Here is a 57,671-nt window from a genome sequence, read left to right as displayed (position 1 = left end):
TTGAGGGATCAGTTCATCAAGCCCGTAAGTCAGAAAGACCTTGATGATGAAGTATAAGCGCCGAATTTCTCCCAGCGTCATTTCGCCTCCAGCTGTGCTAAACGCGCTTCGAGCGCATTAAGCGAACGTTCCATCGCTTCAACCTCTTCACAGAACCACGCCAGCTCCAGTGCACCGGGCGCAACCCGCCACTCTTCCGTCAGCACCTGACCGAGATAATCCTGCCGACGTGTCACCTGTCGCTGCACAAATTTCAGCGCCTGCTGAGCAGCCTGACTGACACCCTGCGCGGCAATGTCGCCGATCCACGGCGCCAGATACTCGGCTGGATCGAGCTCAGCGAGATCCATTAGCGCAGAGAATTGCTGAACCACTTGCAGATCGCCTTCCACGTCCAGCTCACCGCTACGGATCAAACTGGTCAGCTGCTGGCGATCGCGCAGTTTCGGCAAGGTGCTGAGGCGCAGGCTCACGCTACAGTCGCTGCTGTCCTGCCAGTCACTCAGCACATCCAGCTGCGATTCGCTAAACACTAGCACCAGCGGGAAATCCAGTTCCTGCAGGCGCAGCATCAGCACTTTACCTGCCAGACGTTGACGCGCGGCTTTCAGGCTACGATCACGATACAGAACACGATTGAGGGCGGTTTCAAGGCCGCCCGTGATTAGCGGGGTAAAAGTCATGATCAATCAGAACTTAAAGCCGCGATGCAACGCCACAATACCGCCGGTCATGTTGAAGTAGGTGGTATTTTCAAAACCCACATCGTTCATCATCGCCTTCAGGGTTTCCTGATCGGGATGCATACGAATCGATTCTGCCAGATAGCGATAGCTATCGGCATCCTGCGCCACCAGCTGCCCAATACGCGGCAGGATGTGGAAGGAATAGGTATCGTAGGCTTTGCTCAGCGGTTCCAGCAGCGGTTTGGAAAACTCGAGCACCAGCAAGCGTCCGCCTGGTTTCAGCACCCGGTACATCGAGGCCAGTGCCTTCTCTTTTTCGGTGACGTTACGCAAACCGAAAGAGATGGTGATGCAATCGAAATAGTTATCCGGGAACGGCAGCGCTTCGGCGTTGGCCTGCACATAGCTGACGTTGCCTGACACGCCCATATTGCGCAGCTTCTCGCGGCCCATCTTCAGCATCGAGCTGTTGATATCCGCCAAAACAACCTGACCCGTCTCGCCCACCAGGCGAGAGAATTTTGCTGTCAAATCACCGGTGCCGCCGGCCAGATCCAGCACACGCTGACCACGACGCACGCCGCTGCTGTCGATGGTAAAACGCTTCCAGACACGATGGATGCCAAACGACATCAAATCGTTCATCAGGTCATATTTTGCCGCTACGGAATGAAACACGTCCGCGACTTTATCGGCCTTTTCGCTTTTCGCGACGGTCTGAAAGCCAAAATGGGTAGTTTCCTGCTGTGATTCATCTGCCATCGGGTTTACCTGTTCCACAAACAATTCTTGCCGAAGTGTATCAGAGTCGCGCTACGCGAGCACGCGACCACCGTGCTATTCGTTGATGCGGCGCAGTGAAGCGGTGGGAGAATCTGCCACATTTTCATTGGGCTCGGGATCGTCCGCCCAATCTTCGCCCGCTTCTTCCGGCTGCGCTTGTTCGACCAATTGGGGATTGATCGGCCGTTTAATCTCTACGCCTAACGCGCGGAAGGATTCGCTTTGCGCAATCAAATTGCCGCGCCCTTCTGACAGCTTTTTCATCGCCTGATGATAACTCTGCTGCGCTTTATCGAGGCTGTGACCGATACCGCTCATATCATCCACAAACAGCCGCATTTTATCGTACAACCGCGTAGCTCGGTCGGCGATGCGTTGCGCATTGCGACTCTGATGCTCATAACGCCACAGGTTGTTGATGGTGCGCAACGCCACCAATAATGTCGTAGGGCTTACCAGCATGATGTTCTGCTGCAGCGCTTCGCTGATCAGCTCTGGCTGCCGATCAATCGCCAACAAGAACGCGGGCTCGACCGGAATAAACATCAACACATAATCCAGAGAGCGTAAACCGGGCAATTGTTGATAATCTTTTCGCCCCAGCAGCCGAATATGGCCGCGCATGGCGTTAACGTGCTCCTGGATCGCCTGCTCGCGCGTGGCTTCATCTTCCGCGTTGAAATAGCGTTCGTAAGCCACCAGCGTCATTTTGGCGTCAATCACCACATCCTTGCCCTGCGGTAACCGCACGATCACATCCGGTTGCATCCTGCCCTGCTGCTCCAGCTGCACGCTGACCTGCGTCTGATATTCATAACCTTCGCGCAGACCGGAGGCTTCCAGCACCCGCGCCAGCACCACTTCGCCCCAATTGCCCTGGATTTTATTGTCGCCTTTTAGCGCTTTGGTGAGGTTGACCGCTTCCTGCGCCATTTGCGCGTTCAGCTGCTGCAGTTGACGAATTTCATGGGCCAGCGTGTGGCGTTCGCGGGCTTCCTGGCCAAAGCTATCCGTCACCTGGCGACGGAAACCATCCAGCTGTTCGCGCAGCGGACCAATCAGCCCGTTGAGGCTTTGCCGATTCTGCTCATCCACCCGACGTCCGCTGTTTTCAAAGATGCGGTTGGCCAGATTTTCAAACTGTGCGCTGAGACGCTGTTCGCTGTTAGTGAGCAGGCGCTGCTTCTCTTCTGCGCCAAAACGCGTCTCTTCTAAACGGATGGTGACTTCACGCAGTTCAGCTTCTTGCGCACTGTTCACTTCCAGCTGATTACGCAATTCCCGGCTGAGCTGCTCGCTCTCACCACGCCAGTAATCGAGCTGTTGCAGCCGTTCCTGTGCCCCGCTGAGCGTGCCATGCAATTGCCGCAGTTCTTGCTCGCGCTGCTGAATTTGTTGTTGTAACTGTTCGAGCTGCTGCTGCTGACGCTGTTGCGCCTCTTCCAGCAGGCGGCGTTCGGTGGTGAAGCTGGCGTGCTGGTGCCCGGCACGCAACTGGGCCAAAATCCAGCCGAGGCCCAGTCCGGCCAGCGCCAGCGCACCGCTAATGATAAGTTGCTGATCCATAATCCCCCCGCGGATCGTTTCGCTGAGGGAAAAGGTAAGTCGCTACTGTATGAATGTCCAGACAGTTGTGTAGCTGGCTGATGATTTACAGCGCTTTCACCGTCAAATCACCCGCCTTCCACGCATCAATCAGGAAAAACGGCATCGGCAACAGCCATTCACTGCCCTTTACTTTGGCGGGATAGCACCAGCTTTGTCCGTTGTGAGTGAGTTCAACCTGCTGCCAGCCGTTATCAACATTCTCCACCTTGCCCGCCATGCTGGAATACCCTGCGTTGCTGCCGACGTGAAAACGCTCGGTTTGCCAGCGAATTGGCGGATGTGCGGGCCACGCCTGGGCATGATGGAATCGGAAGATGTCGTCATGATTCAGCAGGCTTTCGCGCACCGTCGGCCACAACGCCACTTTGAGGAAGTATTGATCGGTGAAGCGTTCACTGCCGCTGTACTGGGCGATAAAGTCGCGTATCTGCTGTTCAACGTTGTGGAATACGCCATGACAGCCGCCCCACATGCCTGCCAGCAGCAGTTCGGTATGCGTAAAGTAGTCACGCATGTGATGGAACCAGCAGGGCGATTGCAGCCAGGCTTCTACCGCCGCCACTTCACGCTCCGACAGCAGGGAGTCCGCATCTCGCACGATATAACGCTTTACGCATGGATCATCCATCACCAGAAAGCGCCACAGCGTCGGGAATATGGTCTTCTCATGTGACATATCCACTAACTGGACATTTGACTGCTTCAGACGCTGCCAGACGTGTTGCGGCACGCTGTCGTCAAGATAGATGCGACACATCCAACCGGGATAGAACTCGCGCGCAACGTCGATATTTTTGATCAGCGTTTCACAGTAGCGTGGTTGGCCACCATACAGACTGAAAGAGATGATATTTTCAGTTGGATTGGTGGGATTGAAAGACGGCGGTGCTTCTGCGGGATACGCCACTGTGTGGCCCTGACGAAAGATCGCGTCAGACTTCTCCAGCGACTCACGGCCGTAACGTGCCACTTCATCGTGCTTTTCCAGCCAGCCACACACTTCGGTTAAGCCATCGAGCCAGGTGTCGGAAGCCTGCGCACGCTGCGCTGCCGATGCCTGATAGATCTTTTGATAAGTTTTGTAGGATTTTTTGTACTCCCCCACGCGCATTAGCGTCAGCGCATAGTCACTCAGTACCTGCATGTTTTGCGGCATGACGCGCAAAACCTCTTCACAGCACTGACGTGCCACGGGGAAATCAGAGGTCGCCATCGCCTGGCGGAAACGCGCTGCCACGCTCTCAATGCGAGACTGAGCAGCCGTGGAAGGATGATTAAAGGCAGGACGCGGAGCAGAAACCGTTTTGCGCATAGTTGTTTTCTCAGTATCAGCTGAAAAACGTGCGCAATGTGATGGCAGCAGGGAATTCCTTATCCGTAATACCTGCTGCCTTGCGCACTAAATTAAGCGACGCGCGGCTTCTACAACAATTTTCACCGCATCGCTTTCGGTCTGTTTCATGGTCGCGGCATCCGGGATCTCTTTTTGCGTACGGTTAACGATAACACCCGCCACCATGCCCGCTCGCAGCCCCTGACTGGCGCACATGGTTAACAGTGTAGCGGATTCCATCTCATAGTTAAGAACCCCCATTTGCTGCCACTCTTGCATTGAGCCCTGGAAGCGATTCACCACACGTCCTGAGAACGTGTCGTAACGTTCCTGCCCCGGATAGAAGGTGTCAGATGAAGCGGTGATACCAATGTGCGTTTTGGCACCGCAGGCTTCTGCTGCGGCCACCAGCGCGGTGGTGCAGGTGAAATCGGCCACTGCCGGGAACTCCATCGGCGCAAAGTGCAGGCTGGCACCGTCAAGACGCACCGAAGCAGTAGTCACCAGCACGTCGCCTACATTGATATTCGGCTGGATCGCCCCGGTCGTGCCCACACGCAGGAAAGTGCGCACGCCGAGCTGCGCCAGTTCTTCCACGGCAATAGAGGTCGATGGTCCGCCGATCCCGGTAGAACAGACCACCACCGGCTTGCCATCCACTTCCGCCAGGTAAGTGGTGAATTCACGGTGCGAAGCCAGATGCTGCGGATTATCCATCAGCGCAGCGATTTTTTTCACACGCTCCGGATCGCCGGGAACGATAGCCAGTGTGGCTCCTTTCAGATCGGCTTTAGTGATACCAAGGTGGAAAACGTCAGACTGGGCCATAACAGACTCCTGATAGATAAGGGATATGCGTGTCACTCTACGCCAGAGCGCCACATAAATATGTGATTTATTTCACCATCGACAATGAAACTTACATTATCAGAAAATTATTATGTGATTCACATCACACATTGCAGCTCGGCAATTCTGAATTGCTACAAGCGGTGCTGTGTAAGTTCGGGTGGCAGTGTTAATAGAGAAGAAGAACATAAGTACACATCCCTCTGAACCCTACGTCAGCCTTGCTCCCGAAGCAGGCTATAGTTACGTGATTGCGCATTTGCTAGCACGGAGAGAACCATGAAAACCGAAGACAATATGGCACAAAAATCAGTAGCCGGTGGCTTTGCCCCTGCCGTTCAGCCCATCGCCAGCAGCACCATCACCACCGTCAGTGACGCTATTCACACCGGTGAAACTTCTGTTCCCAGCCAGGGAGAAAACCTTCCGGCTTATTATGCTCGCCCCAAATCCTATGAAGGCAAACTACCGGTGATTCTGGTGGTGCAGGAGATTTTTGGCGTTCATGAACATATTAAAGATATCTGCCGTCGTCTGGCGCTGGAAGGCTATCTGGCGGTCGCACCTGAACTCTACTTCCGTGAAGGCGATCCCGGTGACTACAGTGATATCCCGACACTGTTCAAAGAACTGGTCAGCAAGGTGCCCGATTCTCAGGTGCTGTCCGATCTCGATCACGTTGCCAACTGGGCCGCACGCCACGATGGCGATATTCGTCGCATGGCCATCACGGGCTTCTGCTGGGGCGGACGCATCAGTTGGCTGTTCGCCGCGCACAATCCGCAGGTGCGGGCGGCAGCGGCCTGGTATGGTCGGTTAGAGGGTGAGAAAACCCTCAAACAACAAAAACATCCTATCGATGTAGCCGTCGACCTTAACGCACCGGTGCTCGGATTGTACGGCGGTCAGGATGAGAGCATCCCGTTAGAGAGCATTGATAAGATGCGTCAGGCACTGCATGCCGCCAATGCCAAAGCGGAAATCGTGGTGTATCCGGAAGCGGGACACGCGTTTAATGCCGATTATCGCCCAAGCTACCATGCTGACTCAGCCGCTGATGGCTGGGTACGAATGTTGGCCTGGTTTAAGCAGTATGGCGTTGCACCCAACGCGTAATAACAAGGGGCGCTGCAAGGCGCCCCTGATTCTCACGATTAAGCCGATTCCGCGCGCAGCTTTTTCGCGGCGGTCACCATGTTCGCCAGCGCCTGCCGGGTTTCACTCCAGCCACGGGTTTTCAGACCGCAGTCCGGGTTGACCCACAAACGTGCGGGCGGAATGCTTTGCGCCGCTTTGTGCAGCAGATCTTCAATCCATTCGACGCTGGGTACGTTCGGGGAATGAATGTCATACACACCTGGCCCAATTTCGTTCGGGTATTCGAACGCTTTAAACGCATCCAGCAATTCCATATCCGAGCGTGAGGTTTCGATGGTAATCACGTCCGCGTCCAGTGCCGCTATCGATTCCATGATGTCATTGAACTCGCAATAACACATGTGCGTGTGGATCTGCGTTTCATCCTGCGCCACAGCCGCGTTGAGGCGGAAGGCATCCACTGCCCAGGTCAGGTACGCCGCCCACTCCGACTGGTGCAAGGGTAAGCCTTCGCGCAGCGCGGGTTCATCAATCTGGATGATCCCGATCCCGGCTTTTTCCAGGTCTTCCACTTCATCACGCAGCGCCAGTGCAATCTGTTTAGCAAGGGTTTCCCGCGTCACGTCTTCACGCGGGAATGACCAGCACAGAATCGTGACCGGGCCGGTGAGCATGCCTTTCACTGGCTTTTCAGTCAGCGATTGCGCGTACTTCGCCCACTCAACGGTAATCGGCTGCGGACGACTGACATCACCGATGATCACCGGCGGCTTCACACAGCGAGAGCCATAGCTTTGCACCCAGCCATTTTGCGTAAACACGAAGCCATCAAGGTTTTCGCCGAAGTATTCCACCATGTCATTACGCTCTGCTTCGCCGTGCACCAGCACATCCAGCCCGAGCCGTTCCTGTTCGGCAATCGCCTGCTTGATGTGCTCCGCGATGCCGGTGCGATAGTGGCCTCCATCGATATTGCCTTTTTTGAAGTCGAGTCGCAGGCCGCGAATTTCGGTGGTTTGCGGGAAGGATCCAATCGTGGTGGTCGGCCAGGCAGGCAGATTAAAGCGATGGCGCTGCGCTTTGGCACGTTCGTCATAGTGGCTGACGCGCTCAACGTCTTTGGCCTGAATATTCGCCAGACGTGCGCCCACTGCGGCATTGTGCACGCGCGAAGAATGAGAACGGGCACGAATCGGCGCGCTCCACTCCGTCAGCGAGGCCGCATCGTTATTATTGAGCGCCTGGCTCAACAACCTCAGCTCAGCACACTTCTGTAAAGCAAAGGCAAACCAGCTTTTCACTTCCGCATCGAGCCGGGTTTCGACACTGAGATCGATCGGGCTGTGCAGCAGCGAGCAGGAGGAACCAATCCACAGATTTTCACGCTGCCCGACCAGCGGTTGCAGGCGATCGAACCAGCAGCTGAGCTCGGCACGCCAGACATTGCGGCCGTTGATCACCCCGACTGAGAGCAGCCAGTCGGCGGGGAGCTGTTGGTGGATATGCTGGATGTCATCTCTGCCATGCACCAGGTCAACGTGTAAACCTTGAACCGGTAGCGTCTTAATCACGTCGAGATTTTGACCGATGCTGTCAAAGTAGGTCGTCAGTAGCAGTTTCACATGACCTTGCAGCGCATCGTAGGCAGGCTTGAACGCATCACGCCATTCCTGTGGCAGCTCCAGCACCAGCGCGGGTTCATCGATCTGCACCCATTCAATACCGCGCTGATGCAGTTCAGCCAGCACTTGCTGATAGACCGGCAGAATCGCTTTCAGCAACGACAGGCGGTCAAACGGCTCACCTTTGACTTTGCCTAACCACAGGTAAGTGACCGGTCCCAGCAGCACCGGTTTGATCGGGTGACCCAGCGCCAATGCTTCATCCACTTCTTCAAGGAGCTGTGTCCAGCTTAGTGAGAACTGCTGGCCCTGAGTAAATTCCGGCACCATATAGTGATAGTTGGTGTTGAACCATTTGGTCATTTCAGCGGCGGCAGCAGGATTGCCGCTGGGGGCGCGGCCACGTCCCAGACGGAACAGCGTATCGAGATCGACCGATCCATCCTGGTTCTGATGGCGCGCCGGCACATTGCCCAGCATCAGGCTGGTGGTCAGCACATGATCATACCAGGCGAAATCGCCCACGGGCAGCAGATCCACCCCCGCGTCTTTCTGCTGTTGCCAGTGGCGAGCGCGCAGCTCGCGCCCCACGGCCAGCAGCGCTTCCTGTGAGCTGTTACCTGCCCAGTAGCTTTCCTGTGCTTTTTTCAGTTCACGACGCAGACCGACACGAGGGAAACCGAGCGTATGGTTCAGAATGGTCATTTAGTGATCTCCAGATATGCTTAACGGGTCGAGCCCGTTTACGTTCATCCAGCGAGTGACATTGCCGTCCGCTGAACGCCTGAACTGGACGAAAGTCATGTGGCGGTGGCGCTTGCTTGAGATGTTTAGCCGTCCAGATGTTTACACCGCCATAATCTGCGGGTACTGTATGTTCCTCAAGCGCAATTTGTTCAATCTCGATGTGAAGGACTCTCATGATCGAACTCAAACATCTGAGAACGCTGCAGGCGTTGCAGAATACCGGCTCGTTGGCCGCTGCCGCCGCTCAGCTTCATCAGACACAATCGGCGTTATCGCATCAGTTCAGCGATCTGGAACAGCGGCTGGGCTTTCGCCTGTTTGTGCGCAAGAGCCAGCCGTTGCGGTTTACGCCGCAGGGGGAAATCATGCTGCAGTTGGCCGAGCAGATTTTGCCGCAGATTCAGCAGGCGTTGCAGGCATGCCACGAGCCGCATCAGACCACGTTACGCATCGCCATTGAGTGCCACAGCTGCATTCAGTGGCTAACGCCAGCCCTCAATAATTTCCGCCAGAGCTGGCCGCAAGTGGTGGTCGATTTTAAATCGGGCGTGACTTTTGATCCCCAGCCCGCCCTGCAACAGGGCGAACTGGATGTGGTGTTGACCTCCGATATCCTGCCGCGCAGCGGTTTGTTCTATACGCCGATGTTTGATTTTGAGGTACGTCTGGTGCTGGCCCCGGACCATCCGCTGGCGAAGCTGGAACATATCTCACCGGAAGATTTAGCCGATGAGGTACTGATGATCTATCCGGTGCAGCGTCAGCGTCTCGATATCTGGCGTCATTTCCTGCAGCCTGCAGGCATCAGCCCGGCGCTGAAGAGTGTGGATAATACGCTGTTGCTGATTCAGATGGTGTCAGCACAGATGGGTATTGCGGCCCTTCCGCATTGGGTGGTGGAGAGTTTTGAAAAGCAGGGTCTGGTGGTGACCAAGACATTGGGTGAGGGTTTGTGGAGCCGTTTATATGCCGCTGTGCGCGATGGTGAGCAGCGTCAGCCGGTGTTAGAAGCCTTTGTGCGCTTCGCCCGTCAACACGCCTGTGACCATCTGCCGTTTGTGCGCGATGCCGCCCGCCCGGGTTCACTGCAGTCGATTTCTTGATGTTCTCACGGGTGGCTGGTGTCGCCCGTGCTGTTATCCCTGCCCAGCCTGCTCTATAATGCGCCGCCTCAATCCGCGACCAAGAGAGTTTCACCATGACGAGTAACGATGTTCTGCGCAGCGTGCGCTATATGCTTGATTTAAGCGATAGCAAAGTGGTGGAGATTTTTGCCTTAGCGGGCAGTGAAGTGCCGCTGGAGGATGTGCAGGCGTGGATGAAGAAGGATGAGGATGCGGCGTTCCGTAAGTTGCCGGACGTGCTGATGGGCTATTTCCTCAACGGTTTGATTTTCTTCCGTCGCGGTAAGAGTGAAGATGCGCCCGCACCTTCAGTTGAACGCCGTATGAATAACAATATTTTCATCAAGAAGCTGCGTATCGCGTTTGCGCTGAAGACCACGGATATTCCGGTGGTGCTGGAGAAGGCAAACTTTAAGATTTCACAGGCTGAAGTCGGTGCGATTTTCCGCAACCCGGATCATAAGAACTACCGCGAGTGCGGTGACCAGATTCTGCGTAACTTTTTGAAGGGACTGACGATGATGAATCGTCCTGCGGCGCCAGCCAAAAAGGTGTAATCGCTTTTTGATCGGAGTCAGGTCAGATACAGGCCGCTCCGATCACGAAGGAATCTCACATCCCTGTGGATCGGCCTCGCCATCCATGGCTCGGACGCTTCGCACTTCGTAGCGGCCTGTATCTTCCCTTTGGCTTAGGTGCTGCTTTTTCCCAGCACATAGCGCTTCTGCAAGTTCAACGAAACCAGATCAAGGAACGTCTCACTCAGGCATCGCTTTTGGACCCATGTCCCAGCACCCAGCGCTTATGCACGTATAGCGAAGCGAAGATCACAATCGCCCCGGCAATAAAGCTCGGCCAGTGCGGTTTTTCCTGCCAGATCGCCAGATTCACCAGCAAGCCCGCCGGCACGTGCATGTTGTTCATGATGCCCAACGTACCGGCATCGACCTGCGTCGCACCGTAGTTCCACATAAAGTAGCCCAGCCCGGAAGCCGCCACGCCCAGCCAGACCAGAATGCCCCACTGCAGGTTAGTGGTCGGCAGTTTGTTCGGGTTACCCCACAGGCTCCACGCAATGATGGCGATGATCACCGCGCCTAAATAGAACCACGAGAAGGCCGTGTGTTGCGGCATTGGGCGGGTTTCCTGCAAGCGCTTGTAACCAACCATACCAATGGCGAAGCAGATGTTAGCCGCCTGAACCAGCAGCAAACCGAACCAGAAATGATCGCTGACTTTGTCATAGCGAATGATGGCCGCCCCGGCTACCGCCAACAGCGCGCTGAAGGCATAGCCGATTCGCAGCCGACGTCTGCTGAGCAAATCGTAAATCAGCGTGACGTAGAGCGGCGTCATCACGGTAAACAACAGGAATTCTGTCACGCTGAGGTAGGTATAAGCCTCAAAACTCAGCAGATACATGACGCCAAGTTGCAGCATCCCCACCAGCATATACAGCAGGATGGTTGAGGCGCGATAGCCTTTCCAGCGCAGGAACGGCAGGAAGACAATCGCGGCCAACCCAAGGCGCATCAGTACAGAGAACCAGGAGTCAACCTGGCCCGCCAGGTATTCCCCTATCAAACTAAAGGAAAAAGCCCACAAAATGGTGGTAACGATCAGTAACAGCACGGTATTGATCCCAAAATGAACAGTGGCGCTAGTGTAAACAAACTGTCGTGGACGGGCTGAAATATCTGGTTGACGAGTGGTCAAATTAAAATCAAACAAATCGCCGTATCCCCGTCACTCATTGAGATAAGGTCCATTGCTGAAATCAGGTCGCTGGTTGCAGATGCAGTGAATCTGATTCGACACGGCAACGGATTCCCCTTCTAAACCCAAAAGCCCCGACGCTTCATGCGCGAATACCAACATTTCCTGGTTTATATCGCTCTTTAATGTCATCAAACTGTAACAATTGTGTCACACATCACAGTAACGTGGCGTAACCATCACTATCCTTTGCGCGAAATGGAACTTTGGTTTTGTTGTCACGCCAGAGGGCATTTGACCCAACCTGCTGGGAATTTATAAAAATATTGCGCCCTGGAGGGCCGCCTTCATGTTAAGTATCTTCAAACCGGCACCGCATCAGCCGCAAGTCGCTGACGATCGTGTCGATCCGCTCTATCGTCGGCTACGCTGGCAAATCTTCATCGGCATTTTCTTTGGCTATGCCGCCTATTACCTGGTCCGTAAAAACTTTGCGCTGGCGATGCCCTATTTGGTTGAGCAGGGCTTTTCGCGTGGCGATCTTGGCTTTGCGCTGTCCGGAATCTCCATCGCCTACGGTTTTTCCAAGTTCATCATGGGTTCCGTCTCTGACCGTTCAAACCCGCGTGTCTTTTTACCTGCCGGACTGATTCTGGCCGCTGCGGTGATGCTGTTTATGGGCTTTGTACCCTGGGCCACTTCCAGCATCATGGTGATGTTTGTGCTGCTGTTCCTGTGCGGTTGGTTCCAGGGCATGGGCTGGCCACCGTGCGGTCGCACCATGGTGCACTGGTGGTCGCAGAAGGAACGCGGCGGGATTGTCTCAGTATGGAACTGCGCCCATAACGTGGGTGGTGGTATTCCGCCCTTACTGTTTCTGCTGGGTATGGCGTGGTTTAACGACTGGAAAGCCGCGCTCTATATGCCGGCGTTTGGTGCCATCCTCATCGCGATTATTGCCTTTGCCCTGATGCGCGATACGCCGCAGTCTTGTGGTTTGCCGCCGATTGAGGCGTACAAGAATGATTATCCGCCAGACTACAGCGAGGATCATGAGGAGGAGTTGACGGCGAAGCAGATTTTTATGCAGTACATCCTGCCTAATAAGCTGCTGTGGTATATCGCGCTGGCCAACGTGTTCGTTTACCTGCTGCGCTACGGCATTCTCGACTGGTCACCGACCTACCTTAAAGAGGTAAAGCATTTCACGCTGGATAAATCTTCGTGGGCTTACTTCTTCTATGAATATGCGGGCATTCCCGGCACCTTGCTGTGCGGCTGGATGTCGGACAAGGTGTTCAGAGGCAATCGTGGCGCCACCGGCGTGTTCTTTATGACGCTGGTAACCATCGCCACCGTGGTGTACTGGCTTAACCCGCCAGGCAATCCAGGTATCGATATGCTGTGCATGATCGTCATCGGCTTCCTGATCTACGGTCCGGTAATGTTAATTGGTCTGCATGCGCTGGAGTTAGCGCCGAAGAAAGCGGCCGGCACGGCAGCAGGCTTTACCGGTTTGTTTGGTTATCTCGGAGGATCGGTGGCAGCCAGTGCGATTGTCGGTTACACCGTGGATTACTTCGGCTGGGATGGCGGTTTCATGGTGATGATTGCGGGATCGGTGTTGGCGGTGATTTTGTTGCTGCTCACCATGGTCAGCGAGCATAAACATAAGAAACAGATGGCATAACAAAAATGGGCCGGTATCACCGGCCCATTTTTTTAAGCAAGGAACAACTTACGCAACGTGTGCGGCACCGCATCTTCAGCGTTGCTGCCAATCACTTCCAGCGTCGGCAAGGTATCTTTCAACCGCTGATGCGCATTGCGCATAATGCAGCCTTTACCCGCCATGCTCAGCATTTCCACGTCATTCATGCCGTCGCCAAAAGCGATACACTCTTTCAATGAGAAGCCAAGCTGCTTTGATACCGCCTCCAGCGCGTGACCTTTGGATACGCCACCCGCCATCACTTCCAGACAGGTCGGCAGTGAGAAGCTGACGTTAACGCGATCGCCCCAGCGCGCTTCGATCGCCAGCTCCAGCGGCACCAGACGTTCGGGATCGTCGCAGGTAAAGAACACCTTGCTGATGCCGTCGGTTTCAAGCATGCCCGGCTGATAAACCTGATAGTTAAACACCGACTCACGGAAGTAGTCCTGCTCCTCCGGGCGATGGCGGCTCATATACCACTCATCGTCACGATACACGTGCGTCAGGATATGCTCATCGTGGTACTGCAGACCGTAAAGCTCGCTGGCGATATCGGCGTCGAGGTTATGGCTAAACACCAGTTCACCGTCTGCGTTGTGCACGCGAGCCCCGTTGGAAGTAATCATGTACGCCGGAATGCCAAGGTTATCGCGCATCTGGCCTACGTCGATATAGTGGCGGCCGGTGGCGAAAACGAAGTGGACATCTTGCGCCACCAGTTCCTGCAGCGTGGTACGGGCAAAAGGTGTCAGGCGGTGTTCCGGTGAGAGCAGCGTGCCATCCAGGTCGGATGCGACGATGTGGTACATGTAAACCTCTGGTATTGATGTCGGAAAATGAGTTAAACGTGGCGCTCGAAAAAATCGACCACCAGGTTGAGCGCTTCAGCGCGCATGGCGTCTGTTTCAAACAAAATCTCGTGACGCGCGCCTTGAATCACATACGGCACGGTGCCTTCGCAGGGATGTCCTGCGTCGGCCATCGCCGTACAAAAAATATCTTGCGAGCGGTTATCCACCACATCGTCTTCACTGGCCTGCAATACCAGGGAAGGCGTGGTGATTTTCGCCGCCTGGCTGATGATACTGCGTCCGGCATGCACGCCTTCGCGCACCCAATGATAGGTCGGGCCACCGACGCGCAGTCCCGGATCGTCCGCGTAAAAACGCAGGTTGCGCCGATAACGTTCCCGGCTGTGCGTCAGGCGATTAATGCCAAACGGGCTGGCGCGCCAGCGGCCGGTGCCAAGCGCATAGCGTTCGCGAATCGCCGGCAGTTTTTCCGCCCAGTCCAAAATCGGGTGCGCCATCCAGTCAGGCAACGGCAGCACAATGCCAAACATCGGTGCCGAGAATACCGCCGCATGAAAAGCCTGCGGCTGACGCGCCAGAAACAGCGCTAAAATCGCGCCGCCCATCGAATGCGCCAGCACGTAGCGTTGCCGATAATGGTTGCTGACCATCTCTTTCAGATACAGCGTTTCTAAGTCGTCGACATAGTGGCTGAACTCCACCACATGGCCGCGATGCGAGTCCGCCAGCAAGCGATCGGAGCGGCCCTGCCCGCGATGGTCAATAATCACCACGTCATAGCCGCAGTGGAACAGATCGTAAGCCAGTTCCGGGTATTTGATATAGCTTTCGATGCGGCCAGGAACAATCAGGATGACACGGCGATGTTGCGGTGAGGTGAAACGAACATAGCGAATCTTCAGGTTACCGACGCCGGTGAATTCGCACTCTTCACGACGACGCCAGAAGTCGAGCAGCGGACCGGTAGCAAAGGCGGAAAAGCCTTTCTCTCGCCCGAGCCAACGCTGTTTGTGATGCTGCATCCGTCCCCCTGAAAAAAAGCCTCATCGCGCGTCTGTACGCCATAGCGCACCGCGATATTCTGGCGTATTGTGTCACACTTCGTTCACTTCAGGGAATGTCACGCATGACCATTGAATGGTGGTTAACCTACCTGTTGACCACAACTATCCTCAGCCTTTCACCCGGTTCCGGTGCCATCAACACCATGAGCACCGGCATTAGCCATGGCTATCGCGGCGCGGCGGCTTCCATCACTGGCTTACAGCTTGGGCTGGCGATTCACATTGTGCTGGTGGGTGCCGGTTTGGGTGCGCTATTTTCACAATCGATCATGGCGTTTGAAGTGCTGAAGTGGGCAGGCGCCGCCTATTTGGTGTGGCTGGGCATTCAGCAGTGGCGTTCCGCAGGCGGTATTGATCTGGATGCCGTGGCAAAAGCGATGCCGCGTCGTCGCCTGTTCAAACGCGCCATTCTGGTGAATCTCACCAACCCGAAAAGCATCGTGTTTCTCGCCGCACTGTTCCCGCAGTTTATTCAGCCACACCAGCCGCAGTTGATGCAGTATCTGGTGCTCGGTGTCACCACCATCGTGGTCGATATTATCGTGATGATTGGTTACGCCACGCTGGCAACCCGTATTGCGGGCTGGATTAAAGGGCCTAAGCAGATGAAGCTGATGAACCGCACCTTTGGTGGGCTGTTTATGGCCGTCGGTGCGTTGCTGGCAAGTGCGCGCAGAATTGCTTAAGACGTTTTAAAAAACCGCGGCACCGAGGTGATAACCGTCAGTGCCGCAGCTATTTCAAGGTAGTCAGTGCGCAAGTTCTGAAGCACAGATGCTGAACGTAAAGCGCGCGAGCACTGCCCGGTGGCGAAATGGCAAGTAAACCCGATTTAACGCGAGATAATCAGGTGGATGCCGAATCCGGCAAACAGCACACCCGCCATCCCATCGACCCACTTCGCCATACGCTGATACTTATCCCGCATCCACGGTAGTGCAAAAATCGCCGCGACCAGCGTGAACCAGGCAAAGGTCTCACCGATAATCAGCAGGAATAAACCCCAACGCTCCATCGCGCCCACATCATTACCCACAAACAGCGAGAACACGCTGCCGAAATAGATAATCGCTTTCGGGTTCGACAGATTAGTCAGAAAACCTTTCAGGAAACTCATGCCTTTTTTTGGCAGCTCCACCACCGGCGCATCAACCTGCGGGGCTTTATGTTGCTGACGTGCCGAGCGCAGGAGTTGCCAACCCATCCACAGCAGGTACAAACCACCGCCCACCATGATGATTTCATGCAGCCAGGCCATTTTTTGCAGGATCAAATGCAAGCCCATCAGCGCCACACCGGCCCAGATCACGATTCCCAGCGTAATGCCCAACACGCCCATCATCGCCTCTTTACGTGAACGGCTGGCCGCCGTTTGCGACACAAAGAAGAAGTCCGGGCCGGGACTCATCAGCGCAACCAAATGCACCAGCGCGACGGTGGCGAATAACATCAACATGGTTTCTTTCCTTTACTCTTCATCGACATGTTCTTTGATCATCACCAGGAACGGTTTACCAAAACGTTCCAGCTTGCGATGACCGACACCGTTCACGCTCAACATTTCTGACGCGGTAATCGGCATTTGCTCCGCCATCTCAATCAATGTGGCATCGTTAAACACCACATACGGCGGAATGTTGGATTCGTCGGCAATCGCCTTACGCAATTTACGCAGTTTGCCAAATAGCGTGCGATCGTAATTGCCGCTGTGCACTTTCGGCGAGCTGCTGCGGCTCTTCACCGTGACGATACGCGGCACCGCCAGCATCAATGGCACTTCGGCACGCAATACCGGACGCGCCGCTTCCGTTAGCTGTAAAGCGGAGTGCATGGCGATATTTTGCGTCACCATACCAAGATGGATCAGCTGACGCAGCACGCTGACCCAATGCTCCTGGCTCTGCTCACGACCAATGCCGTACACCGGCAATTTGTCGTGCCCGTTATCGCGAACGCGGTGGTTAGTGGAACCGCGCAGCACGTCGACAATATAGCCCATACCGAAGCGCTGGCCGGTACGATAGATGCTGGAAAGCGCCTTCTGCGCCTCCACCAAACCATCATAGCGACGCGGAGGATCAAGGCAGATATCGCAGTTGCCGCACTGCTGCTGACGCCCTTCACCAAAGTAGTTGAGCAGCACTAAACGACGGCAGGTTTGCGCTTCGGCAAACGCGCCCATCGCATTGAGCTTGTGACGCTCAATATCCTGTAACGGGCCGGGCGCCTTCTCCTCCAGACATTTACGGAGCCAGGCCATATCCGCCGGATCGTAAAGCATCATCGCTTCTGCGGGCAGGCCATCACGCCCGGCGCGGCCGGTTTCCTGATAGTAGGATTCGATATTGCGCGGAATATCGAAGTGCACCACGAAACGCACGTTAGGCTTGTTGATGCCCATACCAAATGCCACAGTGGCGACCACAATTTGCAAGTCATCACGCTGGAAGGCTTCCTGCACGTGCGCGCGCTGGGCGCTGTCGATACCGGCGTGATACGCGCCGACACTCAGCCCACGGCTTTGCAGACGCGCAGCCGTGTCTTCCACCTTGGCACGGCTGTTACAGTAAATAATGCCGCTCTTACCGCGCTGCTCTTGCACGTAGCGCAACAGCTGATCGGTGGGTTTGAATTTCTCCACCAGCGTGTAGCGAATATTCGGGCGGTCAAAGCTGCTGATTTGAATCAGCGGATCGTCCATCTGCAACAGATGGGCGATGTCGTTACGCGTGGTTTCATCGGCGGTTGCCGTCAGCGCCATCACCGGCAGATCCGGGAAACGCTGACGCAGTTGACCAATCGAGCCATATTCCGGGCGGAAATCATGGCCCCATTGCGAGATACAGTGCGCCTCATCCACCGCCAACATCACCGGATTCCACTGGTGCAGGCTGTCGAGGAAGTTATCCATCATCAGACGTTCAGGCGCGATATACAGCAGTTTCAGCTTGCCGGTACGGCAATCCGCAAAGACCTGTTGCTGCTGCTCACGCGTTTGTGTCGAGTTAAGACACGCCGCTGCCACGCCGTTGGCCAGCAATTGATCGACCTGATCTTTCATCAGTGAGATCAGCGGTGAAACCACCAGCGTCAACCCTTCGCGCACCAGCGCCGGGATTTGATAGCACAGCGATTTCCCGCCGCCGGTCGGCATCACCACCAGACAATCACGCCCGGCAAGAGCGGTTTCGATGATGGTTTGCTGACCGGGACGAAATTGCTGGTAGCCGAAGGTATCTTGTAATACCTGCTGCGCCAGCATTTCCTGATTAAGCACTGCCGATGTTGCCACGGTAATCCTGTTTTTCTGACTGGTTAGAACAGATCGTTAAGTGTTACGCCCACGCCAAAACGGGTCTGGCGGTGGTTATAGTCGATAAGCGATTCACCATACCCGCTGAACAGCTGGGTGTAAAAGCGCACATGTTCAGAGATAGGATAGCTCCAGGCGAAAGTCGCGCCGCCATAGCCGCTGTTCCAGTTGTAATTACCTTCCACGCTGAAAATACTTTCACCCATTTCATAACCGAGCTTGGCGCGATAGTAGCCCATGTACTTGGTGATGTCGGGGTTATCATCATTATTTTCATTTTCTGGAATGCGATACCAGGGTTTGATTTCCGCGAGGAAGTTACCGTTCTGCGCCATCAGGCGCGCATAGACGCGGTTCCAGCTGCGTGAAGTCGGATCACTACGTCCATTAGACTCGTGGTTAAGACCGGTTTCGATGTCGCGCAGAGTCCAGCCAGCAAAGGTGTAATCCGTTGCCCAGCCAAGGAAAATCTGCGGTTCATAGTTGGTTTCACGGAACGGCGATGAGGCTCCACGGTTAGAGAGCTGCCACCACGAACGTTGCGTATAGGATGCGGCCAATACCGAATTATCACCCAGAATGCCACGCCACAGCGGGAACGCCAGGCTGAGCTGGAATTTTACTTCATCGTTTTTTGCTTTGTCTGCCCAGTTGTACGAAGAGATCGCCTCTTTGTTCATGTCGCTGGTGTAGGTGTAGAGCAAATAGTTGTTTTCGTACGGATAAAGCACGAACGGGTTATCGTGTTTCTCCAACAGGTTCGCAATGATACTGCCCTTCACTGCCGGGGCGTCATGCACCTCTTTTATGGTGGCTTCATCAGCCTGTGCCAGCGCAGGTATCATCAAAGCTGCGGTCAGCAACGCGTATAGCTTACGCATAACATTCTCCAGGGAACTGCGTGTTGTCATTATTAGGCCCATGTTCAAAAAGCACGCCATTCTACACGCAAAGAGACAGGTTGATCAGTGCCGATTTCTGAAACTGGAAAGCCGCGCGAACGCGGCATAATATACACAACTCTTTAACATCTTAAGGCAGAAAACATGTCATCCCCGTTGCTGTCACAGCAGGAAGCTCGCCGTCTGATTGGCGAAATCTTTGTCTATCACATGCCCTTCAATCAGGCGCTCGGTTTGGAGCTGGACCGCCTCGAAGCCGATTACGCCGAATTGGGCTTTGCCAACAAAACCATGCTGGTTGGCAATGCGGCCCAAAATATTTTGCACGGTGGCGTGATTGCCTCAGTGCTGGATGTCGCTGCCGGGCTGGTGTGCGTCAGCCATGCGCTGTCGCGTCAGGAGAGCATCAGCGAAGAGGAGTTGCGTCAGCGTCTGTCGCGCATGGGCACTATCGATATGCGCGTTGACTATCTGCGCCCCGGACGCGGCGAACGCTTTGTCGCTACCAGCAGCCTGCTGCGCGCCGGCAACAAAGTGGCGGTGGCGCGCGTGGAACTGCACAACCAGCAGGGCGATTATATCGCCACAGCAACCGCCACCTATTTGATTGGCTAGTTACCTTTTTTGGAAAGCATGATGGATACGCAACAAACGCGTCAGGGCATTGGCTATGCGCTCGGCGCTTATTTTATCTGGGGCATTGCGCCAGCCTACTTCAAGCTGGTGAAAGAAGTCCCGCCAACAGAAATCATGACGCATCGCGTGATTTGGTCGGCACTGTTTATGCTGGTACTGATTACCCTGAGCCGGAGCTGGCAGCAGGTGCGCACGGTGCTTGCTCAGCCAAAGAAAGTACTGTTGCTGGCCGTCACTGCCGTCACCATTGGCGGCAACTGGCTGCTGTTTATCTGGGCAGTGAATAATCAGCACATGCTGGAAGCCAGCCTCGGCTACTTTATCAACCCGCTGATCAACGTGGTGTTTGGCATGCTGTTCCTGCGCGAGCGCTTCCGCCGCTTGCAGTGGCTGGCGGTGTTACTGGCAACACTCGGCGTGCTGGTGCAGCTATGGCAATTTGGCTCGCTGCCGATTATTGGCCTGGGCCTGGCGCTAAGTTTTGCCGTCTACGGTCTGCTGAGGAAAAAAATCCAGGTGGATGCGCAGAGCGGTATGCTGATCGAGACCGCATGGTTATTCCCGCTGGCGGCCATCTACTTGTTTGGCTTTGCTGACAGCGCCACCAGCCACCTCAGCGCCAATCCAATGAGCCTCAATTTCAAGCTGATCGCCGCAGGCATCGTCACCACGATTCCACTGATGCTGTTTGCCGCCGCCTGTGCGCGTCTGCGTTTGTCGACCGTGGGCTTTTTCCAATACCTCGGCCCCACGTTGATGTTCCTTTTGGCCGTGCTGTTCTACGGCGAGAGCCTGACGCCGGACAAGATGGTCACCTTCGGCTTTATCTGGCTGGCGCTCGCCGTGTTTATCGTTGATGCCGTCGCGTTTTCAGCTCGCACCCGCGTGCGCGTAACGTGAGATAAAGCGCGCGATAGCCGGGCCGGTCAGCAGGATGGTGAACAGGCGTAATGTCTGCAATGCCATCACAAACGCGATATCGACCCGGCTGCCCGCCGCAATAATCGCCACGGTATCCAGCCCGCCCGGGCTGGTTGCCAGATACGCCGTCATCAGATCGACGTGCAGCACCTGCGTCAGCATCCACGCCAATCCACCACACAGCAGCATCAAGCCGAAAATCGACACCAGCATTTGCGGAAGGGTGCGCAGCGCCAGCAGGAAGATCGGGCGCGTAAAGCGCAAACCCACGCTCCAGCCAATCAACGCATAGGCCAGCGCCAGCAACCACTCCGGCACCTGCAAAGTGGCGACATCGGTGCCGTGGAGCGTCGCACCAATCAGCGCGGGCAGCAGCAGCGCACCCGAAGGGATACGCAGTTTTTGACCCAGCCACGCCCCGGCAAACATCACCACCAATGTCAGGATGAAGCTGCTTTGTAAAGCAGGGAACCATACCAGCTCCACTGCACCACCGTTGGTGCCCAGCCCAATGCGCGCCACCACTGCCGCCGCAGTCGCCACAAACAGCACACGCAGATACTGCATAAACGCCACTAAGCGCACGTCCGCACCGAAATCACCGGCCATCGCCACCATCGCAGAAGCGCCGCCGGGAGACGATCCCCACGCACCGGTTGGCCCTGGAAGGTTGCTAAAGCGCACCAGTAGAAAACCTGACAAACCGCTGGCCGCCAGCGTAAGCACCAACACCGCCAGCACCACCGGCCAATCCGCTAACAGCGGTGAGAGAATAGCCGGTGACAGTGTTTGCCCGATCATGCAACCCAACACCGCTTGTGCGAGCACAAACAAACGTTTGTCGATGCGTACGGTGGCGCCAGAAAGGCCCATGACGGTTCCGACGATCATCGGACCTAAAAGCAGTGCAGCAGGAAGGTGAAACAGCTGGAGAATGATCCCCAGTACTAACGAAGCAATCAGCAGAATGGTCCACTGCTGTCGCAAAGAAAAACGCGCCATAGGGTGGAAATCAGAAAGTGAGAAGTGACAACAGCCTACGCAGAATTGTGATGCAGCGCCAGTTTAAAGGGCCGCAAATGCGGCCCCGAAAGCGTTACAACCAGTTTTTCCGTTTGAAATAGAGGTACGGCGCCAGACCGGCAAGGATCATCAGCGTAATCGCGCCAGGATAACCAAAACTCCATTTCAGCTCAGGCATAAACTCGAAGTTCATCCCGTAGCTGGATGCCACTAGCGTGGGTGGCAGGAACACCACCGACACCACTGAGAAGATCTTAATGATGCGGTTCTGCTCGATGTTGATAAAGCCCATCGCCGCCTGCATCAGGAAGTTGACCTTCTGGAACAGCGATTCGTTGTGCGGCAGCAGGGATTCGATATCGCGCAGGATTTCACGCGCCTGCTCCAGCTGATTGCCTGGCAGACGGGCTTTACGCACCAGGAAGTTAAGCGCGCGTTGGGTATCCATCAGACACAAACGCACTTTCCAGCCGATATCTTCCAGCTCAGCCAGACGCGATAGCGCCTGATCGTACTCTTCGCCCTGCTGGCCTTCCATGATCACGCGGCTGAGTTTTTCCAGCGCGCTGTAGATGTTCTCGATCTCATCCGCCAGCTGTTCGATTTTCGTCTCAAACAGATCCAGCAACAGCTCATAGGCGTTGCCATCGGTCAGCGTCTGGTTACGGGCACGCATGCGATACAGACGGAAAGCCGGCAGCTCACGTTCGCGCAGTGTATACAGGCGATCTTCGCGGATGGTGAACGCCACGGTGGAGTTGCCAGCGTGGTCTTCCGCATCTTCAAAGAAGAAGAAGGAGTGAATGTGCAGGCCATCTTCATCTTCGAAGAAGCGTGCGGAGGCCTCGATATCTTCCAGCTCCGGACGCGTCGCCAGGCTTTGACCCAGCTCGGTTTGCACACGATCACGCTCAGTGTCGTCGGGCTCGATGAGATCGACCCATACTGACGTGTTCAGTGTGTCGTTATTATCTTCCAGTTCGATGCGCGTCAGGCGATCGCGTTCGAGTTTAAAAGCGCTCAGCATAGCAATACTCCCCATTGCAGACTTAATGGGACAAGGCGGCACACCGTGATGCCGAAGGCAAAACGGGCACGGCAAAGCCTGAACGCGGAAACTTTCGCTTCAAGGGTAAATCAGTGCTGACTCGTGCGACGAGAGTGTAAAGGGAGGTCGCTGATAACCGCTAAGGCTACCCGCGTATAGAGGTAGCCTTAGATGTTATTCCTGTTAAACAGGCGGTTGAGCCAGCATCGACTGGGCGCGTCCAAGGCATTGTCCTCTCATGATAATAGTGCGCGCATGTTACGCTGAGACGAAAAAGTCGTCAAGGTAACGCAACGGCGCTACACCGTTTCCAGACGCGCGTACGCCGCCACCAGCCACTTGATGCCCTGGCCCTGAAATGCCACCTGCAAGCGGCTGTGTTCACCGCTGCCTTCGAGGTTGATGATGGTGCCTTCACCGAATTTGGCATGGCGTACACGCTGGCCCAGCGCGAAACCACTGTCGTTTTCCGTGATCGGTGTGCCCATGCGTTGATGGCTCACCGGACGGCTGACGCTGGCGCGCAGACGCACTTCCTCGACGCACTCTTCGGGCAATTCGCCGATGAAACGCGAAGGACGGTGATACACTTCTTTACCATAAAGGCGGCGAGTTTCGGCGTAGGTCAGCGTGAGCTTCTCCATCGCGCGCGTGACGCCAACGTAGGCAAGACGACGTTCTTCTTCCAGACGGCCGCCTTCATCCAGCGACATCTGGCTTGGGAACATGCCCTCTTCCATACCCACGATAAATACCTGAGTGAACTCAAGACCTTTCGCCGAGTGCATGGTCATCAGCTGTACCGCATCCTGCCATTTGTCGGCCTGACCTTCACCGGCCTCCAGCGCCGCATGCGACAGAAACGCCTGCAGCGGCATCAGATCTTCGTCCTCGTCCTGATAGCTGAACTGACGCGTTGCCGTCACCAGCTCCTCTAAGTTTTCGATACGTGCCTGGCCTTTTTCGCCCTTTTCCTGCTCGTACATGATCCACAGGCCGGAATCCTTGATCACGCGATCGGTCTGCACGTGCAGTGGCATATCGGCGGTTTCCGTGGCCAGCGAATCCACCAGCTCGCAGAAGCGCTGCAGCGCGGAAGCCGCACGTCCCGCCAGGGCTTTGTTTTGCAGCAGTTCACGCGTCGCTTGCCACAGCGTTAATTGCTGTTCGCGCGCGGTCTGGCGCACCACATCCAATGTGCGATCGCCCACGCCGCGCACTGGCGTGTTCACCACACGCTCAAACGCGGCATCGTCATTGCGGTTCGCCATCAGACGCAGATACGCCAGCGCATCTTTGATCTCCTGACGTTCGAAGAAGCGCATGCCGCCGTAAATACGGTACGGCATGCTGCCTTGCAACAGCGCCTCCTCCAGCACGCGCGACTGGGCGTTGCTGCGGTAGAGAATAGCGCAATCCTGCAGCGCATTGCCGTTCTCATGCCAGGTTTTGATACGGTTGACCACGAAGCGCGCTTCGTCTAATTCATTGAACGCGCAGTAGAGGGATATCTTTTCGCCGTCACTGCCATCGGTCCACAACTCTTTACCGAGGCGACCATTGTTATTGGCGATCAGCGTGTTGGCCGCTTTCAGGATGTTATTGGTCGAGCGGTAGTTTTGCTCCAGGCGAATGGTTTCCGCGCCAGGGAAATCCTGCAGGAAGCGCTGGATGTTCTCGACCTGCGCGCCACGCCAGCCGTAAATCGACTGATCGTCATCCCCGACGATAATCACACGACCGGTATCGCCCGCCAGCATACGGATCCACGCGTACTGGATGTTGTTCGTATCCTGGAATTCGTCCACCAGCACGTTGCTAAAACGCTCGCGGTAATGATTCAGGATATGCGGCTTGTTCAGCCACAGCTCATGCGCACGCAGCAGCAGTTCGGCAAAATCCACTAAGCCCGCGCGATCGCAAGCCTCCTGATAAGCCTGATAGATGCGCAGCCAGGTTTGTTCAATCGGATTACCGTAGCTTTCGATGTGTTTTGGACGCAGCCCTTCATCTTTTTTGCCGTTGATGTACCACATGCCCTGGCGTGCAGGCCACTGTTTCTCATCAAGGTTCATGGCTTTGATCAGACGCTTGAGCAGGCGCAACTGATCGTCGCTATCGAGAATCTGGAAATCCTGCGGCAGATTAGCATCAAGATGATGGGCACGCAGTAAACGGTGCGCCAGGCCGTGGAAGGTACCGATCCACATACCGCCCTGACTGGTGCCGATCAGTTGATCAATACGATGGCGCATCTCTGCCGCCGCTTTGTTGGTAAAGGTCACCGCCATGATCGAGTAAGGCGAGCAATTCTCTACCGACAGCAGCCAGGCAATGCGATGCACCAGCACGCGCGTTTTGCCACTGCCTGCCCCGGCCAGCACCAGCAGATTGCTGCGCGGCGCGGCGACCGCCTCGCGCTGTTTGTCATTCAAGCCGTTAAGCAGATCAGAAACGTCCATAAGCACCGTTTTGCCAAAATAATAAAAAGGAGGATTGAGAAATGCGGTTTCTCAGCATTTAGTCAACGCACCATTTGTAGCGGCGCTATTCATCGCAAAATGAAGGGTGCCGCTACGATTTGTGCGTCAGGAAATGCCTGCCATCATCCAGCCATTAGCTGGATGAACATACAGCATTATAGCAGCGAGGTCAGCGATGCCAACTGATGAATTTCGACGTGCGGCAGCAAACGCGCATCATCAATCTTCATCAGATTGCCATCGCGCAGGTTGATCCAGCAGGCTTGCATGCCCGCGTTTATTGAACCGACCACATCGGTGGTGAGATCGTCGCCCACATGAAGAATATGCTCAGGTGCGATGTTCAAACGCTCAGCCGCCAGCTGATACATATCCTGCCACGGCTTAGCACGGCCGTGCGGGCCAGCGCGCAGGGCGAACTGGAAGTAGTGGTTGATCCCCAGCTTTTCCGGACAGGCGTTGCCGTTGGTGATCGCCACCAGCGGGACGCGCTCGCCCAGCCACGTTAGCGTTTGATGCGTCTCATCTGGCATCTCGACTTCGCTGCGCCACTGATGGAATACACCCATCACTTCGCTGGCACCGGCGCGGGCTTCAGCAGCGGATAAGCCGATATTGATCATTGCCAGCTCAACCGAGCGGCGGCGCCACTCAGACACGTCGTGGTAAATTTCCGGCTCACGCGCCAGCAGTTCGTCACGTAGCGCCTGATAATCAGCGGGGGTGAATTCACGCAGTGCCGGATGGAAGGCCTGCAACGCGGCGTGGGATTCGGCGGTGGTTTTACGGATCACCGGATGGTTGTCATACAGCGTATCGTCGAGATCGAAAGTGATCGCTTTGATCGGGCCCAGCGGGCGGTAGAACTTCATTCAGACTTTCCTCGTTTAGCACGTGGATGCGCCGCGTCGTACACGGTCGCCAGATGCTGGAAATCGAGATGGGTATAGATTTGCGTGGTCGACAGATTAGCGTGCCCGAGCAGTTCCTGCACCGCACGCAGATCGCCACTCGATTCGAGCAAATGGGTCGCAAAAGAGTGACGCAGTTTATGCGGATGAATATGGTTGGCCACGCCCTGCTTGATGCCCCACTCAGCAAAGCGCTTTTGCACGTTACGCGCTGAAATACGCGTGCCGCGACTGGAAACAAACATCGCATCATCCTGCGGCGCGAAGCTTGCACGCAGTGGCAGCCAGTGTTGCAGCCAGGTCACCGCCGTGCCACCAATCGGCACACGTCGCTCTTTACTGCCTTTCCCCAACACCCACACTTCACCGGCGTCGAGATCGACATGACGACAATCCATGCCCACCAGCTCCGACAAACGTAAACCGCCGCCGTACATGGTTTCCAGCATCGCTCGGTCGCGCACCGCCAGCGGATCGTTCAGGTCGATCTCCAGCAGCTGGTTAACCTCGTCGACATCCATATTTTTTGGCAGATGACGAGCATTACGCGGCGTGGAAATACCTTTGGCTGGATTGGCACTCAACATGCCCTGGCTGACCTGCCAGTCAAGAAAACTGCGCAGTGCTGACATACGTAATGCCAGGCTGCTGGGCCCGAGTCCGGCACGACGGCTGCGAGCCGCCAGCTGACGAACCTGTGCGGGCTCCAGTTGTGCCCATGAGGCGATCTTCATCTCATCGGCCATCGCGGTCATCGTCTGCAACTGGCGGGTGTAATTCTTTTGCGTCAACGGGCTGAGCTGGCGTTCGACTTTCAGATAACGCAGAAAGCCCTCAACGGCTGGCTGCAACGGGCTGACGTCACTCATGCGCGTTCAATCCAGCGAGACAGCAGATCCGGCAGCATTTGCGCCAGATGCTGTAACAGCAAAGTGCCCATGCCCGCTTGATAATGCTGGTTGTCGCGGCTGCTGAAAATTAGCACGCCAAGCTCGCCGCGTTCGCCCATCAGCGACATCGCCACCGACCCGATGGCTTTCGCCTGAGGCAACAACAGCAGTAACTCCGGGCCATTCAGGCTGCCAAGGTAATGATGTTCAGCACCAAAGCGTTGAATACGCAGCGGCTCAAAAGCCTGACGAGAAAGACCCAACTGGGTGAAATCAGAAGGTGCGCCGATGTGCCAATGGTCGTTGAACACCCGCACATTGGCGCCGGCCAGACCCAACTCACGCGCCCAACGGTGCAGACGCGTTAACATTTCCTGCAGGCTGTCCGCCGCGGCAAGATGGCCTTGTAACCCCAGCAGACGATCGAACAGTTGATGGTTGGCCGTAGCCTGCTCCATCAACAGCGTGATTTCCTCTTCCAGCTGCTGGATGTGGTTGCGCTGACGCGCCATGTGCCACTCTACCAGCGATACGCTGCCGCGCACCGGGTGCGGCACCATCATCTGTTCAACCTGGCGCGCATTGCGAATAAAGAAATCGGGGTTCTGGCGCAGGAAGGCGCTTACCGACTGATCGTCCAGCAAAACCGCGCTGTCGGTTTGCTCTTCGACATTTTTCATAGATGAATAAACCCATCGTAGACGTGTGTGGCTGGCCCGGTCATAAACAGCGGCTGACCCACTCCTTTCCAGGCGATATGCAGCGTTCCGCCAGGCAAATCAACGCGAACTTTTTCCGCCAGAATGCCTTGCTGAATGCCGCAGGCAACGGCTGCGCAAGCGCCGCTGCCACAGGCCTGGGTTTCACCCGCGCCGCGTTCATACACGCGCAGACGAATGTGTTCAGGATTAACCACTTCCATAAAGCCCACGTTGACGCGCTCCGGGAAGCGTTCGTGGCTTTCCAGCAGCGGACCTAGTGTTTCCACGGCGGCCGTTTTCACACTCTCAACCTGAATCACACAGTGCGGGTTGCCCATCGACACCGCACCAAACATCACGGTCTGCTCCGCAACACGTTGCAAATACAGGCTTTCCGCTTTATTGGCGCGCAGCGGCACCTGTTGCGGATCGAAGTTGGGTTCACCCATGTTGACACGTACCAGCTCATCGCTGGTCACGCTCAGCACCATGCGACCGGTTTGCGTACTCACGCGAATGTCGCTTTTGTTGGTCAGCCCTTTCAGGCGCACAAAGCGAGCAAAACAGCGCGCGCCGTTGCCGCATTGGGCCACTTCACTGCCATCCGCGTTGAAAATTCGGTAATGAAAATCGAGATCCGGATCATAAGGCGGTTCGACGATCAGCAGCTGATCGAAACCGATCCCCAGATGCCGATCCGCCAGACGGCGAATCAGTTCCGGCGAAAAAAAGACGTTTTGCGTCACGGCATCCACAACCATGAAATCGTTGCCGAGACCGTGCATTTTCGAGAACTGCATTTTCTGCTCCGCCGGATTACTCATAGAGATTAGTTCGCCTGTGAACCCGATTTGCTGGTGACCAAACCGTTAACGTCAGCATCCTGCGCCGCTTTTTGCTGCTGCTCGGTGACCTGCTGATTTTGTTTGGTCGGCTGATCTTTGGGCGGGAAATACAGCGGTCCTTTCAGGCCACAGCCTGCGAGGCTGACCAGTGCCAGCGCCATACCCAGCTGACTTATCATATGTCTCATTCTGTCTGCTCTTCCTGTCCTTAAGCCTTGGCTGCTTATCATCGCAGTTGACGTTGTAAAAGCAACAGGAAATACCCGCAATTCCGGGCGCATGTCAGAGTAAAAGCCAATCCCACCGCGCGAACGCAGGCGGGATCAGTGCATTTGGTAGCGCGGCTGGAAATCGCCGTTGTCGTTATCGGGTTGCGTCGCGCAGAGCTGCGTCAGCGTCTGGCTGCGGAAAGGAATCACCTGGAAGCGATCGCCCGCGTGCACAATCTGGTAGAACTGCGGCAGGTTGAAGTTGATAAAGCTGGAGCCATAGGTGAAGCGGTCATGCGACGAGGAGTAAAAACGGCTCACGTCACGCACCAACTCTTCTTTGCTGCCTTCACAATGGTGATAAACCTCAACGCGATTGGTTTCGTCGAGGATATAGATGTTGAAGCCGCGATCGTCATTGGTGTCTTCAAAGAAGAACTGAATGATGCCTTCGCTGGCATAGCCGTTCACCACCGGCGGTAATGGGGTCTGATTCGATTCCACTTTGATCGACAAACCGTGCAGCTTGTTGTTGGAAATCGCGCCGTAGAACTCCACCGCATTTTCCAGTTTCTGCACCGAGACGCTCATGCGCTCGAAGAACAAGCCCCACGTCTGGCCCGCCATGCGCAGCGCTTTAAAGCGGCCTGGCTCCTGGCGGGTACTCGACAGGCGCAGCTCAATGCACTCAGACACCAGCTGCTGCACGCGGGTACGAATCAAACCGCGCAGATGCTGGCTGTAGCAGAACACTTCCACCGTATCCGGCGGTGCGGCGTCCTGATGCATTTTGCCGAGAATGGTTTTCAGCGCTTCGATCATCGCCTGCTCACCGCTGAAGTGCAGCGTACGCACTTCATTCCATGAGTTGCGGTACAGCAGATCAATGCTACCAATCAGGCACTGTTGCTGCTGGCCGAAGCTGAACACATCCAGCTTGCGGAAATCAAAGTGCACCACCTGATTGCGGAAGGCGGAGGTCGGATCGTGTTCGAGGTTAACGATAATCGCCAGATGACGGATTTCGCACGGGCTGTACAACGCTTTTGGCGTCGGCGCAGGCACGCGCAGCGGGAAGTGGCTCGACACATCGTTGACCAACTCCTGCAAACGCGGCAGATCGCAGAATTCGTTGCCCTTCATATGCAAACGCGTTTTGCTGGTCAGCAAACCGTTGAACCACGCCCACGCCACTAACTTGTTCAGGTAGCGGTTATATTCCAGCGGCTGATGGCTGATGATCGAACTCATGTCCGGCGACTGGTTGTAAAGATACCAACCGGCGCGATTGGCGCGACCTTCCGGCACATGAATAAAGGTCAGATTATCTTCCGACAGGTCAGGCGAAATCTGTGGGTTCACCAGCGTCACTTTGCCCGGCAACGCTTCAAACGCGGCATACAGTTTACGCGTCAGCACGCCGATATCCTGCGGGCTGGCACTGACGCTTAAATTGTTACGACGGGCAAAACGGATCAGGTTGCGATAGCTCTGCATCATCGCATCCAGCAGTTCGTTATGCGCTTCACGCACACGTTCGATTTTCCACTGCGCGCGGTTATCCAATACCGCAATTTTCTCTTCATCCCAACCCCACTCTTTCACCAGCTGCGAAAGAATCTCGCGACGCCAGCCTGAGCGGTGATGGTGGTGATCGTCACTCGAGAGCTTCTCACACACTTTTAAATAGAAACATCGACGCACCAAATCAAGGCGCGCCATGTCATCCACGCTGGTCAGATAGCGCGTCACACGCTCCAGCATCATGCAATAGGGGTCGAGGCCGAAGCAGACGATTTCGCCATCGTGCAGGCGCTGTTTGATATCCATCGCCAGCAGCTGCGTGTTCGGGTATTCCCAGCTGTACGCTTCTAACAACAGGGTTTTCAGCACCGCTTTGTACGGTGAATCGATGCTTTTATACAACTGCCACAAGCTGGCCCCGAAGTACTCTTCGGCTGACAGCGTGCCGAGGCCGCCGAGATCCAGCCACTCATTCGGCGTCAACACGCCTTGTGAATAGAGTGACATCACGTAATCGTCGTAATGGTGCTCTTCTTCGCCGGGTACCATGTTCCACAGGATGCGTTTACCCGCCATACGCACAGCGGTACGGTAGAACTCATCCAGCAGCAAAATATGTTGGGTAGAACCGCAGTCTTCACCACCGAGGCTGCCGCTCTCATTGTGGCGGAAACGATTCTCGTCGATCAGGAAGAAACTGACTTCCACACCCATCGACACACACCATTTCTGCAACAGGGTACACTTGCGCTGCAGATTGAGGCGCTCTTCATTATCTAACCAGGATTGGTGACACACCCAAATGTCGAGATCGGACACGCTGTTCTGACCGACGGACGAGGTACTGCCCATCGAATAGATGCCAGTTATCGGACGTTCGCCTTTGACGGCAGTGCTGAGATCCAGAGGCTGATCGCCCGCCAACTGTTGCAACAGATGCTGTTGGTTTTCATCAGGCGTGAAGAAGCTGACGCCGTGGGGAACGCTACCTTCAAGGTAGCCCGGCATCAGCGGGTGATGATAGTGCAGTAATGTTGGCAGCAGACTGTAGACTTGCTGGAAGGCAGGTCCCATAGCAGCCAGTGCGCGATCAACGCGCAGCTGGTTAATTGCATCCAGTCTCTGTTTCAGTGTCTCAATGTAGAGGTACAAGACGTTTCGCCTGATTGTCCCAGTGTTAAGCACCCTGTTTCCAAAACCTGCCGCTTAATAATAAAGATGTTGGGCAAATTATTGCTGGAAACGTGATCAATCTAACACCTGGAGGATTGACCGTAAAGAAAGTTGCGCTACATGACAGTTTAGCACGTTCCCCATGTAGCCCTGCTTTTTCGGACTTAGACGTCAGAAAATGACGCAATAATGCGTAACAACTGACATCGAGGCCTTTTCAATCCGTTGAAACTGACAGCATTCCCCTATCAATGATAGGATAATCGATGAACGATCAAAATGGTTAACAGCATGTTAAACAAAATTTTCAGAATTGCTACCAGACAAAGTCCCCTTGCTTTATGGCAGGCACAATATGTCCAACAACGCCTGATGGCAGCACATCCGGGCGTGCAGGTTGAGCTGGTGCCTATGGTCACCAAAGGCGACATCATCCTCGACACACCGCTGGCTAAAGTCGGTGGAAAAGGCCTGTTTGTCAAAGAGCTTGAACTGGCAATGCTGGAAAACCGTGCCGATCTTGCGGTGCACTCCATGAAGGATGTGCCGGTGGATTTCCCGGAAGGCCTGGGCCTCGTCACCATCTGCGAGCGTGAAGACCCGCGTGATGCCTTCGTTTCCAACCTGTATAACAGCATTGATGAACTGCCACAGGGCGCGATTGTGGGGACGTCCAGTCTGCGTCGTCAGTGTCAGCTTAGCGCGCGTCGTCCCGATCTGATCATCCGTTCGTTACGCGGGAACGTGGGCACCCGTTTAGGTAAGCTGGATGCCGGAGAATATGACGCCATTATTCTGGCCGCGGCAGGCCTGAAGCGCTTGAACCTCGACGACCGCATTCGTCAGGCGATGCCCGCTGAAATCTCGCTGCCCGCCGTGGGCCAGGGCGCCGTCGGCATCGAATGTCGCCTTAATGATCACGAACTGATTACCTTATTGCAGGCGCTGAATCACGCCGACACCGATGTTTGTGTGCGCGCTGAACGCGCGATGAACACACGCCTCGAAGGCGGTTGTCAGGTACCGATCGGCAGCTTTGCCGTGCTGGAAGATAATCAGCTATGGTTACGTGGCTTAGTCGGCTCACCGGATGGCCAGCAAATGGTGGTAGGTGAACGCCGTGGTCCGCGCGAAAACGCGGTGCAGATGGGAATTTCCCTGGCGGAAGAGCTGCTGGATGGCGGCGCCCGTGACATCCTGCGCGACGTTTATCAGGGGCAAACACCCGCATGACCATTCTCGTGACCCGCCCGGAACCCGCTGCCAGTGAACTGGTTTCGCGTCTGCGAACCCAGGGAAAACTGGCGTGGACTCTGCCGCTGATTGAATTCACGCCGGGTCGCGATCTGCAACAATTGCCGCAAAAACTGGCGGCTTTACGGCCGGGCGATCTGGTGTTTCTGCTGTCGCAGCAGGTGGTGCTGTTTGCCCATCCAGCGCTACAGCAGAGTGCCCTCACCTGGCCCGAAACACTCGACTACTATGCTATAGGGCGCAGCACCGCGCTGGCACTGCATACCGTCAGTCATCTGAAAGTAGACTATCCTCATGCGCGGGAGACCAGCGAAGAGTTAGTGCGCCTCAACCGTCTGCAACAGGTAAAAGGCAAGCGTGCGCTGATTTTGCGCGGCAGCCCAGGCCGTGAGTTACTGGCTGAAACCCTGCTGGAACGCGGCGCCGAGGTGGAATACTGCGAGTGCTATCAACGGTGTGAAAAGTATTATGAGGGCGCGATTGAAGGCCGTCGCTGGCGCGAGCGCGGAATTACCACGCTGGTGGTCACCAGCGGTGAGATGTTACAACAACTGTTTGCACTGTTTCCGCCGATCGATCGTCGGGAATGGTTATTGCACTGTCGACTGGTGGTCGTCAGTGAACGTTTGGCTACTCAGGCCGCCGAATTAGGCTGGCAGGATATTGAGGTAGCCGATGGTGCTGATAACGATGCGCTGCTGCGCGCGTTACGCTGAACTTAACAATGGGATGAGCCATAATGACGGAACAAAAAGCCTCCTCCGCCATGGTTGAAGAAACCACCCCTGCGGACACTTCCCCCACGCCAGACGGTAAAAAGCCTCGCGATAAAAAAAGCGATGGCAAAGTACTGAGCGCGGTGGCGATCGTGATTGCGCTGGCGATTGGCGCGGGACTTTACCTCAATGGGAAACATCAGGCCGATTTACAGGCTCAGACAAACCAGAACCTGAGTGAACAGCTGAGCGCCCTGCAGCAGCAACTGGGCAGCGACAAACAGCAGCTGACGCAACAACTGGACACCGCGAACACAGCGTTGCAGGAAGCGCGTACCCAACAGGACAACAGCGCCAAAGAGCTGGAAACCCTGCGCGATAAAGTTGCGACGATTTCCGGTAATGACACCCGCACCTGGCTGCTGGCACAGGCGGATTACCTCGTGAAACTGGCCGGCCGCAAACTGTGGAGCGATCAGGATGTCACCACCGCCGCCGCACTGCTGAAAAGCGCCGATACCAGCCTCGCCGATATGAATGACCCGAGCGTGATGAACGTGCGTCGTGCTTTAACGCAGGACATCAGTTCTCTCTCAACGGTGAGCCAGGTCGATTACGATGGCATCATCCTCAAACTCAATCAGTTGTCGAACGGCGTCGATAATCTGCGTCTGGCTGACAATGACAGTGATGATTCACCGATGGATGCCGATGGCGGAGAGCTTTCGAGCTCGCTGCACGAATGGCGTCAAAACCTGCTGAAGAGCTGGCATAACTTTATGGATGATTTCATTACCATCCGCCGCCGTGATAACACCGCACAGCCGCTACTGGCACCGAATCAGGACGTTTACCTGCGTGAAAACATTCGTTCACGTCTGCTGATTGCCGCCCAGGCTGTGCCACGTCATCAGGATGAAATCTACAAACAGTCGATTGATGCGGTCTCAACCTGGGTGCGCGCCTGGTATGACACCAACGACGCTGCCACCAAAGCCTTCCTCGCACAGCTGGATGAGCTGAGTCAGCAAAACATCTCAATGGATGTGCCGGATACGCTGGAAAGTCAGGCGCTGCTGGAAAAATTGATGCAGACGCGCGTGCGCAACCTGCTGGCACAGCCATCGGTTCCGGCTGATCAACAGGGAGGCTAAGCATGCTGAAAGTATTGGTGCTTTTCCTGCTGCTGATCGCAGGCGTGGTATTGGGGCCGATGATTGCCGGCCACCAGGGCTACGTGCTGATTCAGACTGATAACTGGAACGTGGAAACCAGCGTTACGGGACTGGCAATCATCCTGATTCTCAGTCTGCTGGTGATTCTGTTCATTGAATGGATTTTACGCCGCGTATTCCGCACCGGTGCACGCACGCGTGGTTGGTTCACTGGACGTAAACGCCGCAGCGCACAGCGTCACACGCAGAGCGCTCTGATGAAGCTGGCGGAAGGTGATTACAAGCAGGTTGAAAAACTGCTGTCAAAGAATGCCGATCACGCCGATCAGCCGGTGGCTAACTATCTGCTGGCAGCCGAAGCGGCGCAGCAGCGTGGTGACGAAGTGCGTGCCAATCAACATCTGGAACGTGCGTCTGAGCTGTCCGATAACGACACCATTCCGGTTGAAATCACCCGCGTACGCCTGCAACTGGCACGTAATGAAGATCACGCCGCCCGTCATGGCATTGACCGATTGCTGGAAGTCGCACCGCGTCATCCGGAAGTGCTGCGTCTGGCTGAACAGGCTTATATTCGCACCGGCGCATGGGGCGCGTTGCTGGATATTCTGCCCTCCATGCAGAAATCACAGGTTAACGATGAAGCCCATCGTGAGGCGCTACAACAGCAAGCCTGGCTAGGCATGATGAATCAGGCCATGGCCGATCAAGGCAGCGAAGGCCTGAAGAAGTGGTGGCAAAACCAGAGCCGTAAAACGCGTCAGGAAACGGCGCTGCAGGTGGCAATGGCGGAACATCTGATTGAGTGTGATGACCCGGATACCGCACAAAGCATCGTGCTGGAAGGATTGAAGCGCCAATATGACGATCGCCTGGTGCTGTTAATGCCACGCATTAAAAGTGGCGATCCGCAATCGCTGGAGAAAGCGCTGCGCCAGCAAATCAAACAACATGGCGCAACGCCGCTGCTGCACAGCACCTTGGGCCAGATGCTGATGCGCCACGGTGAGTGGCAGCAGGCCGCTGAAGCTTTCCAGCAGGCACTGGCACAACGCCCTGATGCTTTTGATTATGCCTGGTTGGCCGATGTCTATGATCGCCTGCATCGCCCCGAGGACGCTGCTCAAATGCGCCGTGAAGGTCTGCTTCTCACCTTGAAGACGAATCCAAACGCTTAATTTAACGATTGTTACTTTTGTGCACGCCGGGCTTGTCCCGGCTTTTTTTTGCCTGAAGCGGAGCGGCATGAAGGTAAATCGCAGATAAAAAAACACCTGCCATAAGCAGGTGTAAGATCAGGTCGTTCAGACAACTGATGGTATCCGACTCAACGTAATGTCCTTCTTACTGCAGTAAAGCGTGCGCAATAACTGCCAGGCTGGACAACGGATACCGTAAGGGGCTCTGCATCATTCCCAGGTTTATGTAGCATCAGCAAACATAAGAGGTGGAATGAGCATCTACAGGATTATTATTGCATAAGCCGTGCCAGAATTGCAGATTCAGAGATAAGTTATTTTAAATCAGAAAGATAACCGTGCGGCCTCACTTCAGGCTGAGAAGTGCGTCGTTATTTCGCAACACTCCCCTCAATAACTGTCTCCTCTCAACGACAACCAATGCAAGGAACTGTCAGTCCATTTAATATCAATGGGTTATGAGTCTCATTATGACGACAACAGCCGGTGGTGTGATTTAAGAAGCCGGATGGTGTTGAAAAGCCGGGATGCTGAGTTGCTGAGTTGCTGAGTTGCTGAGTTGCTGAGTTGCTGAGTTGCTGAGTTGCTGAGTTGCTGAGTTGCTGAGTTGCTGAGTTGCTGAAGAGGATAAGATCAGTTTTGGCAAAGATAAAACGAAAAAAGCCTGCTTTTTCAAGCAGGCTTTTCGAATATGGTCGGCGAGAGAGGATTCGAACCTCCGACCCACTGGTCCCAAACCAGTTGCGCTACCAAGCTGCGCTACTCGCCGATTTTTTCTGTATCTTATTTCTTCACGCTACCGCGTAATTTTGCCTGGTGCGAAGGGAGGGACTTGAACCCTCACGTCCGTAAGAACACTAACACCTGAAGCTAGCGCGTCTACCAATTCCGCCACCATCGCGTGCCCAGCAAAATTTGGGGTGGCTAATGGGACTCGAACCCACGACAACTGGAATCACAATCCAGGGCTCTACCAACTGAGCTATAGCCACCATAATTCTGGTGCGTAAGCACCTCTGCTTACTATTTTCACTGCATAACGCGGTTAAACCAACCACCGAAGCTCTTGCGCACAAACCAAATGGCGCGCCCGACAGGATTCGAACCTGAGACCTCTGCCTCCGGAGGGCAGCGCTCTATCCAGCTGAGCTACGGGCGCGTAGCGCCGTTGCGGATGGGCATACTACGGGCTTGACCTCATACTGTCCAGCGCTTTTTTATAAAAAAAACGCGTTTGATTACGCTTTGTGCATTCCGTCGATTATTAATGCAGTTTTACTGGCTGCACTGATGATATTGCTGAAAAAATCGGCGATATCAGAGATCGCCACGCCAATGATAACGCAAATATTTCAGCAGTTTTAACTGGCGGCGCCAGCGCGAAGGCTGCCGAATCAAACGATAGAGCCATTCCAGCCCTAATTTCTGCCAGATTCGCGGTGCACGCGCAACGTGGCCGGTGAAAACATCGTAGGTACCGCCCACGCCCATATAGAGCGCATGCGGCCAGTGCGCGCGGCAATCACGCATCAGCAACTCCTGACGCGGCGAGCCCTGCGCCACCGTGACAATCTGTGCACCGCTGGCCGCAATGCGCGCAAACAACGCCTCACGCTCTGCCGGGGCAAAATAGCCATCCTGACTGCCGACGATGTTCACATTCCACTGACGACGCAGTTTGTCACAGGTTTCATCCAGCACAGCCTGACGACCGCCAATCAGAAACACCGGAATGCCGCTGCGGCCTGCGCGCTCCATCAGGGCTTCCCACAGATCGGCGCCAGCGATGCGACTAACCTGCAACTGCGGATATTTTTTGCGTAAGGAGCGCACAATGCTAATGCCATCCGGATATTTAAATTCCGCTTCAGCAATCAGTGCACGCAGTTGCGCATCCTCTTCCAGCGTCAGCATCTTTTCTGCATTCATCGCCACCAGCGTGCCGCAGCGCGGCTGGCCATCCGGCAGCAAGAAGTGCAGGAAGCTGTCCATGTCGTTAAAGGCGTGAAGATCGACACCGCGCAGGTTATAGCGCGGCTTATCGGTTTTCATGAATCATGTTCCCAAAGGTTAAGACAGGCTGTGAACCACCGGCTCGCTACGTGAGCGAATTAAACCCGCGCGCGCTAACAGCCAGTACAGCAATTTAGCCACCGCCATGCAGGCAGCAAAAATAATGCAAAAGAACACCACGCGCGAACCGAAAGCATCCAGCCCTTCACGCGCCAGCACGATCATATTGAAGACCGCACCGAAGCAAAAGCTCTGCAGAATCGCCCCGCTATAGCGGTTTGAAGCATCACGGCCTTGCAGATAGAGGTTATCGAACCCTTTCATCAGCCAGCCGACGGCAATCGCGCCCAGCGGAATAAACCACACGCCGCCCATCACCAGCAGCGAGCCCAGCAGCGTCGGCGAAATCGCCAGTCCTGAATGGTTGTTCAGCACTTCCCAGGTAAAGTAATTGGCGCTGTTGAGCACAATCGATGGACGGCCAGGCCAGAGCCAGCTCGGGATAAAGACATAAAAGTCACGCCAGATCGGTGCTAAGCCCTGGAAATCAATTTTGTCGTAGTTCTGCAACAACAGCGCGAGGTTTTCCCAGGGGGAGAAGGTATCACGCGTTAAATACAGGAAGGTGTAAAACGCTTCATCGCCCACCACATCGAGGTTATAGCGCCGCAGCGCCAGCCAGAACATACCCGCAATCGCCATCACGCCTGCGCCCACCAGCATCCACAAGGTGATCCAGCCGCGCGTAATGCCGATGAACAGGAACAGGGCGAAGGCGATGATGATATTGGCGCGCGTCCCGCCCACCAGTGCATAGGTCAGCAAACCAAACGCCACCGACACCAGCAAAAACCACAGCCATTGACGCTGCGTTGGGTTGAGGAAATAGCGGATCAGCATCGCCGGAATAAAGAAGTAAAAGAAGCGTTTAAGCGCCACGCCAGAGACTTCACTGGAGAAAATCTGGTTATACGCAGAGAGTCGGAACAACAGTAACCCGTTGTGCATGAAGAACACCGTGACCGTGCCAATCGCCACCAGCGCCAGTAACAGGCAGGTAAGATGGGTTTCGACTCGGTTCATCTGCAACCAGGGTTTGCGCGGTGCAGCGTTGATCGGCCTCAACCGGACTTTATAACTGACGTAATAAATCGCATAAAAACTGGTCGCGGCCAGCAACGCCTGTAACAGGTACTCCGGCGGCACCACTTCAACATTAAAGCGGAATACCAGCACACTGGTGAGGGGGAACCCGAAATAAAAGGTCAGTAAAAAAAGGATGGTGAAGAACAGGTGGAAGTTAAAACGCACCCGTTTAAATTCCCGCCAGGTCAGCGTCAAAATGAAACCTAGCGAGAACAGATAAACCACCAGCAGACCACTAAACTGCATCAGGCTCATGTTCTCTCCCTTTCACTCAGGCTCAACGCGTTGCGCCAGCCAGCCAGATAACCAGGGGCGAAAAAGGCAATCGCGGATTTATCACACTGTGCCAGCTGACGCTGAGCTTCAGCCACACTCGACGCATCCAGTGCATCTTCACTAAAAAGAACCGGCAACCCTTGTTCGCTGAGGTCGCGCCAGAAGGGATTTTTTCGGTTCAGCACAAAGGGAATGTTGGCCTGAATCAGCAAACATAACGTGCCAATACCCTGTTGACGTTCGAACATAAAATAGCCGAGCTGGCATTCACTGAGCAATTGCAGATAGGTGTCAAAATCTATCTTGTCTCGCAACAAGGTCACCTGACCTTGCGGAAACAGACGCTGTACGGCCACGCTGATCTCGTCAATGTATGCCTGATTGTTTTCCGGGTAGCCCAGCGGGATCAGTATTTTCACCCGATCGCCAAACTGTGCTCGAATCGCCTGCAAGCCTTCAATATGGTTGTTGCTGCGATCGCCTGAGTTACCCAACAGCACGGTGAAATCACCGCTCGTGCTACCGCCCGGCACTGCGGCATCGGGCATGCGTGTTGGGAAATAGAGCAGTGAAGTGGGCACACGCGGATGGCGTTGTTGAAAAAAGTGCAAATCCCCACGCGTTGCGAACACGTGAGCAATGCGACGCTGTGCCAGGCGGCGCAGCAGATAAAACAACTGATACTTCAGGCCACGCCCTTCTTCATACAAATCAGCGCCCCAGATATGCCAGAACGCCTGCTCACGCCGTAATTTACCGCTGAGCAAAGCCAGCCAGATTTGCGGATTAAACTGTCCATGAAAGAAGAAGCGTTGCGTACGATCAGCCGCACGGGACATTACCGCCTGTGCAAGTGCGCGCTTGCTGGGATAGCTTTCGATTTGCAGCGCGGTATAGGCTTGCATCGCTTCAGGCGTTGAAGTCACCACCATAAACTGGCGCGGTCCAGCACCCGGCAATTCGGTGCTCATCACCTCATTAAAGAAGCGCAACACCGTATGGTTATGATGTGGGATATCCGATCCCAGCACGTGAAATAAAGTCATTTTTTTCGGCAATAAATCATAAAGGCGCCACAGCAAAGGGCGAAGTAGAGCACGTAAGTCGCCATATAGGCTTGTGCGGCTCCGGCGGTTCCATGTAATGGAATCAGCCAATGTGAGAACGCGGTTAACAGCACAAACTGGCTGATTTCCGTCAAAATATAAAAGCGCAGTGAAGCTTTAGCGATCACCAGATATCCGAAAACATAGGCGCCAACTTTAAAGACGTCACCGCATAACTGCCAGATAAACAGGTCCCGCATCGCGGTAAACTGCGGTGAAAACAGCAGCCAGATGGCAATGTCACGCAGTAACCACACGCAGAAACTCGCAGCCGCCACTGCAGGTAACACAAAACGCAGCGCACGCCCAATTTCACGCGCAATCTGCGGCTTACTTTCCAGTCGCGCCAGCGTCGGCAGTAACCAGACACTAAAAGTCGCCGTGATAAATTGCAGATAGGCATCGGAAATACTGGTCACACCCTGCCACAGGCCTACCTGCGCCCACCCCTGCTGTTCGGCCAGCAGATTACGCATCATCACCCACGCCACTGGCAGGGTCACGGAGGTGATAAGCGCCATCAGGGTGAATTTTGCCAGATTTCGCGCCAAATCCGGCTGCCAGCTCGGTGTTAACCAGCGCAGTGGCAGCACCTGACGATGACGGCGCAGCATCAGCAGTGCCGGAAACACCAACAGTGCAGGCACTAGCGCTAAGCCGACTAACGCTCCGGCATATCCACCCAGCCACCAGCACAACACATAACCCAGCACGCCCACCAGACTACCGATAATCAGCGCCAGCGCATTGCCGCGCGCATCGCGAAACCCCTTGAGCAAGGCCAGCGTCAGATTGGCCCAGGCAATGCCAAACTGCAGAAAAGCCACGATGCGCACCACGTTGGCATAGTCGTCGTGACCAAATAGCGCATGGCTAATCGGCCCCGCTGCCAGCAAGAACACCAGCGCCACCAGCGTGGAGAAGCCGATCACCATGGTGGATGCCGTACCCGTCACGGCACGCAGTTGCTCAGGTTGCTGCTGAAATTGCGCGATGTAGGTGGTCACGCCGTTGAAAATGCCCGCGCCGGCCAATACACCTAATACGGTAATCATCTGGCGAAAGTTACCGGCCTGGCCAACCCCTTCTGGCCCAAAGCTGACCGCCAGCAGTTTCACCACCAGCAGTCCGGCAATGATTTTTACCAACGTCGATGAGGCCGTCCAGACTGAAGCTTTGGCTAACGACATCAGGCAAAGAAACTCAACAGCGAGCTGATAACGGTGCGCTGATTGTTATCCGACAGGTTATAAAACAGCGGCAGGCGCAGCAGGCGCTCACTCTCTTTGGTGGTGAAGCGGTCATCACCGTGGAAGCGACCAAAACGTTCACCGGCTGGCGAAGAGTGCAAGGGGATGTAGTGGAACACCGTGAGGATTTCCGCCTCTTTCATCCAGTTAATCAGTGCCTGACGGTCGTCGCTGTCGCGCAGTTTGATGTAAAACATGTGCGCATTGTGGCGGCAGTTTTCCGGCACCACCGGCAAGGCAATGCGTCCCGCCGCCGCCAGCGGTTGCAGCGCATCATAATAGCGCTGCCACAGGCGCAAACGCTGCTGGTTAATACGCTCAGCCGCTTCGAGTTGCGCCCACAGGTAGGCAGCCTGCAGATCCGCCATCAAATAGCTCGAACCGATATCGCGCCAGGTGTATTTATCCACCTGGCCACGGAAGAACTGGCTGCGGTTAGTGCCCTTTTCGCGGATGATCTCTGCACGCTCCACCAGCTTCGCGTCATTTATCAGCGTTGCTCCACCTTCACCGCCAGCGGTGTAGTTTTTGGTTTCATGGAAGCTAAAGCAACCAATATGACCAATCGTGCCGAGCGCACGCCCCTTGTACTGCGACATCACGCCCTGCGCCGCATCTTCAATCACAAATAATTGATGCTTCGCCGCCAGCGCCATAATGCTATCCATCTCGCAGGCGACGCCCGCGTAGTGCACCGGCACAATCGCACGGGTTTTCTCAGTGATCGCGGCTTCAATCAACGTTTCATCGATATTCAGCGTATCGGGGCGCACATCGACGAACACGATCACAGCACCGCGCAGCACGAAGGCATTGGCGGTGGAAACAAAGGTGTAGCTCGGCATGATCACTTCATCGCCGGGCTGGATATCGATTAACAGCGCGGCCATTTCCAGTGAGGCGGTGCAGGATGGCGTCAGCAGCACCTTTTTGCTGCCAAAATGCTGCTCCATCCACTGCTGACAGCGGCGGGTAAATCCACCGTCACCGCAGAGTTTGCCGCTCGCCATCGCCGACTGCATATATTCAAGTTCACTGCCCACGACTGGCGGCGCATTAAATGGGATCATGTAGCTGTCCTGTAAAACCAGTAGGCGGTGCTTTCAAGGCGAGCACCGCTGCGTAAATAGAGGCGCATCGCCGTAAGATTGCTAAGCTGGGTCGCGACGCGCAGTCGTTCAAGTTGCCGCACGCGGCCCCAATCCGCTGCCGCCAACAGCAAGCGTTGACCAATGCCCTGCCCTTGCGCTGCGGGTAGCACGGCGAGCAGGCCAATACGCGCATCACCGTTCACTTCACGCATCGAGACATAGCCTTGTAATTGGCCGGATTCGTCGCTGGCCACCAGGCATTGGTGATCAAAGGTGCCGCGTACCGCGTTTTCAATCCACTGCGCATAGAAACGACCGCTGTCATCGGCGTTAAACCAGGGGGCACGAAAACGGCTTTGGCGAAAGGCATGCGATGCCGCCTCACGCAATGCCGGGATCTGTGCTTCACGCGCTATGCGCACGCCAACCTGGCGCTCGGTGCGTTTGATATTGATGGCCAGATCGGCCTCACCTTCCACCAACTGAAAACCGTGCTGGCTTAAGGCATCAATGGCGTCGGTGCGCTCGGCGGGCACTTTGGCCTGCCACAACGTATCTGGCTGTTGCAGCGCGTCGGCAAGGGTGAAGTCGCCATCCAGGTCGATACGCGCGCTGTTCACGCCAAAGAAATCGCTTTCCCACTCAAGGGGGTTAATACTGACGCGGACGGGCATGGAGAACATCCATCAGGTATTGGCCGTAGCCAGTTTTGGTCAACGCTTGCGCCGCCGCCAGCAACTGTTCGTCACTTAGCCAACCGTTGCGCCACGCAATCTCTTCCAGACAGGCAATTTTAAAGCCCTGACGTTTCTCCACGGTCTGAACAAACATACTCGCTTCAATCAGACTGTCGTGTGTACCGGTATCCAGCCAGGCAAAACCTCGTCCCAGCAACTCGACAGAGAGTTCACCCTGCTCAAGATACATCTGGTTAATCGCGGTGATTTCCAGCTCGCCCCGTGCAGAAGGCTGCACCTGTTTGGCAAACTCCACCACGCGATTGTCGTAGAAGTAGAGGCCGGTTACCGCCCAACGTGATTTAGGTTGCTGCGGCTTCTCCTCAATGGAAAGCGCATTGAAGTCGTCATCAAACTCCACCACACCAAACCGCTCGGGATCCATCACCTGATAGGCAAACACCGTCGCACCGCTACTGCGCGCAGCTACTTTTATCAGTTTCGGACTGAAGCCCTGGCCAAAATAGAGGTTGTCGCCCAGCACCAGACAGCAGCTGTCATTGCCAATGAAGGACTCACCAATGATAAACGCCTGCGCCAGACCATCGGGGCTGGGTTGCTCAGCATACTCTAGCTGCAGGCCGAACTCGCTGCCATCACCGAGCAAACGCGCGAAGTGCGCGCGATCTTCCGGCGTGGTGATAATCAGGACCTCGCGGATCCCCGCCAGCATCAGCACCGACAGCGGATAGTAGATCATCGGTTTGTCGTAAACTGGCAGTAGCTGCTTTGAGATAGCGCGAGTAATAGGGTGCAAACGCGTGCCCGAACCGCCCGCCAGGATGATACCTTTCATCGTTGCTGCTCCTGTATTGCGCCTCAGCGCGGCGTGGTTAAACCCAACCGCTCGCCACGATAGCTACCGTTGAGAATCGCCTGCCACCACTGTGGGTTTGCCAAATACCACTGCACGGTTTTGCGAATGCCACTTTCGAAGGTTTCCTGCGGCGTCCAGCCTAACTCACGCGCAATTTTGCTGGCGTCGATGGCGTAACGCAGATCGTGACCGGGACGATCGGTGACAAAAGTGATCAGATCTCGATAGCGCGTCAGATGCGTGGCGCGCTGCTGCGGTGCCAGTTCGTCCAGCAGATCGCACAGGGTTTCCACCACCTCAATATTACGGCGTTCGTTGTGACCACCAATATTATAGGTTTCACCCACTTTGCCGCTGCTCACCACACTGTAGAGTGCTCGCGCATGATCCTCTACATACAGCCAATCGCGAATCTGGCTGCCGTTGCCATACACCGGCAAAGGCTTACCCGCCAACGCATTGATGATAGTCAGTGGAATCAATTTTTCAGGAAAGTGATAAGGGCCATAATTGTTCGAACAGTTGGTGACGATGATCGGCAAGCCGTAAGTGCGTAACCAGGCGCGAACCAAATGATCGCTGCTGGCTTTCGTCGCTGAATAAGGGCTGCTGGGCGCATACGGCGTGGTTTCGGTAAAGAAATCATCGCTGCCATGCAAATCGCCAAACACTTCGTCAGTGGAAATGTGATGGAAGATAAAGCCTTTTTTACGCTCATCCGCCATACCATTCCAGTAATGGCGTGCGGCTTCCAGTAACTGATAGGTGCCCACGATATTGGTTTCGATGAAGGCAATCGGGCCATCAATCGAGCGATCCACATGGCTTTCTGCGGCCAGATGCATAATGCAATCCGGTTGATATTGGGCCATGACACGATCCAGTTCGGCTCGGTCGCAAATATCCACCTGCTCAAAGGCATAGCGCGCATCATTCTGTATTGGAGCCAGAGAGGCTAAGTTGCCTGCGTAGCTGAGTTTATCCACCACCACCACCTGATGGTCGGTTTGCTCAATCAGAAATCGCACCAGTGCGGAACCAATAAAGCCTGCGCCACCTGTCACCAGGAACTGTTTCATCGCCAGACACCTTTGGTATCGATAATCCACTGCTGCGTGATCTCGCTGGCATCGATCGCACGGAACGGCGCGTGATCCACCAGCATCACGATGATATCAGCCTGCTGCAACGCATCCTCAGTGGAAACCAGTGTTGCTTCATTTGCCAGTCGCGCAGGAATGTCTGCCACATGCGGTTCAACCACCAGCGTGCGACCGCTGTGCCACTCGGCAATCAGGTGCGCCACTGTCATTGCCGGGCTTTCACGCAAATCATCAATGTTCGGTTTAAACGCCAGGCCGAAGCAGGCAATCGTCACCTCAGAAGCACGTTTGCCGCTGGCAGTCAGGCAATCCGCCAACTGCTGTTTGACCTGATCTAACACCCACGTCGGTTTCGCATCATTCACTTCACGCGCGGTACGAATCAGACGCGCCAGTTCCGGATTTTGCGCCACGATAAACCAGGGATCGACAGCGATACAGTGGCCGCCAACGCCTGGTCCGGGCTGCAGAATGTTGACGCGTGGATGGCGGTTCGCCAGCGCAATCAACTCCCACACGTTGATCTTCTGTTCCGCACAAATCAGCGATAGCTCATTGGCAAACGCAATATTCACATCGCGGAAGCTGTTCTCAGTGAGTTTGCACATCTCGGCAGTACGCGCGTTGGTTTCCACACATTCGCCGCGCAGGAAGATGCGATACAGTTCGCTGGCCCGTGCTGAGCACGCAGGCGTCATGCCGCCAATCACACGGTCATTTTCCAGCAGCTCTACCATCACTTTGCCGGGCAGCACGCGCTCCGGGCAGTAAGCGATAAACACGTCACAGTTATCACCGTGCTGCGGGAAACGCAGGTCAGGACGTGCCTCCGCCAGCCAGGCGGCCATCTGTTCGGTCGCGCCAACCGGTGAAGTCGATTCGAGGATCACCAAATCGCCCGTTTTCAGCACCGTTGCAATCGACAACGCGGCTGCCTGTACGTAGCTCAGATCCGGCTGATGATCGCCGATAAACGGCGTGGGCACAGCAATCAGGAAGGCATCCGCAGCTTCGGCTTCCGTGGTGGCGCGCAGATGTCCTGCCTGAACGGCGTCGCGCACCACGTCACTCAGCTCCGGCTCAACAATGTGAATGTCGCCGCGATTAATGGTCTCGACCGCGCGGACATTGATATCCACGCCGATCACTTTTTTTCCCTTTGAGGCAAAAACGGCCGCCGTTGGCAGCCCAATGTAGCCCAGTCCGATAACGGAAATGGTTTCAAAACGCATAATTATACTCTGTGTTGTTTCAGTGCCTGCAGGATGCGCGAGCAGGCTTGTCCATCGCCATACGGATTGTGCGCGCGACTCATCCTCTGCCAGGCTTCCTCGTCCTGCAGCAGCAGGCTGACTTCTTCGACAATCCGGTTGATATCGGTACCGACCAGTTTTACTGTGCCCGCATCCACCGCTTCCGGACGCTCAGTCGTATCACGCATGACCAAAACCGGTTTGCCCAATGATGGCGCTTCTTCCTGAATACCACCGGAATCGGTGAGGATCAGCCAGGAACGGTTCATCAGCCAGACAAACGGCAAATACTCCTGTGGCTCAATCAAAATGATATTGTCGATCCCACTCAGGATACGATTTACTGGCTCACTGACGTTGGGATTGAGGTGCACCGGATAGACGATTTGCGCCTGCGGATGCTGACGTGCAATCTGCGCCAGCGCGCTGCAAATGCGTTCGAAACCGCCGCCAAAGCTTTCACGGCGATGGCCGGTGACCAGAATCAGTTTTTTATCCGCATCAAGGAACGGGTAACGTGCTGCAAGACGTGCATTCAGATCGCCATCATCCAGCACCCGATCGCGCACCCATAGCAGCGCATCAATCACCGTATTGCCGGTAACAACGATACAGTAATCCGGCAAATTTTCACGCAGCAGATTCTGCCGCGAACTCTCGGTTGGGGTGAAATGGTAGCTCGCCAGATGACCGGTTAAGGTGCGGTTAGCCTCTTCCGGCCAGGGCGACATCAGGTTGCCGGTGCGCAATCCTGCTTCGACGTGCCCCACCGGAATCTGATGATAAAAAGCGGCTAAGCTAGCAGCAAAAGTGGTGGTGGTATCACCGTGCACCAGCACCACATCGGGCTGAAAATCGGCGAGCACCGTTTTCATCCCCTGCAAAATGCGGCTGGTGATCTCCGTCAGCCCCTGTTCCGGGCGCATGATATTGAGATCGTAATCAGGCTGCAGCTTGAACAGCCGCAGCACCTGATCGAGCATTTCACGATGCTGCGCGGTCACGCACAAGCGCGATTCAAACGCCGGGTCCTGCGCCAGTGCCTGCACCAGCGGGGCCATTTTTATCGCCTCAGGACGCGTGCCAAATACGGTCAGAACTTTCACGTGGCTTCTCTTAATGGCTCGTTGGTGACGTCGGACGAGGACGGCGCACCAGCGCCACACCTGCACCCACCAGCGCGCCAATGACGCCCCACATGATCATCATAAACATTCGGCGCGGACTGTCGCGCGACACCGGCTCTTCAGGCGTACGCAGATAGCGGTAAGTCTGGAATGGCTTATCCAACTGCGCGCCTGCCTGCAACGTGCCCAGCATCGCTCTGTTCTGATCATAGCTCAAATCGTAAGCGGGCCCGCTGGCCTGCAATGTATCGAGCTGAGCCTGCAGCATTTGCTGCCCGAGCAGGAAGCGATCGCTGTCAGGCAGCGCTTCGCCAATGGCCGGTGCACGGTTTTCTTTGATGCCCTGCTGACTAGCAACCTTTAAGGCCTGTTCAATACGTTGACGCTGGCGATCAAACACCGCCTGTGCCACTTCCTGCTGACGGGTAACCTGCGCTTGCAGCTGCGCACTGCGCGCCTGCCATGCACCCTTCAATTCCGCATTCAAATGGCGCGCCGCGCGTTCGCTGGCATAGGCGATATATTGGCGCAGCAGGTTATTCGCGTCGCCGGCGGTTTCGGCAATCAGCTTAATGTTATCCAGCGTGTTATGCGCCGCATCCGCTGGTGTGAACTGGATATTGGTAATCAAATCATCCAGCAGTGCTGCATCGTTGTGTGTATTGCCACTTTTGCGACTTTTGTAGTAATCGGTCTGCTGCCAGAAGTCACGGCGCGTGTCCCAGGAGGCCAGTTGCATAGTGAACTCCTGATAGACCTCATCCATCACTGTTGGGGCGGGTGTGTTGAGATTGAGCGTGTTGTTACGCACATCGAGGTTATTGAGGAATTGCTGCTGCACGAAGAAGTCACCCAGCATGTTAACCGTTGGACGATCGGTAACGGCGGTGGTGCTCCAGGCTTGCTTCATCAGCATCGAGGCGAGCCAAGCCAATAAGGCAAACAGCAGCGCAAAGCCGATGATCCAGCGCTTACCGCGCCACAGCGTGCAGCCAAGGCCGCGCACATCCAGTTCGTTCTCCACAACGACAGAGGTCATAACAAAAGTCCTTATCGGGGTACTGATCGGGGTAATTTATTTTTTATCTTCGCCACTGCTTTGCCAGCGGCGTTTAATACGACGGATTTTGCGCGCCACACGCCAGGCGTGTTTCAGGCAATAGCCGTAAAGGAAAAAGGCCATCAGGAACAGCACCAGCATCACCCACTCGGGGATGAAGGCAAGGTATTCGCCCAGCACACCAATACCGGCCAACAGCGCTGCAGCCACGGTAATCAGCACAAAGGCCTGACGCGAAGTGAAACCGGCACGCATGATCAAATGGTGAATGTGCTGGCGGTCAGCTGAAAACGGACTCATCCCCTTACGCAGGCGGCGATACATAATCGCCACCATGTCCATCAGCGGAATGGCGATCAGCCACAGTGCCGTGACCGGCGTAATCGGATGGCTCAGGCCCTGGGTGGTTTCCAGCAGGATCCAGATAATGGTGAAGCCAATCATGGTGCTGCCGGCGTCGCCCATAAACACTTTGTAGCGGCGACCAATCAGACCCAGATTGAGCAAAATATAGGGGATGGTGGCGGCGATCATGGCGAAACACCACATCGCAAGACTGGTTTGCCCGTCGAAAAAGAGGATGATGCCCATGGCGGCAAAGGTCACACTGGCCAGCCCACCCAGTAAGCCATCAATGCCATCCACCATGTTAAAGGCGTTAATGGCCGCCCAAACGGCGAACAGTGTAAGTACGTAGCCAAATGGCCCAACAACCAATTCCACCGGACCAATGATAAATCCGAGGCTCAGCAGATACAGTTTTGAGCCGACCATCATCACGATGGCCACCGCCGCTTGTACTAATGCGCGGATTTTAACGCTGATATCGAACCGATCGTCCAGTGCACCCACCAGCACCAGCACCCCTGCGCAACTTAAATAGAGTGCCGCATGGGGTAAATAATAATCTGAAATAGCGAAAGCAAAGCAAATCCCCGCATAAACGGAGATCCCACCCACTAACGGAATGGCGCCATGGTGTCGTTTTCTTGAATTAGGTGTGTCTACCAGCCCAATTTTTTTAGCGGCTTTACGGGCAAAAAATAGGAACACTAAAGTAAACAGAAAAACAAAACCAAGCTCAGTACTCATAGTGAGTAAATTCACGTTAACGCTCTCAGCTAAAATCATCGACAACAATAAGCAAGATTCTTGCCATTGCCGTATATCCTTTGTCCGAATTCTGCCTGGGAAAAATCTTATTGCTGAAAAAATCAGCACCTTTCTGGCACAATCATCATATTGCTTCCTGACTGGGCTAATCCTAATGCCCATAAATGAAAAACGCCACGTTAAGACGTGGCGTTAGCAATAAATCCTGGCAAATTGTGCGACCGAATCGCTTCGCTTAGCGATTCAATATCGCCAACTTACGAACGCTTCATCATATCGAAGAATTCGTCGTTGGTTTTGGTCATCGCCAGCTTATTGATGAGGAACTCCATCGCATCAATTTCACCCATTGGATGGATGATTTTGCGCAGGATCCACATTTTCTGCAGCTCTTCCTGCGTGGTGAGGAGTTCTTCTTTACGGGTACCGGAGCGGTTGTAATCAATCGCTGGGAAGACACGTTTTTCAGCAATTTTACGCGACAGGTGCAGTTCCATGTTACCTGTACCTTTAAATTCTTCGTAAATCACTTCGTCCATCTTCGAACCGGTATCAACCAGCGCAGTCGCGATGATGGTCAGGCTGCCGCCCTCTTCCACGTTACGTGCTGCACCGAAGAAACGCTTCGGACGATGCAGGGCGTTGGCGTCCACACCACCGGTCAATACTTTACCGGAAGCCGGTACCACGGTGTTGTAAGCACGCGCCAGACGGGTGATAGAGTCAAGCAGGATAATAACGTCTTTCTTATGCTCGACCAGGCGCTTAGCCTTCTCGATCACCATCTCAGCGACCTGAACGTGGCGTGAAGCCGGTTCGTCGAAGGTGGATGCGATGACTTCGCCTTTCACCAGACGCTGCATCTCGGTCACTTCTTCCGGACGCTCGTCAATCAGCAGCACCATCAGCACGCAATCCGGATAGTTGTACGCAATGCTCTGTGCGATGTTCTGCAGCAGCATGGTTTTACCGGCTTTCGGTGGCGCCACGATCAGACCACGCTGACCGCGACCGATCGGCGATGCCAGATCCAGTACGCGAGCGGTCAAATCTTCGGTTGAGCCATTACCGCGCTCCATACGCAGACGATTGTTTGCGTGCAGTGGCGTGAGGTTTTCGAACAGAATCTTATTACGCGCGTTTTCCGGCTTGTCGTAGTTAACTTCGTTAACTTTCAACAGCGCAAAGTAACGTTCACCCTCTTTTGGCGGGCGAATTTTACCAGAAATGGTGTCACCAGTGCGGAGGTTGAAGCGGCGGATTTGGCTGGGAGAAACGTAGATATCATCGGGACCGGCGAGGTAGGAGCTGTCTCCAGAGCGGAGGAAACCAAATCCGTCCTGCAATATCTCCAGCACACCATCACCAAAGATGTCTTCGCCACTTTTCGCATGCTGTTTAAGGATAGAGAAAATAATATCCTGTTTACGCATACGTGCCTGGTTTTCCAGACCCATATTTTCGCCGAGGGTAATCAGCTCAGAAACCGGCGTGTTCTTTAATTCGGTAAGATTCATAGTGAGGGTTCTTAAACTCGGGGTAATTCTCGAAATGATTGTCGTGGGTGGTATGGCAAAAATTCCATGCCGTTAATGGCTCTTTTTCAACTCTGCTCGACGATTATCGTCTGATGTGGCGATAGGAAACGAAGAGATGGTCGAAAGGTGATGCCGAATGTGCTAGTCATCAGATTGCCAAACCACGATAACGTTCAATGCGAGCAGGGTCTGACAAGGGAAAACTTTAGATGCAAACTACAAGGTAAGTGCGTAATGCAGTGAGGTCAACTTAACACGCCTGAAGGGAGACGTCCAGCAGTGGCGAAAAAATTCACCACTGCGGAACAACACCGCGCCGGGCTTAGGCCAGGTTAGCGTTCAGGAACTCTTTCAGCTGGCCTTTAGACAAGGCGCCTACTTTGGTCGCAGCCACTTCACCGTTCTTGAACAGCAGCAGTGTCGGGATACCACGAATGCCATATTTAGGCGCAGTGCCCGGGTTGTCATCAATGTTCAACTTGGCGATGGTAAGCTTACCGTCGTACTCTTCTGCGACTTCGTCGAGAATTGGGGCGATCATTTTGCAAGGACCACACCATTCAGCCCAGAAATCTACCAGAGTGACACCGTCGGCTTTCAGCACGTCAGTGTCGAAACTGTCATCGGTCAAGTGAACGATTTTATCGCTGCTCATGTTTAACTCCAAAGATTGTGCCTGGCGAATTGGCGTAAAATATACCAACGTAGGTTGACTTTATTTCATCGGATACGCTTTCGTAAAGCGCTAGTAAGCTGATATTCTACCACACTATGAGCAAAACACACTTAACTGAACAGAAGTTTTCCGACTTCGCCCTGCACCCACAGGTGGTTGAAGCCCTTGATACCAAAGGCTTTTCTAACTGCACGCCTATTCAGGCGTTGGCACTGCCTTTTGCGCTTTCAGGGCGTGATGTTGCGGGTCAGGCGCAAACCGGTACCGGCAAAACGATGGCGTTCCTGACGTCAACGTTTCATCATCTTCTTTCTCATCCAGCCGCTGAAGGCCGCCAGATTAATCAGCCACGTGCGCTGATCATGGCCCCGACGCGTGAACTTGCTGTGCAGATCCATGCCGATGCAGAGCCACTGTCGAAAGTCACGGGTCTGAAACTGGGTCTGGCTTATGGCGGTGACGGCTACGACAAACAGCTGAAAGTGTTGGCCGATGGCGTCGATATCCTGGTGGGCACCACCGGTCGCCTCATCGACTATGCGAAACAAAATCACATCAACCTCGGCGCCATTCAGGTCGTGGTTCTGGATGAAGCCGATCGCATGTTCGATCTTGGCTTTATTAAAGATATCCGTTGGTTGTTCCGCCGCATGCCGCCGGCCACCCAGCGTCTGAGCATGTTGTTCTCGGCGACCCTCTCTTACCGCGTACGTGAACTGGCGTTCGAACATATGAACAACGCTGAATACGTGGAAGTGGAACCGGAGCAGAAAACCGGCCACCGCATCAAAGAAGAACTTTTCTACCCTTCGAATGAAGAGAAGATGCGTCTGCTGCAAACCTTGATCGAAGAAGAGTGGCCCGACCGCGCCATCATCTTCGCCAACACCAAACACCGCTGTGAAGATATCTGGGGCCATCTGGCCGCGGACGGTCACCGTGTAGGTCTGCTGACGGGCGATGTGGCACAGAAAAAACGTCTGCGTATTCTGGATGACTTCACCAAAGGTGATGTGGATATTCTGGTCGCGACTGACGTTGCGGCGCGAGGTCTGCACATTCCTGCAGTGACCCACGTGTTCAACTACGATCTGCCTGACGACCGTGAAGACTACGTGCATCGCATCGGTCGTACCGGCCGCGCGGGTGCCAGCGGACATTCCATCAGCCTGGCGTGCGAAGAGTACGCACTGAACCTGCCAGCGATTGAAGAGTATATTGGTCACGGTATTCCGGTGAGTAAGTACAGCAGTGAAGCACTGATGAGTGAGCTGCCTCCGCCGAAACGTCTGCAGCGCAGCCGTTCTGGAAACGGCCCACGCCGTGGCGGGAACAACAGCAACCGTCGTAGCGGCGCGCCGCGCAATAACAACCGTAAACGTTCGAGTTAAGCACACCATGCTGAGCGCATCGTCACTTTATGCTGCGATTGATTTAGGCTCTAACAGCTTTCATATGTTGGTGGTGCGCGAAGTGTCCGGCAGTATTCAGACCATTGCGCGTATAAAGCGTAAGGTACGTCTGGCTGCCGGTCTGGACAAAGCCAATCACCTCTCCGCCGAGGCGATGCAGCGTGGCTGGCAATGTCTGAAACTCTTCTCTGAACAGCTGCAAGATATTCCCCCCGAGCAAATCCGCGTGGTCGCCACGGCTACGCTGCGTATTGCTGAAAATGCCCAGGACTTCCTGACTCACGCCGAAGAAATCCTTGGCTGCCCGGTGAATGTCATCAGCGGCGAGGAAGAAGCACGCCTGATTTATCAAGGTGTTGCCCACACTACCGGAGGCTCTGATCAGCGCCTGGTGGTGGATATCGGCGGCGGCAGCACCGAGCTGGTCACCGGCGAGGGTTCACACGCGACCACGTTGTTTAGTTTGTCGATGGGCTGCGTCACCTGGCTGGAACGCTACTTTGGCGATCGTCACCTGGCGAAAGAGAATTTCGAGCAGGCTGAATTAGCGGCCCGCGACATGATTCGTCCGGTCGCGGCGGCACTGCGCGAAAAAGGCTGGCAGATCTGCGTCGGTGCTTCTGGCACCGTGCAGGCACTGCAGGAAATTATGGTTGCGCAGGGCATGGATGAACGCATCACCCTGAGCAAGCTGCAGCAGCTAAAACAGCGTGCGATTCAGTGCGGCAAGCTGGAAGAGCTGGAAATCGAAGGATTGACACTCGAGCGCGCGCTGGTATTCCCCAGCGGCCTGTCGATTCTGATCGCTATCTTCCATGAACTTAGCATCGACAGCATGACGCTGGCCGGTGGCGCACTGCGTGAGGGGTTGGTGTACGGCATGCTGCATCTGCCGATTGACCGCGACATTCGTAGCCGCACGTTGCAAAACGTCCAGCGCCGCTTCTCTATCGATGTGGAGCAGGCAAGCCGCGTGCGTCAGCTGGCTGAAAGCTTTTTCCGCCAGGTGAGCACTGTCTGGAAGCTGGATAACCGATGTCGCGATCTGCTGCTGAGCGCCTGTTCAATTCACGAAATAGGCCTGAGCGTCGATTTCCGCCAGGCACCCCAGCACGCCGCTTACCTGATTCGCCATCTCGATCTTCCTGGTTTTACGCCCGCACAGAAAAAAATGCTCGCCTGCCTGCTGCAAAATCAAAGTGGCAGTATCGATCTCGCTTTACTGACGCAGCAGAACGCTGTGCCACCACGTATGGCGGAACGCTTAAGCCGTTTACTGCGTCTGGCGATTATTTTCTCCAGCCGTCGTCGCGATGACACGCTGCCTGCGGTTCGTTTACAGGCGGATGATGATGCGCTGCACCTGACACTCCCTGCTGGCTGGCTGGATGCGCATCCGCTGCGTGCCGAGTTGCTGGAACAAGAGAGTCATTACCAGTCTTATGTGCACTGGTTGCTGACTATCTCTTAATCAAACCTGCTGCGCTTGCTGATGCTGCGTTGAAAAGCTCCCGTCAAATGCTCATTGACGGCATGTGAACTCCGCTTTGCCGGGAACTTTTCGTCTTGCCTCCGCTACGCTCGCAACGGTTCTCGCTACAGGCCTGGCCTGAACGAACGGCGGGGGATTTACCCCTTCTTCGCATTCTCCAGCATCGCACGTAAGCCCGCGACGCGCGTCTGCCCGGTTTTCACCCGCTCCTCGGCGCTGATCACTTTTTTCTCGCGTTCCCACACCACATCATCCTGCGGCAGCTCCATCAGGAAGCGGCTCGGTTCCGGACGCACCAGTTCGCCATACTGACGACGTTCACGGCACAGGGTAAAGGTCAGCTCTTTTTGCGCGCGGGTAATGCCCACATAGGCCAGACGGCGTTCCTCTTCGATGTTGTTCTCATCAATGCTGCTCTGATGCGGTAACAACCCCTCTTCCATACCGACCAGATAAACATACGGGAACTCCAACCCTTTGGAGGCGTGCAAGGTCATCAGCTGCACCTGATCGCTCTCCTCATCGCTCTCACCGCGTTCCATCATGTCGCGCAGCGTGAAGCGCGTCACCACCTGCGCCAACGTCATCGGCTCATTGAGTTCGTCACCTTCCAGCATCTCGGTCATCCACTGGAACAGCGTGTTGACGTTTTTCATGCGCATTTCGGCGGCTTTGGGGCTTGGCGAGGTCTCAAATAGCCAGCTTTCGTAATCGACACCGCGAATCAGATCGCGTACCGCATTCACTGGCTCGCGCTCCGTCAGCTGAATAATCTCGTTAAGCCATTGGGTAAAGCGCTGCAGATGCTCCAGACCGCGCCCGCTCAGCGTCTGTTCCAGCCCCATATCGAAGCTGGCATTGAACAGACTTTTATTGCGCAGGTTGGCCCATTCACCCAGCTTTTGCAGCGTGGCGGGGCCAATCTCACGACGCGGTGTATTGACGATACGCAGGAAAGCACTGTCGTCTTCCTGATTGGTCAGTACGCGCAGATAGGCCAGCAAATCTTTGATTTCCGGGCGCGAGAAAAACGAGGTACCGCCAGAAATACGATAGGGGATACGGTTTTGCATCAGCTGCTTTTCAAAGACGCGTGACTGATGGTTACCGCGATAGAGAATCGCATAATCTTTGTAGGCGGTTTTATTAACGAAGTGATGGGCAATCAACTCACCGGCGACCCTCTCGGCCTCATGATCTTCATTGTTGGCACTCAACACCTTCAGCTCGCTGCCCTCACCCAGCTCGGAGAACAGGCGCTTCTCAAACACATGCGGATTATTGGCAATCAGGATGTTAGCTGACTTCAAAATGCGCTGGGTTGAGCGATAGTTCTGCTCCAGTTTCACCACTTCCAGCGTCGGAAAGTCCTCTTTCAGTAACACCAGGTTTTGCGGTCGTGCGCCACGCCAGGAGTAAATTGACTGGTCATCATCACCGACCACGGTGAAACGCGCCCGCGCGCCCACCAGCAGTTTCACCAGCTCATACTGGCTGGTGTTGGTATCCTGATACTCATCCACCAATAAATAGCGAATACGCTGCTGCCAACGCTCGCGCACTTCCTGATTGCGTTGCAGCAACAGCGTCGGCAGCGCAATCAAATCGTCGAAATCCAATACGTTGCAGGATTTCAGATGCTGGTCGTACAGCTGATAGCAGTGGGCAAAAATCTGGTCACGCTGGGATTTGGCCAGGCCAGCCGCACCCTGCGGATCGACCAGATCATTCTTCCAGTTGGAAATGGTGGAGATCAGCTGCTGCAACAGCGTTTTGTCTTCCTCCAGCCACTGTTTAGTGAGGTCTTTCAACAGCGCCAGCTGATCTTGATCGTCGAACAACGAGAAGCTCGCTTTCATGCCTAACGCTTTGTATTCACGTTTGATTATCTCCAGTCCCAACGTATGGAAGGTGGAGATCATCAGGCCACGCGCCTCTTTACGTCCAAGCGTTTGTGCGACACGCTCTTTCATCTCGCGCGAGGCTTTATTGGTGAAGGTGACGGCCGCGATATGGCGCGCCTGATAGCCACACTCGCGGATCAGGTGGGCGATTTTATTGGTGATGACGCGGGTCTTACCCGAGCCTGCACCGGCCAGCACCAGGCAGGGACCGGTGACAAATTCGACAGCACGTTGTTGGCCGGGGTTTAAACGCATAACGGAATATCACTCAACTAATGAAAAGGAGATCCCCTGACGATGTCGAATGGCAGGAATACGACAGGTGGATGAATATCGAAAGCTGATTTAATCAGTCACCGTACCGGGCATTCGCAGCCAACGCACCTGCAATTTGAAGTATGACGGGGATATAATGCGCCGAACATTATACATACATATAGAGTTACCCACATGGCGAAAACCGCGGCAGCTTTACACA

General features: G+C 55.0%; 51 protein-coding genes and 4 tRNA genes (2 of these 55 running past the window's edge). 14 read left to right on the top strand and 41 right to left on the bottom strand.

What is annotated here, in order from left to right; genetic code table 11:
- From ubiB to udp, 6 genes are all read right to left on the bottom strand, one after another.
- Positions 1 to 81: the 5' portion of a ubiquinone biosynthesis regulatory protein kinase UbiB gene (gene ubiB / locus FD744_RS16140; RefSeq protein ID WP_160868716.1), read on the bottom strand. 1,557 nt of this gene lie to the left of the window's left edge; 81 of the gene's 1,638 nt are visible here — the first part of the coding sequence; its start codon is at positions 79 to 81; the stop codon falls past the left edge of the window.
- The gene (locus FD744_RS16135) at positions 78 to 683 is read right to left on the bottom strand and encodes an SCP2 domain-containing protein (protein ID WP_097118528.1); all 606 of its coding nucleotides are present in this window, start codon (positions 681 to 683) and stop codon (positions 78 to 80) included. The genes ubiB and FD744_RS16135 overlap by 4 nt, the downstream gene beginning before the upstream one ends.
- Positions 684 to 689: 6 nt before the next feature.
- Positions 690 to 1,448 (bottom strand): bifunctional demethylmenaquinone methyltransferase/2-methoxy-6-polyprenyl-1,4-benzoquinol methylase UbiE, encoded by a 759-nt coding sequence (ubiE, locus tag FD744_RS16130; protein ID WP_160868715.1) that lies wholly within the window; start codon positions 1,446 to 1,448, stop codon positions 690 to 692.
- A 75-nt stretch (positions 1,449 to 1,523) separates the two neighbouring features.
- Positions 1,524 to 3,035: a DNA recombination protein RmuC gene (rmuC, locus tag FD744_RS16125; RefSeq protein ID WP_160868714.1), complete on the bottom strand. Its 1,512-nt coding sequence runs from the start codon at positions 3,033 to 3,035 to the stop codon at positions 1,524 to 1,526.
- A gap of 85 nt (positions 3,036 to 3,120) precedes the next feature.
- Complete coding sequence (locus FD744_RS16120; protein ID WP_160868713.1) at positions 3,121 to 4,389, bottom strand: tetratricopeptide repeat protein; 1,269 nt, start codon at positions 4,387 to 4,389, stop codon at positions 3,121 to 3,123.
- Positions 4,390 to 4,476: 87 nt separating this feature from the next.
- A complete protein-coding gene (udp, locus tag FD744_RS16115; protein WP_038643781.1) occupies positions 4,477 to 5,238 on the bottom strand; it encodes a uridine phosphorylase in 762 nt (253 codons plus the stop codon).
- A gap of 300 nt (positions 5,239 to 5,538) precedes the next feature.
- Between udp and FD744_RS16110 the strand changes: the two genes are divergently transcribed.
- Positions 5,539 to 6,375 carry a dienelactone hydrolase family protein gene (locus tag FD744_RS16110; protein WP_160868712.1) on the top strand — a complete coding sequence of 279 codons (837 nt, stop codon included), beginning with the start codon at positions 5,539 to 5,541 and terminating at the stop codon, positions 6,373 to 6,375.
- Between the two features lie 38 nt (positions 6,376 to 6,413).
- On the opposite strand, the gene metE is transcribed toward FD744_RS16110, so the two are convergent.
- Positions 6,414 to 8,684, bottom strand: coding sequence for a 5-methyltetrahydropteroyltriglutamate--homocysteine S-methyltransferase (metE, locus tag FD744_RS16105; protein ID WP_160868711.1), 2,271 nt, complete (start codon positions 8,682 to 8,684; stop codon positions 6,414 to 6,416).
- Positions 8,685 to 8,899: 215 nt separating this feature from the next.
- Between metE and metR the strand changes: the two genes are divergently transcribed.
- Both metR and FD744_RS16095 read left to right on the top strand, forming a co-directional pair.
- Positions 8,900 to 9,829, top strand: coding sequence for an HTH-type transcriptional regulator MetR (gene metR, locus FD744_RS16100; protein WP_034827906.1), 930 nt, complete (start codon positions 8,900 to 8,902; stop codon positions 9,827 to 9,829).
- 95 nt (positions 9,830 to 9,924) lie between these two features.
- Positions 9,925 to 10,407 (top strand): DUF1456 family protein, encoded by a 483-nt coding sequence (locus FD744_RS16095; RefSeq protein ID WP_034827905.1) that lies wholly within the window; start codon positions 9,925 to 9,927, stop codon positions 10,405 to 10,407.
- Between the two features lie 205 nt (positions 10,408 to 10,612).
- On the opposite strand, the gene FD744_RS16090 is transcribed toward FD744_RS16095, so the two are convergent.
- A complete protein-coding gene (locus FD744_RS16090; RefSeq protein ID WP_160868710.1) occupies positions 10,613 to 11,482 on the bottom strand; it encodes a carboxylate/amino acid/amine transporter in 870 nt (289 codons plus the stop codon).
- 433 nt (positions 11,483 to 11,915) lie between these two features.
- Between FD744_RS16090 and glpT the strand changes: the two genes are divergently transcribed.
- Positions 11,916 to 13,256 (top strand): glycerol-3-phosphate transporter, encoded by a 1,341-nt coding sequence (gene glpT, locus FD744_RS16085; protein ID WP_097118522.1) that lies wholly within the window; start codon positions 11,916 to 11,918, stop codon positions 13,254 to 13,256.
- 32 nt (positions 13,257 to 13,288) lie between these two features.
- Here the strand turns inward: glpT and yigL are convergent, their stop codons facing one another.
- Positions 13,289 to 14,089: a sugar/pyridoxal phosphate phosphatase YigL gene (gene yigL / locus FD744_RS16080; RefSeq protein WP_160868709.1), complete on the bottom strand. Its 801-nt coding sequence runs from the start codon at positions 14,087 to 14,089 to the stop codon at positions 13,289 to 13,291.
- A 32-nt stretch (positions 14,090 to 14,121) separates the two neighbouring features.
- The gene (gene pldB / locus FD744_RS16075; RefSeq protein WP_160868708.1) at positions 14,122 to 15,114 is read right to left on the bottom strand and encodes a lysophospholipase L2; all 993 of its coding nucleotides are present in this window, start codon (positions 15,112 to 15,114) and stop codon (positions 14,122 to 14,124) included.
- 104 nt (positions 15,115 to 15,218) lie between these two features.
- On the opposite strand from pldB, the gene rhtB reads away from it, so the two are divergent.
- The gene (gene rhtB / locus FD744_RS16070) at positions 15,219 to 15,842 is read left to right on the top strand and encodes a homoserine/homoserine lactone efflux protein (protein ID WP_034827889.1); all 624 of its coding nucleotides are present in this window, start codon (positions 15,219 to 15,221) and stop codon (positions 15,840 to 15,842) included.
- A 146-nt stretch (positions 15,843 to 15,988) separates the two neighbouring features.
- Here the strand turns inward: rhtB and rhtC are convergent, their stop codons facing one another.
- The 3 genes from rhtC to pldA are packed head-to-tail and all read right to left on the bottom strand — an operon-like array spanning position 15,989 to position 19,350.
- Entirely contained in the window at positions 15,989 to 16,612 is a 624-nt protein-coding gene (gene rhtC / locus FD744_RS16065) for a threonine export protein RhtC (protein ID WP_034827887.1), read from the bottom strand.
- Positions 16,613 to 16,624: 12 nt separating this feature from the next.
- Positions 16,625 to 18,448, bottom strand: a complete 1,824-nt coding sequence (recQ, locus tag FD744_RS16060; protein WP_058960360.1) for an ATP-dependent DNA helicase RecQ — start codon at positions 18,446 to 18,448, stop codon at positions 16,625 to 16,627.
- A 23-nt stretch (positions 18,449 to 18,471) separates the two neighbouring features.
- Entirely contained in the window at positions 18,472 to 19,350 is an 879-nt protein-coding gene (pldA, locus tag FD744_RS16055; protein ID WP_034827877.1) for a phospholipase A, read from the bottom strand.
- Positions 19,351 to 19,515: 165 nt separating this feature from the next.
- Here pldA and FD744_RS16050 point away from each other — a divergent pair, with 165 nt between their 5' ends.
- Both FD744_RS16050 and rarD read left to right on the top strand, forming a co-directional pair.
- Entirely contained in the window at positions 19,516 to 19,986 is a 471-nt protein-coding gene (locus FD744_RS16050; protein WP_097118521.1) for a thioesterase family protein, read from the top strand.
- Between the two features lie 21 nt (positions 19,987 to 20,007).
- On the top strand, positions 20,008 to 20,907 hold the full coding sequence (gene rarD, locus FD744_RS16045) for an EamA family transporter RarD (RefSeq protein ID WP_160868707.1): 900 nt from the start codon (positions 20,008 to 20,010) through the stop codon (positions 20,905 to 20,907).
- Here rarD and FD744_RS16040 read toward each other — a convergent pair.
- The 9 genes from FD744_RS16040 to FD744_RS16000 all read right to left on the bottom strand — a co-directional run bounded on the left by FD744_RS16040 (position 20,878) and on the right by FD744_RS16000 (position 31,714).
- Positions 20,878 to 21,930, bottom strand: coding sequence for an AbrB family transcriptional regulator (locus FD744_RS16040; protein ID WP_058960363.1), 1,053 nt, complete (start codon positions 21,928 to 21,930; stop codon positions 20,878 to 20,880). The genes rarD and FD744_RS16040 overlap by 30 nt on opposite strands.
- A gap of 94 nt (positions 21,931 to 22,024) precedes the next feature.
- Positions 22,025 to 22,978 (bottom strand): magnesium/cobalt transporter CorA, encoded by a 954-nt coding sequence (gene corA / locus FD744_RS16035; RefSeq protein WP_160868706.1) that lies wholly within the window; start codon positions 22,976 to 22,978, stop codon positions 22,025 to 22,027.
- 320 nt (positions 22,979 to 23,298) lie between these two features.
- Positions 23,299 to 25,461 carry a DNA helicase II gene (uvrD, locus tag FD744_RS16030; protein WP_058960397.1) on the bottom strand — a complete coding sequence of 721 codons (2,163 nt, stop codon included), beginning with the start codon at positions 25,459 to 25,461 and terminating at the stop codon, positions 23,299 to 23,301.
- 176 nt (positions 25,462 to 25,637) lie between these two features.
- Positions 25,638 to 26,354 (bottom strand): 5-amino-6-(5-phospho-D-ribitylamino)uracil phosphatase YigB, encoded by a 717-nt coding sequence (gene yigB / locus FD744_RS16025; RefSeq protein WP_058960364.1) that lies wholly within the window; start codon positions 26,352 to 26,354, stop codon positions 25,638 to 25,640.
- Positions 26,351 to 27,262 (bottom strand): tyrosine recombinase XerC, encoded by a 912-nt coding sequence (xerC, locus tag FD744_RS16020; RefSeq protein ID WP_058960365.1) that lies wholly within the window; start codon positions 27,260 to 27,262, stop codon positions 26,351 to 26,353. Before xerC ends, yigB begins: the two co-directional genes overlap by 4 nt.
- On the bottom strand, positions 27,259 to 27,963 hold the full coding sequence (locus FD744_RS16015) for a DUF484 domain-containing protein (RefSeq protein ID WP_034827865.1): 705 nt from the start codon (positions 27,961 to 27,963) through the stop codon (positions 27,259 to 27,261). Before FD744_RS16015 ends, xerC begins: the two co-directional genes overlap by 4 nt.
- On the bottom strand, positions 27,960 to 28,784 hold the full coding sequence (gene dapF, locus FD744_RS16010; RefSeq protein WP_058960398.1) for a diaminopimelate epimerase: 825 nt from the start codon (positions 28,782 to 28,784) through the stop codon (positions 27,960 to 27,962). The genes FD744_RS16015 and dapF overlap by 4 nt, the downstream gene beginning before the upstream one ends.
- 29 nt (positions 28,785 to 28,813) lie before the next feature.
- Positions 28,814 to 29,017, bottom strand: coding sequence for a lipoprotein (locus tag FD744_RS16005; RefSeq protein ID WP_038643799.1), 204 nt, complete (start codon positions 29,015 to 29,017; stop codon positions 28,814 to 28,816).
- 135 nt (positions 29,018 to 29,152) lie between these two features.
- Complete coding sequence (locus tag FD744_RS16000) at positions 29,153 to 31,714, bottom strand: class I adenylate cyclase (protein WP_160833378.1); 2,562 nt, start codon at positions 31,712 to 31,714, stop codon at positions 29,153 to 29,155.
- 312 nt (positions 31,715 to 32,026) lie between these two features.
- Here FD744_RS16000 and hemC point away from each other — a divergent pair, with 312 nt between their 5' ends.
- The 4 genes from hemC to hemY are packed head-to-tail and all read left to right on the top strand — an operon-like array spanning position 32,027 to position 36,058.
- Positions 32,027 to 32,968 (top strand): hydroxymethylbilane synthase, encoded by a 942-nt coding sequence (gene hemC, locus FD744_RS15995; protein ID WP_160868705.1) that lies wholly within the window; start codon positions 32,027 to 32,029, stop codon positions 32,966 to 32,968.
- On the top strand, positions 32,965 to 33,705 hold the full coding sequence (hemD, locus tag FD744_RS15990) for a uroporphyrinogen-III synthase (protein ID WP_160868704.1): 741 nt from the start codon (positions 32,965 to 32,967) through the stop codon (positions 33,703 to 33,705). Before hemC ends, hemD begins: the two co-directional genes overlap by 4 nt.
- 23 nt (positions 33,706 to 33,728) lie before the next feature.
- On the top strand, positions 33,729 to 34,859 hold the full coding sequence (gene hemX, locus FD744_RS15985) for a uroporphyrinogen-III C-methyltransferase (RefSeq protein WP_160868703.1): 1,131 nt from the start codon (positions 33,729 to 33,731) through the stop codon (positions 34,857 to 34,859).
- Positions 34,860 to 34,861: 2 nt separating this feature from the next.
- The gene (hemY, locus tag FD744_RS15980; RefSeq protein ID WP_160868702.1) at positions 34,862 to 36,058 is read left to right on the top strand and encodes a protoheme IX biogenesis protein HemY; all 1,197 of its coding nucleotides are present in this window, start codon (positions 34,862 to 34,864) and stop codon (positions 36,056 to 36,058) included.
- 713 nt (positions 36,059 to 36,771) lie between these two features.
- Here the strand turns inward: hemY and FD744_RS15975 are convergent.
- The 18 genes from FD744_RS15975 to trxA all read right to left on the bottom strand — a co-directional run bounded on the left by FD744_RS15975 (position 36,772) and on the right by trxA (position 52,364).
- Positions 36,772 to 36,848, bottom strand: a tRNA-Pro gene (locus tag FD744_RS15975).
- Positions 36,849 to 36,893: 45 nt separating this feature from the next.
- A tRNA-Leu gene (locus tag FD744_RS15970) sits at positions 36,894 to 36,980 on the bottom strand.
- 15 nt (positions 36,981 to 36,995) lie between these two features.
- Positions 36,996 to 37,071, bottom strand: a tRNA-His gene (locus FD744_RS15965).
- Positions 37,072 to 37,161: 90 nt separating this feature from the next.
- Positions 37,162 to 37,238 (bottom strand) — tRNA-Arg (locus FD744_RS15960).
- 158 nt (positions 37,239 to 37,396) lie between these two features.
- Positions 37,397 to 38,131, bottom strand: a complete 735-nt coding sequence (wecG, locus tag FD744_RS15955) for a lipopolysaccharide N-acetylmannosaminouronosyltransferase (protein WP_160868701.1) — start codon at positions 38,129 to 38,131, stop codon at positions 37,397 to 37,399.
- 18 nt (positions 38,132 to 38,149) lie between these two features.
- Entirely contained in the window at positions 38,150 to 39,493 is a 1,344-nt protein-coding gene (gene wzyE, locus FD744_RS15950) for an ECA oligosaccharide polymerase (RefSeq protein ID WP_160868700.1), read from the bottom strand.
- On the bottom strand, positions 39,490 to 40,560 hold the full coding sequence (locus FD744_RS15945; RefSeq protein WP_160868699.1) for a TDP-N-acetylfucosamine:lipid II N-acetylfucosaminyltransferase: 1,071 nt from the start codon (positions 40,558 to 40,560) through the stop codon (positions 39,490 to 39,492). Before FD744_RS15945 ends, wzyE begins: the two co-directional genes overlap by 4 nt.
- Complete coding sequence (gene wzxE / locus FD744_RS15940) at positions 40,557 to 41,810, bottom strand: lipid III flippase WzxE (RefSeq protein ID WP_160868698.1); 1,254 nt, start codon at positions 41,808 to 41,810, stop codon at positions 40,557 to 40,559. Before wzxE ends, FD744_RS15945 begins: the two co-directional genes overlap by 4 nt.
- Complete coding sequence (gene rffA / locus FD744_RS15935) at positions 41,810 to 42,940, bottom strand: dTDP-4-amino-4,6-dideoxygalactose transaminase (protein ID WP_160868697.1); 1,131 nt, start codon at positions 42,938 to 42,940, stop codon at positions 41,810 to 41,812. Before rffA ends, wzxE begins: the two co-directional genes overlap by 1 nt.
- A complete protein-coding gene (gene rffC, locus FD744_RS15930) occupies positions 42,937 to 43,635 on the bottom strand; it encodes a dTDP-4-amino-4,6-dideoxy-D-galactose acyltransferase (protein WP_034827844.1) in 699 nt (232 codons plus the stop codon). Before rffC ends, rffA begins: the two co-directional genes overlap by 4 nt.
- Positions 43,613 to 44,494, bottom strand: coding sequence for a glucose-1-phosphate thymidylyltransferase RfbA (rfbA, locus tag FD744_RS15925; RefSeq protein WP_160868696.1), 882 nt, complete (start codon positions 44,492 to 44,494; stop codon positions 43,613 to 43,615). The genes rffC and rfbA overlap by 23 nt, the downstream gene beginning before the upstream one ends.
- Before the next feature lie 23 nt (positions 44,495 to 44,517).
- A complete protein-coding gene (rffG, locus tag FD744_RS15920) occupies positions 44,518 to 45,594 on the bottom strand; it encodes a dTDP-glucose 4,6-dehydratase (protein ID WP_160868695.1) in 1,077 nt (358 codons plus the stop codon).
- Positions 45,591 to 46,850 (bottom strand): UDP-N-acetyl-D-mannosamine dehydrogenase, encoded by a 1,260-nt coding sequence (wecC, locus tag FD744_RS15915; protein WP_160868694.1) that lies wholly within the window; start codon positions 46,848 to 46,850, stop codon positions 45,591 to 45,593. The genes rffG and wecC overlap by 4 nt, the downstream gene beginning before the upstream one ends.
- Positions 46,851 to 46,852: 2 nt before the next feature.
- Complete coding sequence (wecB, locus tag FD744_RS15910) at positions 46,853 to 47,977, bottom strand: non-hydrolyzing UDP-N-acetylglucosamine 2-epimerase (protein WP_160868693.1); 1,125 nt, start codon at positions 47,975 to 47,977, stop codon at positions 46,853 to 46,855.
- A gap of 10 nt (positions 47,978 to 47,987) precedes the next feature.
- A complete protein-coding gene (gene wzzE, locus FD744_RS15905) occupies positions 47,988 to 49,037 on the bottom strand; it encodes an ECA polysaccharide chain length modulation protein (RefSeq protein ID WP_160868692.1) in 1,050 nt (349 codons plus the stop codon).
- 36 nt (positions 49,038 to 49,073) lie between these two features.
- Positions 49,074 to 50,150, bottom strand: coding sequence for a UDP-N-acetylglucosamine--undecaprenyl-phosphate N-acetylglucosaminephosphotransferase (gene wecA, locus FD744_RS15900; RefSeq protein WP_034827962.1), 1,077 nt, complete (start codon positions 50,148 to 50,150; stop codon positions 49,074 to 49,076).
- Positions 50,151 to 50,428: 278 nt separating this feature from the next.
- Positions 50,429 to 51,688 carry a transcription termination factor Rho gene (rho, locus tag FD744_RS15895; RefSeq protein WP_034827837.1) on the bottom strand — a complete coding sequence of 420 codons (1,260 nt, stop codon included), beginning with the start codon at positions 51,686 to 51,688 and terminating at the stop codon, positions 50,429 to 50,431.
- Between the two features lie 343 nt (positions 51,689 to 52,031).
- On the bottom strand, positions 52,032 to 52,364 hold the full coding sequence (trxA, locus tag FD744_RS15890) for a thioredoxin TrxA (protein ID WP_003851963.1): 333 nt from the start codon (positions 52,362 to 52,364) through the stop codon (positions 52,032 to 52,034).
- 116 nt (positions 52,365 to 52,480) lie between these two features.
- Here trxA and rhlB point away from each other — a divergent pair, with 116 nt between their 5' ends.
- Complete coding sequence (rhlB, locus tag FD744_RS15885; protein WP_038643814.1) at positions 52,481 to 53,776, top strand: ATP-dependent RNA helicase RhlB; 1,296 nt, start codon at positions 52,481 to 52,483, stop codon at positions 53,774 to 53,776.
- Positions 53,777 to 53,783: 7 nt separating this feature from the next.
- Complete coding sequence (gene gppA, locus FD744_RS15880) at positions 53,784 to 55,268, top strand: guanosine-5'-triphosphate,3'-diphosphate diphosphatase (RefSeq protein WP_097118507.1); 1,485 nt, start codon at positions 53,784 to 53,786, stop codon at positions 55,266 to 55,268.
- A 158-nt stretch (positions 55,269 to 55,426) separates the two neighbouring features.
- On the opposite strand, the gene rep is transcribed toward gppA, so the two are convergent.
- The gene (gene rep, locus FD744_RS15875) at positions 55,427 to 57,448 is read right to left on the bottom strand and encodes a DNA helicase Rep (RefSeq protein ID WP_160868691.1); all 2,022 of its coding nucleotides are present in this window, start codon (positions 57,446 to 57,448) and stop codon (positions 55,427 to 55,429) included.
- Positions 57,449 to 57,643: 195 nt separating this feature from the next.
- Here rep and ppiC point away from each other — a divergent pair, with 195 nt between their 5' ends.
- Positions 57,644 to 57,671, top strand: partial view of a peptidylprolyl isomerase PpiC gene (ppiC, locus tag FD744_RS15870; RefSeq protein ID WP_034827827.1) — the 5' portion only. Its footprint extends 254 nt past the window's final position; the window shows 28 of its 282 coding nt (coding positions 1-28); its start codon is at positions 57,644 to 57,646; its stop codon lies beyond the right edge, outside the window.

Source organism: Pantoea sp. Taur (assembly GCF_009830025.1).
In the GTDB taxonomy this organism is placed as follows: domain Bacteria; phylum Pseudomonadota; class Gammaproteobacteria; order Enterobacterales; family Enterobacteriaceae; genus Pantoea; species Pantoea communis.
Note: the sequence above shows the minus strand (reverse complement) of the source record. Positions and strands in the feature narration are given on the sequence as shown.

Bases quoted from the DNA above. Each gene is read 5' to 3' on its own strand.
- FD744_RS16135 (WP_097118528.1), bottom strand. From the start codon at position 683: ATGACTTTTACCCCGCTAATCACGGGCGGCCTTGAAACCGCCCTCAAT.
- ubiE (WP_160868715.1), bottom strand. From the start codon at position 1,448: ATGGCAGATGAATCACAGCAGGAAACTACCCATTTTGGCTTTCAGACC.
- rmuC (WP_160868714.1), bottom strand. From the start codon at position 3,035: ATGGATCAGCAACTTATCATTAGCGGTGCGCTGGCGCTGGCCGGACTG.
- FD744_RS16120 (WP_160868713.1), bottom strand. From the start codon at position 4,389: ATGCGCAAAACGGTTTCTGCTCCGCGTCCTGCCTTTAATCATCCTTCC.
- udp (WP_038643781.1), bottom strand. From the start codon at position 5,238: ATGGCCCAGTCTGACGTTTTCCACCTTGGTATCACTAAAGCCGATCTG.
- FD744_RS16110 (WP_160868712.1), top strand. From the start codon at position 5,539: ATGAAAACCGAAGACAATATGGCACAAAAATCAGTAGCCGGTGGCTTT.
- metE (WP_160868711.1), bottom strand. From the start codon at position 8,684: ATGACCATTCTGAACCATACGCTCGGTTTCCCTCGTGTCGGTCTGCGT.
- metR (WP_034827906.1), top strand. From the start codon at position 8,900: ATGATCGAACTCAAACATCTGAGAACGCTGCAGGCGTTGCAGAATACC.
- FD744_RS16095 (WP_034827905.1), top strand. From the start codon at position 9,925: ATGACGAGTAACGATGTTCTGCGCAGCGTGCGCTATATGCTTGATTTA.
- glpT (WP_097118522.1), top strand. From the start codon at position 11,916: ATGTTAAGTATCTTCAAACCGGCACCGCATCAGCCGCAAGTCGCTGAC.
- yigL (WP_160868709.1), bottom strand. From the start codon at position 14,089: ATGTACCACATCGTCGCATCCGACCTGGATGGCACGCTGCTCTCACCG.
- pldB (WP_160868708.1), bottom strand. From the start codon at position 15,114: ATGCAGCATCACAAACAGCGTTGGCTCGGGCGAGAGAAAGGCTTTTCC.
- rhtB (WP_034827889.1), top strand. From the start codon at position 15,219: ATGACCATTGAATGGTGGTTAACCTACCTGTTGACCACAACTATCCTC.
- rhtC (WP_034827887.1), bottom strand. From the start codon at position 16,612: ATGTTGATGTTATTCGCCACCGTCGCGCTGGTGCATTTGGTTGCGCTG.
- pldA (WP_034827877.1), bottom strand. From the start codon at position 19,350: ATGCGTAAGCTATACGCGTTGCTGACCGCAGCTTTGATGATACCTGCG.
- FD744_RS16050 (WP_097118521.1), top strand. From the start codon at position 19,516: ATGTCATCCCCGTTGCTGTCACAGCAGGAAGCTCGCCGTCTGATTGGC.
- rarD (WP_160868707.1), top strand. From the start codon at position 20,008: ATGGATACGCAACAAACGCGTCAGGGCATTGGCTATGCGCTCGGCGCT.
- FD744_RS16040 (WP_058960363.1), bottom strand. From the start codon at position 21,930: ATGGCGCGTTTTTCTTTGCGACAGCAGTGGACCATTCTGCTGATTGCT.
- corA (WP_160868706.1), bottom strand. From the start codon at position 22,978: ATGCTGAGCGCTTTTAAACTCGAACGCGATCGCCTGACGCGCATCGAA.
- uvrD (WP_058960397.1), bottom strand. From the start codon at position 25,461: ATGGACGTTTCTGATCTGCTTAACGGCTTGAATGACAAACAGCGCGAG.
- yigB (WP_058960364.1), bottom strand. From the start codon at position 26,354: ATGAAGTTCTACCGCCCGCTGGGCCCGATCAAAGCGATCACTTTCGAT.
- xerC (WP_058960365.1), bottom strand. From the start codon at position 27,262: ATGAGTGACGTCAGCCCGTTGCAGCCAGCCGTTGAGGGCTTTCTGCGT.
- FD744_RS16015 (WP_034827865.1), bottom strand. From the start codon at position 27,963: ATGAAAAATGTCGAAGAGCAAACCGACAGCGCGGTTTTGCTGGACGAT.
- dapF (WP_058960398.1), bottom strand. From the start codon at position 28,784: ATGCAGTTCTCGAAAATGCACGGTCTCGGCAACGATTTCATGGTTGTG.
- FD744_RS16005 (WP_038643799.1), bottom strand. From the start codon at position 29,017: ATGAGACATATGATAAGTCAGCTGGGTATGGCGCTGGCACTGGTCAGC.
- hemC (WP_160868705.1), top strand. From the start codon at position 32,027: ATGTTAAACAAAATTTTCAGAATTGCTACCAGACAAAGTCCCCTTGCT.
- hemD (WP_160868704.1), top strand. From the start codon at position 32,965: ATGACCATTCTCGTGACCCGCCCGGAACCCGCTGCCAGTGAACTGGTT.
- hemX (WP_160868703.1), top strand. From the start codon at position 33,729: ATGACGGAACAAAAAGCCTCCTCCGCCATGGTTGAAGAAACCACCCCT.
- hemY (WP_160868702.1), top strand. From the start codon at position 34,862: ATGCTGAAAGTATTGGTGCTTTTCCTGCTGCTGATCGCAGGCGTGGTA.
- wecG (WP_160868701.1), bottom strand. From the start codon at position 38,131: ATGAAAACCGATAAGCCGCGCTATAACCTGCGCGGTGTCGATCTTCAC.
- wzyE (WP_160868700.1), bottom strand. From the start codon at position 39,493: ATGAGCCTGATGCAGTTTAGTGGTCTGCTGGTGGTTTATCTGTTCTCG.
- FD744_RS15945 (WP_160868699.1), bottom strand. From the start codon at position 40,560: ATGACTTTATTTCACGTGCTGGGATCGGATATCCCACATCATAACCAT.
- wzxE (WP_160868698.1), bottom strand. From the start codon at position 41,810: ATGTCGTTAGCCAAAGCTTCAGTCTGGACGGCCTCATCGACGTTGGTA.
- rffA (WP_160868697.1), bottom strand. From the start codon at position 42,940: ATGATCCCATTTAATGCGCCGCCAGTCGTGGGCAGTGAACTTGAATAT.
- rffC (WP_034827844.1), bottom strand. From the start codon at position 43,635: ATGCCCGTCCGCGTCAGTATTAACCCCCTTGAGTGGGAAAGCGATTTC.
- rfbA (WP_160868696.1), bottom strand. From the start codon at position 44,494: ATGAAAGGTATCATCCTGGCGGGCGGTTCGGGCACGCGTTTGCACCCT.
- rffG (WP_160868695.1), bottom strand. From the start codon at position 45,594: ATGAAACAGTTCCTGGTGACAGGTGGCGCAGGCTTTATTGGTTCCGCA.
- wecC (WP_160868694.1), bottom strand. From the start codon at position 46,850: ATGCGTTTTGAAACCATTTCCGTTATCGGACTGGGCTACATTGGGCTG.
- wzzE (WP_160868692.1), bottom strand. From the start codon at position 49,037: ATGACCTCTGTCGTTGTGGAGAACGAACTGGATGTGCGCGGCCTTGGC.
- wecA (WP_034827962.1), bottom strand. From the start codon at position 50,150: ATGAGTACTGAGCTTGGTTTTGTTTTTCTGTTTACTTTAGTGTTCCTA.
- rho (WP_034827837.1), bottom strand. From the start codon at position 51,688: ATGAATCTTACCGAATTAAAGAACACGCCGGTTTCTGAGCTGATTACC.
- trxA (WP_003851963.1), bottom strand. From the start codon at position 52,364: ATGAGCAGCGATAAAATCGTTCACTTGACCGATGACAGTTTCGACACT.
- rhlB (WP_038643814.1), top strand. From the start codon at position 52,481: ATGAGCAAAACACACTTAACTGAACAGAAGTTTTCCGACTTCGCCCTG.
- gppA (WP_097118507.1), top strand. From the start codon at position 53,784: ATGCTGAGCGCATCGTCACTTTATGCTGCGATTGATTTAGGCTCTAAC.
- rep (WP_160868691.1), bottom strand. From the start codon at position 57,448: ATGCGTTTAAACCCCGGCCAACAACGTGCTGTCGAATTTGTCACCGGT.